Source organism: Streptomyces sp. NPDC002144, from assembly GCF_053593695.1.
Genome location: NZ_JBSFDB010000033.1, coordinates 56,347 through 106,538, shown reverse-complemented (window position 1 = coordinate 106,538; position 50,192 = coordinate 56,347). Strand labels below are relative to the sequence as shown.

Annotated in this window: 46 protein-coding genes, 1 tRNA gene and 1 pseudogene (1 of these 48 running past the window's edge); 37 read left to right on the top strand and 11 right to left on the bottom strand. The window is 69.6% G+C overall.

Annotated elements, in window-relative coordinates:
• On the top strand, positions 1-820 hold an 820-nt coding region (locus ACWCQ1_RS37250), incomplete at its 5' end, for a tyrosine-type recombinase/integrase (RefSeq protein ID WP_451028354.1).
• 151 nt (positions 821-971) lie between these two features.
• Positions 972-2,339, top strand: a complete 1,368-nt coding sequence (locus tag ACWCQ1_RS37245; RefSeq protein WP_451028353.1) for a hypothetical protein — start codon at positions 972-974, stop codon at positions 2,337-2,339.
• A 286-nt stretch (positions 2,340-2,625) separates the two neighbouring features.
• Here ACWCQ1_RS37245 and ACWCQ1_RS37240 read toward each other — a convergent pair.
• Positions 2,626-2,697 (bottom strand) — tRNA-Arg (locus ACWCQ1_RS37240).
• Positions 2,698-2,873: 176 nt separating this feature from the next.
• Here ACWCQ1_RS37240 and ACWCQ1_RS37235 point away from each other — a divergent pair.
• The 26 genes and pseudogenes from ACWCQ1_RS37235 to ACWCQ1_RS37110 form a co-directional block, all read left to right on the top strand.
• Positions 2,874-3,350, top strand: a pseudogene (locus tag ACWCQ1_RS37235) (response regulator); the annotation flags it as partial.
• A 367-nt stretch (positions 3,351-3,717) separates the two neighbouring features.
• The gene (gene nrtL, locus ACWCQ1_RS37230; RefSeq protein WP_358593991.1) at positions 3,718-4,842 is read left to right on the top strand and encodes an ArgS-related anticodon-binding protein NrtL; all 1,125 of its coding nucleotides are present in this window, start codon (positions 3,718-3,720) and stop codon (positions 4,840-4,842) included.
• Between the two features lie 13 nt (positions 4,843-4,855).
• A complete protein-coding gene (lysA, locus tag ACWCQ1_RS37225; protein WP_451028352.1) occupies positions 4,856-6,247 on the top strand; it encodes a diaminopimelate decarboxylase in 1,392 nt (463 codons plus the stop codon).
• Between the two features lie 220 nt (positions 6,248-6,467).
• Complete coding sequence (locus ACWCQ1_RS37220) at positions 6,468-7,760, top strand: homoserine dehydrogenase (RefSeq protein ID WP_133044663.1); 1,293 nt, start codon at positions 6,468-6,470, stop codon at positions 7,758-7,760.
• A gap of 6 nt (positions 7,761-7,766) precedes the next feature.
• A complete protein-coding gene (gene thrC, locus ACWCQ1_RS37215) occupies positions 7,767-8,825 on the top strand; it encodes a threonine synthase (RefSeq protein ID WP_133044664.1) in 1,059 nt (352 codons plus the stop codon).
• A gap of 337 nt (positions 8,826-9,162) precedes the next feature.
• The gene (thrB, locus tag ACWCQ1_RS37210) at positions 9,163-10,080 is read left to right on the top strand and encodes a homoserine kinase (protein ID WP_358593989.1); all 918 of its coding nucleotides are present in this window, start codon (positions 9,163-9,165) and stop codon (positions 10,078-10,080) included.
• A gap of 405 nt (positions 10,081-10,485) precedes the next feature.
• Positions 10,486-12,510, top strand: a complete 2,025-nt coding sequence (rho, locus tag ACWCQ1_RS37205; RefSeq protein WP_133044666.1) for a transcription termination factor Rho — start codon at positions 10,486-10,488, stop codon at positions 12,508-12,510.
• Positions 12,511-12,708: 198 nt separating this feature from the next.
• A complete protein-coding gene (locus ACWCQ1_RS37200) occupies positions 12,709-14,514 on the top strand; it encodes a trypsin-like serine protease (RefSeq protein ID WP_451028351.1) in 1,806 nt (601 codons plus the stop codon).
• A 206-nt stretch (positions 14,515-14,720) separates the two neighbouring features.
• Positions 14,721-15,854, top strand: a complete 1,134-nt coding sequence (locus ACWCQ1_RS37195; protein WP_451028350.1) for an LCP family protein — start codon at positions 14,721-14,723, stop codon at positions 15,852-15,854.
• A 122-nt stretch (positions 15,855-15,976) separates the two neighbouring features.
• Positions 15,977-16,201, top strand: coding sequence for a 50S ribosomal protein L31 (rpmE, locus tag ACWCQ1_RS37190; RefSeq protein ID WP_019753312.1), 225 nt, complete (start codon positions 15,977-15,979; stop codon positions 16,199-16,201).
• A gap of 109 nt (positions 16,202-16,310) precedes the next feature.
• Positions 16,311-17,387, top strand: coding sequence for a peptide chain release factor 1 (gene prfA, locus ACWCQ1_RS37185; RefSeq protein ID WP_133044668.1), 1,077 nt, complete (start codon positions 16,311-16,313; stop codon positions 17,385-17,387).
• Positions 17,388-17,426: 39 nt separating this feature from the next.
• Positions 17,427-18,272, top strand: a complete 846-nt coding sequence (gene prmC / locus ACWCQ1_RS37180; protein WP_133044669.1) for a peptide chain release factor N(5)-glutamine methyltransferase — start codon at positions 17,427-17,429, stop codon at positions 18,270-18,272.
• A gap of 61 nt (positions 18,273-18,333) precedes the next feature.
• Complete coding sequence (locus ACWCQ1_RS37175) at positions 18,334-18,981, top strand: L-threonylcarbamoyladenylate synthase (protein ID WP_133044670.1); 648 nt, start codon at positions 18,334-18,336, stop codon at positions 18,979-18,981.
• Positions 18,978-19,658 (top strand): arsenate reductase/protein-tyrosine-phosphatase family protein, encoded by a 681-nt coding sequence (locus ACWCQ1_RS37170; RefSeq protein WP_356768974.1) that lies wholly within the window; start codon positions 18,978-18,980, stop codon positions 19,656-19,658. The genes ACWCQ1_RS37175 and ACWCQ1_RS37170 overlap by 4 nt, the downstream gene beginning before the upstream one ends.
• A 71-nt stretch (positions 19,659-19,729) precedes the next feature.
• On the top strand, positions 19,730-20,971 hold the full coding sequence (locus tag ACWCQ1_RS37165; protein ID WP_133044672.1) for a serine hydroxymethyltransferase: 1,242 nt from the start codon (positions 19,730-19,732) through the stop codon (positions 20,969-20,971).
• A 150-nt stretch (positions 20,972-21,121) separates the two neighbouring features.
• A complete protein-coding gene (locus ACWCQ1_RS37160) occupies positions 21,122-22,468 on the top strand; it encodes an MraY family glycosyltransferase (RefSeq protein ID WP_133044673.1) in 1,347 nt (448 codons plus the stop codon).
• A gap of 300 nt (positions 22,469-22,768) precedes the next feature.
• Positions 22,769-23,206, top strand: a complete 438-nt coding sequence (locus tag ACWCQ1_RS37155) for a hypothetical protein (RefSeq protein WP_356768968.1) — start codon at positions 22,769-22,771, stop codon at positions 23,204-23,206.
• A gap of 273 nt (positions 23,207-23,479) precedes the next feature.
• Positions 23,480-24,250 (top strand): F0F1 ATP synthase subunit A, encoded by a 771-nt coding sequence (gene atpB / locus ACWCQ1_RS37150; RefSeq protein WP_133044760.1) that lies wholly within the window; start codon positions 23,480-23,482, stop codon positions 24,248-24,250.
• Between the two features lie 76 nt (positions 24,251-24,326).
• On the top strand, positions 24,327-24,566 hold the full coding sequence (gene atpE, locus ACWCQ1_RS37145; protein WP_046591560.1) for an ATP synthase F0 subunit C: 240 nt from the start codon (positions 24,327-24,329) through the stop codon (positions 24,564-24,566).
• A gap of 39 nt (positions 24,567-24,605) precedes the next feature.
• Positions 24,606-25,154: a F0F1 ATP synthase subunit B gene (locus ACWCQ1_RS37140; protein WP_133044675.1), complete on the top strand. Its 549-nt coding sequence runs from the start codon at positions 24,606-24,608 to the stop codon at positions 25,152-25,154.
• Complete coding sequence (locus ACWCQ1_RS37135; RefSeq protein WP_451028349.1) at positions 25,151-25,966, top strand: F0F1 ATP synthase subunit delta; 816 nt, start codon at positions 25,151-25,153, stop codon at positions 25,964-25,966. Before ACWCQ1_RS37140 ends, ACWCQ1_RS37135 begins: the two co-directional genes overlap by 4 nt.
• Before the next feature lie 130 nt (positions 25,967-26,096).
• On the top strand, positions 26,097-27,686 hold the full coding sequence (gene atpA / locus ACWCQ1_RS37130; RefSeq protein ID WP_133044677.1) for a F0F1 ATP synthase subunit alpha: 1,590 nt from the start codon (positions 26,097-26,099) through the stop codon (positions 27,684-27,686).
• Positions 27,687-27,707: 21 nt separating this feature from the next.
• Positions 27,708-28,625 carry a F0F1 ATP synthase subunit gamma gene (locus tag ACWCQ1_RS37125; RefSeq protein ID WP_133044678.1) on the top strand — a complete coding sequence of 306 codons (918 nt, stop codon included), beginning with the start codon at positions 27,708-27,710 and terminating at the stop codon, positions 28,623-28,625.
• The gene (gene atpD, locus ACWCQ1_RS37120) at positions 28,625-30,061 is read left to right on the top strand and encodes a F0F1 ATP synthase subunit beta (RefSeq protein WP_133044679.1); all 1,437 of its coding nucleotides are present in this window, start codon (positions 28,625-28,627) and stop codon (positions 30,059-30,061) included. The genes ACWCQ1_RS37125 and atpD overlap by 1 nt, the downstream gene beginning before the upstream one ends.
• Positions 30,062-30,172: 111 nt before the next feature.
• Positions 30,173-30,547: a F0F1 ATP synthase subunit epsilon gene (locus ACWCQ1_RS37115; RefSeq protein ID WP_133044680.1), complete on the top strand. Its 375-nt coding sequence runs from the start codon at positions 30,173-30,175 to the stop codon at positions 30,545-30,547.
• Between the two features lie 151 nt (positions 30,548-30,698).
• Entirely contained in the window at positions 30,699-31,145 is a 447-nt protein-coding gene (locus ACWCQ1_RS37110) for a DUF2550 domain-containing protein (protein WP_133044681.1), read from the top strand.
• An 85-nt stretch (positions 31,146-31,230) separates the two neighbouring features.
• Here ACWCQ1_RS37110 and ACWCQ1_RS37105 read toward each other — a convergent pair whose 3' ends face one another.
• On the bottom strand, positions 31,231-33,057 hold the full coding sequence (locus ACWCQ1_RS37105) for a glycoside hydrolase family 18 chitinase (RefSeq protein WP_358593985.1): 1,827 nt from the start codon (positions 33,055-33,057) through the stop codon (positions 31,231-31,233).
• A gap of 183 nt (positions 33,058-33,240) precedes the next feature.
• On the opposite strand from ACWCQ1_RS37105, the gene ACWCQ1_RS37100 reads away from it, so the two are divergent.
• Genes ACWCQ1_RS37100 through ACWCQ1_RS37085 form a run of 4 tightly spaced genes read left to right on the top strand, consistent with a single transcriptional unit; the run spans position 33,241 to position 36,032 of the window.
• Positions 33,241-33,930: a response regulator transcription factor gene (locus ACWCQ1_RS37100; protein ID WP_133044683.1), complete on the top strand. Its 690-nt coding sequence runs from the start codon at positions 33,241-33,243 to the stop codon at positions 33,928-33,930.
• The gene (locus ACWCQ1_RS37095; protein WP_451028348.1) at positions 33,927-35,390 is read left to right on the top strand and encodes a sensor histidine kinase; all 1,464 of its coding nucleotides are present in this window, start codon (positions 33,927-33,929) and stop codon (positions 35,388-35,390) included. The genes ACWCQ1_RS37100 and ACWCQ1_RS37095 overlap by 4 nt, the downstream gene beginning before the upstream one ends.
• Before the next feature lie 52 nt (positions 35,391-35,442).
• Positions 35,443-35,844 carry a hypothetical protein gene (locus tag ACWCQ1_RS37090; RefSeq protein WP_358593983.1) on the top strand — a complete coding sequence of 134 codons (402 nt, stop codon included), beginning with the start codon at positions 35,443-35,445 and terminating at the stop codon, positions 35,842-35,844.
• Positions 35,814-36,032 (top strand): hypothetical protein, encoded by a 219-nt coding sequence (locus ACWCQ1_RS37085; protein ID WP_451028347.1) that lies wholly within the window; start codon positions 35,814-35,816, stop codon positions 36,030-36,032. The genes ACWCQ1_RS37090 and ACWCQ1_RS37085 overlap by 31 nt, the downstream gene beginning before the upstream one ends.
• Positions 36,033-36,055: 23 nt before the next feature.
• On the opposite strand, the gene ACWCQ1_RS37080 is transcribed toward ACWCQ1_RS37085, so the two are convergent.
• Entirely contained in the window at positions 36,056-36,628 is a 573-nt protein-coding gene (locus tag ACWCQ1_RS37080; RefSeq protein ID WP_451028346.1) for a cob(I)yrinic acid a,c-diamide adenosyltransferase, read from the bottom strand.
• Between the two features lie 394 nt (positions 36,629-37,022).
• Here ACWCQ1_RS37080 and ACWCQ1_RS37075 point away from each other — a divergent pair, with 394 nt between their 5' ends.
• The 3 genes from ACWCQ1_RS37075 (at position 37,023) to ACWCQ1_RS37065 (ending at position 41,173) form a co-directional block, all read left to right on the top strand.
• Positions 37,023-37,871, top strand: a complete 849-nt coding sequence (locus tag ACWCQ1_RS37075) for a 3-hydroxyacyl-CoA dehydrogenase family protein (protein ID WP_133044687.1) — start codon at positions 37,023-37,025, stop codon at positions 37,869-37,871.
• A 186-nt stretch (positions 37,872-38,057) separates the two neighbouring features.
• Positions 38,058-38,381 (top strand): STAS domain-containing protein, encoded by a 324-nt coding sequence (locus ACWCQ1_RS37070; RefSeq protein ID WP_133044688.1) that lies wholly within the window; start codon positions 38,058-38,060, stop codon positions 38,379-38,381.
• A 251-nt stretch (positions 38,382-38,632) separates the two neighbouring features.
• Complete coding sequence (locus ACWCQ1_RS37065; protein ID WP_451028345.1) at positions 38,633-41,173, top strand: ATP-binding protein; 2,541 nt, start codon at positions 38,633-38,635, stop codon at positions 41,171-41,173.
• Positions 41,174-41,248: 75 nt separating this feature from the next.
• Here the strand turns inward: ACWCQ1_RS37065 and nucS are convergent, their stop codons facing one another.
• Entirely contained in the window at positions 41,249-41,920 is a 672-nt protein-coding gene (gene nucS / locus ACWCQ1_RS37060; RefSeq protein ID WP_133044690.1) for an endonuclease NucS, read from the bottom strand.
• Positions 41,921-42,176: 256 nt separating this feature from the next.
• Between nucS and ACWCQ1_RS37055 the strand changes: the two genes are divergently transcribed.
• The gene (locus tag ACWCQ1_RS37055; protein WP_133044691.1) at positions 42,177-42,569 is read left to right on the top strand and encodes an SCO5389 family protein; all 393 of its coding nucleotides are present in this window, start codon (positions 42,177-42,179) and stop codon (positions 42,567-42,569) included.
• Between the two features lie 88 nt (positions 42,570-42,657).
• Here ACWCQ1_RS37055 and ACWCQ1_RS37050 read toward each other — a convergent pair whose 3' ends face one another.
• Positions 42,658-43,686, bottom strand: coding sequence for an LLM class flavin-dependent oxidoreductase (locus tag ACWCQ1_RS37050; protein ID WP_451028344.1), 1,029 nt, complete (start codon positions 43,684-43,686; stop codon positions 42,658-42,660).
• Between the two features lie 222 nt (positions 43,687-43,908).
• On the opposite strand from ACWCQ1_RS37050, the gene ACWCQ1_RS37045 reads away from it, so the two are divergent.
• Positions 43,909-44,250, top strand: coding sequence for an ATP/GTP-binding protein (locus tag ACWCQ1_RS37045; protein ID WP_133044693.1), 342 nt, complete (start codon positions 43,909-43,911; stop codon positions 44,248-44,250).
• A gap of 18 nt (positions 44,251-44,268) precedes the next feature.
• On the opposite strand, the gene ACWCQ1_RS37040 is transcribed toward ACWCQ1_RS37045, so the two are convergent.
• The 6 genes from ACWCQ1_RS37040 to scy all read right to left on the bottom strand — a co-directional run.
• Positions 44,269-45,144 carry an ABC transporter permease gene (locus tag ACWCQ1_RS37040; protein WP_133044694.1) on the bottom strand — a complete coding sequence of 292 codons (876 nt, stop codon included), beginning with the start codon at positions 45,142-45,144 and terminating at the stop codon, positions 44,269-44,271.
• The gene (locus tag ACWCQ1_RS37035; RefSeq protein ID WP_451028343.1) at positions 45,141-46,481 is read right to left on the bottom strand and encodes an ABC transporter ATP-binding protein; all 1,341 of its coding nucleotides are present in this window, start codon (positions 46,479-46,481) and stop codon (positions 45,141-45,143) included. The genes ACWCQ1_RS37040 and ACWCQ1_RS37035 overlap by 4 nt, the downstream gene beginning before the upstream one ends.
• 146 nt (positions 46,482-46,627) lie before the next feature.
• Positions 46,628-47,398, bottom strand: coding sequence for an ABC transporter permease (locus ACWCQ1_RS37030; RefSeq protein WP_451028342.1), 771 nt, complete (start codon positions 47,396-47,398; stop codon positions 46,628-46,630).
• A gap of 2 nt (positions 47,399-47,400) precedes the next feature.
• Complete coding sequence (locus ACWCQ1_RS37025) at positions 47,401-48,357, bottom strand: ABC transporter ATP-binding protein (RefSeq protein ID WP_358593978.1); 957 nt, start codon at positions 48,355-48,357, stop codon at positions 47,401-47,403.
• Between the two features lie 141 nt (positions 48,358-48,498).
• On the bottom strand, positions 48,499-49,434 hold the full coding sequence (locus tag ACWCQ1_RS37020; protein WP_133044698.1) for a coiled-coil domain-containing protein: 936 nt from the start codon (positions 49,432-49,434) through the stop codon (positions 48,499-48,501).
• 192 nt (positions 49,435-49,626) lie between these two features.
• Positions 49,627-50,192, bottom strand: the final stretch of a protein-coding gene (gene scy, locus ACWCQ1_RS37015; RefSeq protein WP_451028341.1) for a polarized growth protein Scy. The gene runs 3,313 nt beyond the window's last position; only the last 566 of its 3,879 coding nucleotides appear in the window; the start codon falls outside the window, past its right edge; the stop codon is at positions 49,627-49,629.

Here is a 50,192-nt window from a genome sequence, read left to right as displayed (position 1 = left end):
CCGGCGAGTACTTACTGGGTGGCGCCACTTCGTCCTCGTTTCCTTGTTCAGGACAACCCTATTGGGTGCCTGTCCGGAAACCTCGTGGCCCCTCACCCGCCGGAAACGCGTCGGCTCCCACGATGTGGTGGACCGGCGCGTCCTAGTGAATGCCGTGCAGGCACGGCAGTTGCTCACGGCCGTCTCCTACGTAGGTTCATGGGATCGCTGCCGCGGGCGGCGGCTGGTGGCCTTCTACGCAGTCCTCTACTACGCGGGGCTCCGGCCTGCGGAAGCGGTCGGACTCCGGTTGCCCGACTGCCACCTGCCAGAGAAGGGGTGGGGCACGCTGACGCTCCGGGAGACCCGTCCCGTCTCAGGCAAGCAGTGGACTGACTCCGGGGAACGCCACGATCGCCGAGGCCTGAAGGCGCGGGCAGCCACTACTGACCGGCCGGTTCCCATCCCGCCTGTTCTGGTCGCCGTCCTCCGTGCCCATCTGAACGAGTTCGGAACAGCCAAGGAAGAGCGCGTGTTCGGGAACGAGCGCGGGGGAGTGGTCGGCTCGTCCACTTATTGGCGAGTATGGGAGGAGGCGCGCCAGTATGCGTTACTGCCGGAACGCGTCGACTCTCCGTTGGCTGGGCGCCCGTACGACCTGCGGCATACCTGCATCACACGATGGTTGAACGCTGGAGTGCCCATTGCTGAAGTCGCCCGCCGGGTTGGCAACTCTCCGGAGGTGATTCACAGGCGCTATCACGGCTGCATCGACGGCCATGAGGAAGCCGCTAACGCAATGATCACTCGTGTGCTTGAGGAGGACGGCGACAGCGTCTGAGGATGAGCAGGTGGGTATGGTGCGGCCTACAGTCCGCACCATACCCACTGTTGCCGCAGGCTCTTGGCTGACTTGGGCGAACCGCTGTCCGCGCTGGCCCGAAACGTTAGGCTTCCGCTTCTGCTACTGAGGAGCAAGGGGGCGTAGCTAGATGAGTGACGGCAGAGGTTCCCACATGGATTTGGAGAGTCTGCAACCTTCGGATCCTTTTCGTCTTTTGGCCGAACAATGCAGGGAAGCCGGTATTGAGTTCGAGCTTGCCCTAGGTGAGGAACAGGCGAGACTAAAGGTTGCGTTCGCTAATGGTAGGCAGAAGCGGTGGCGTTTCCTATCGCGCCAACGAGCCCAATCTTTCCTGACGAACCCGCTCACCGAAGTTATGTACCTTGGTGATTTTGATGCGTGCCTCTTCAAGGACACGCGCACGATCGAGGCATCGATCCAGCATCACGTGAATGGTCCTCGACACCTTGGGCGGGCGCTAATAGAGCTTCCTGGGATCAGGAAGCTGAACGATGGGCAGCTTCCTTTGGATGAGGATTTGGAGGAGCTGAAGTCGTCCGACGGGGATTCCAGGGGTTGGGTAAGGGCTGAGGATGATTGGGTTCTAGATATAGAACAGGCTGAGGGTGTTTCTTATAAAGTGGAAATAGGAACCGCCAGTGGGCGGTTCATGGATTTCACCACACGTTATGGCCCCGGTGTGGGGAGGTTTTCCACGCTCCGCCTGGTTGACGTAGATGTAACGCGCCATGACGAAGCTCTTCAGCTTCTGAACAGAGTTTCCAACGCTCTTTTCTTTGAGACCGATCTGCGCTTCGACGTGCCGTTGAAGTTGGTGACGGCGCGTGACAGGGCTCGACGGCTGCGACGCCGCTTCTCGGACCGGGGCGAGGCCGCGGGCGCTAGTGTCAGGGCTCCCCGTGCGGCCTACGCGGAGAAGCCGCTGAGCCTGTACTGGTATGGAAGGGCATCGGCAGGGCTGCCTCTACTTGAGTTTCTTGCGTTCTATCAGGTTCTTGAGTATTACTTCCCTAGCTACGGGCGTCGAGATATTCTTGACAAACTGCGCTACGAGTTGCGCGACCCCCGGTTTGAGATCGAGGATGATGCTCACCTTTCGCGCGTACTGCTAATTGCTTCACAAGCGGGGAGGGGTATGGGAAGTGAGCGGGATCAACTCAAGGCGACACTCAAAGGCTGCATGTCCGAGGGGCATATTAGGGATTTCCTAGAGTCCGACGCGAGCTTTGCTGATCATTTCGAAGGTAAGGTGCTGAAAGGGGTTACTCGAATCGATCTGAAAGATCGGCGAAATGATCTAATGAATCAGGTCGCTAATCGTGTCTACGACATCCGGTGTCGCATCGTTCACACCAAAGAAGACGGTGGAGAGGCTGCCGCAGAAATTCTGCTGCCTTTCTCTCGGGAGGCTGATTCGCTCGCGCCTGACGTTGAATTGGTGAAATTCATCGCCCAGAAGTGTCTAGTAGCTGGCGCATCGAGGCTACACGGGTGACTGTGGGTAGCCGTCTGTTGAGTGGATAGCTCGTAGCCAACGTTCGGTCGCGAGCCCTCTCGTCCCGGCCAGACTGCCGTCGTCGCCGCAACGAGCCCCAGGTCGAGCGCTGCTGGCGCCGACAAGGGCTATATCTGAGTTCTATGCCCTGCGTTGTTGTGTCGGAGGTGTGTCGCGAACAGTCGTACACAACGAGAGAGAGCGGGAGTCAGTGAGACTGACTCCCGCTCTCTCATGTCGGCATCCGCCCTGGTCACGTACGGATTTCCGTAGGTGGTCTGGCGAGTGCCCCCGGCAGGATTCGAACCTGCGCACACGGCTCCGGAGGCCGTTGCTCTATCCCCTGAGCTACGGGGGCGTGTCGGGCGCCTTGCGGGGCGGCGACGGGTAGAACCCTACCAGCTCCTTCGGGGTGTTCATGAACGGGTTTAGCGGGGGCGGGCGTGGCGGTCGGGGTGGGTTTCTGTGGGTGGCGCCGGCGGTGGGAGGGCTGGAGTGCGGTCGTCCCCGGTGTGTTCCTCGTGCGGGGTGGAAGTGGGGAAAAGCCGGACGCGGTGGCCGGGGTCGACCTACTCTCGAGTTGTGCCAGGCGCGTCGGGTCGGGTGCTTGTTGTGGACGACAACAAGGTCATCCGGCAGCTGATCAGGGTCAATCTCGAGCTGGAGGGGCTCGAGGTCGTGACCGCGGCCGATGGTGTCGAGTGTCTGGATCTCGTTCATGACGTGCGGCCCGATGTCGTCACCCTTGACGTCGTGATGCCGCGGCTGGACGGGTTGCGCACCGCCGCCCGCCTGCGGTCCGATCCCCGTACCCGTGATCTTCCTCTCGCCATCGTGAGCGCCTGCACCGCTTTTGAGGTTGAGGCCGGGCTCGACGTCGGCGTCGACGCCTTTCTCGCCAAACCCTTCGAGCCCGCTGAACTCGTTCGTCTCGTGCAGCAGTTGATCGAGGGGAAGGGTGGCACGCGGGGCGGGCGGAGCAGGGGAGGGGGAGAGGGGGGTGCGGGGCGTCATGACGCCGGGCTTCGCGACGGCGTGCTTCGCGACACCGGGTTTCGTGACAGTGGTCCGCGTGACGCCCCGCTTCGTGACGCTGGGCATCCCGATGCCGGTCTGCGTGACGCCGGGCTTCGTGACGCTGGGCATCCCGATGCCGGTCTGCGTGACGCCGGGCTCAACGACGACGGCCTTCACGACCCCGGTCTCCAGGACGCCGGGCATCCCTAGGGGCGGGGCTGCGCAGGGTGGCTGCGGAAAGGGGCCGTGGGCGTTCGTGCGTGTGCGCTGACCGATGTCCGGTTTGCGTGCCCGTCCCACATCCCGGGACCCCGCCAAACCTGCTCGCCTACCCACCCCCCTCCTCCCCTACGCTTGTCCCGTGACCCCCGTCGAGCTCTCCCGTACCGTGCTGGGCGCGGTGCGTCGTGCTGTTGACGGTGGGGAACTGAGCGTTGCCGTGCCGGCACGGGCCGTCGTCACCCCGCCCGGGCCCGGCGGCTGCGGCGACTACGCCACCAACATCGCCCTCCAGCTCGCCCGCGCCGCCGGGCAGCCGCCCCTTCGCGTCGCCGAGATTCTGTGCCGGCATCTGGTCGGGACGGATGGGGTCGCCGGCGTCACCGTCACCGGGCCCGGGTTCATCAACATCAGCCTCGGGGGTGCCGCTCCCGTCGGCCTCGTGCGTGACATCCTGCGGGCGGGGACGGCCTACGGCCACAGTGACGCCCTTGCCGGTCGGATCGTCGAGCTGCGCATTCCGTACGAGGTGCGGGCCGAGGTCGTCGCCGACGCGCTCACCCGGATCATCGCCTCCCAGGGCGGCCGCGCAGAGGTCGAGCACGCCGAACCCGTCAGCCTCCGGCCAGTCCCGGCGCCCGAGGACCCCGCGCCGCTCGGTCCCGACGCCGCACGCTGGGCCCTGCTCCACCCCGCCCCGCACGACCGGCCCCGTATAACCGCCGACCTCCTGGTCCAGCGTGAGAGCAATCCGCTCTTCCGGGTCCGTTACGCCCACGCCCGCGCCTGCGCTCTCGCGCGCAACGCCGCCGCCCTCGGTTTCACCGCGGATCCCGGGGACGTACGACCACCCGAGCACGGTGACGCGTCTCCCGAGCCCGCCCCCGTAAGCCCTCCCTACGGCCGTGCCCGGCCCGAGCCCCAGGTCGTGCGGCCCTCCGCCCCCGGTGATTCGCCGGCCCCCGAGTGGGCATACACAAGCGCCGCAGCCGACCCCACCCCCCTCCTGCCACCCCTCCTGACCGCCCTGGCCGACCACCCCCGCGTCCTCCTCGCCGCCGCCACCAGTCACGCCCCCGACCGTCTCGCCCGGCACCTCGTCAGCGTTGCCGATGCCCTGTTGCCGCTGCTGCCGGCCGTGTTGCCCCGTGGAGCGGAGAAACCCTTGGCCGCCCACCGTGCCCGGCTCGCTCTTGCCGAAGCAGCCGGGGCGGTGCTGGCCGGTGGCCTGTCCCTGCTCGGCATCGACGCACCCCAACACCTCTGAAAGACGACCGAAGATGAGCCGTTCCGCACACCCCGCCGGGCCCCGTCACGCCGATGTGCTTCCCGAGGGGCACTACTCCGCCCCTCCGACAGACCTCAACAGCCTCGACTCCAAGGTGTGGGCGCAGACCGTGCGCCGGGACGCCGACGGGGTCGTGACCGTCGGCGGGATCGACGTCAAGGCGATCGCCGAGGAGTTCGGGACCCCGGCGTACGTCATGGACGAGGCCGACTTCCGTGCCCGCGCGCGTGCCTGGCGTACCGCCTTCGGGCATGACGCCGACGTCTTCTACGCGGGGAAGGCGTTCCTCTCGCGGGCCGTCGTGCGGTGGCTGGACGAGGAAGGGCTCAATCTCGACGTCTGCTCCGGCGGCGAGCTCGCCACCGCGCTCTCCGCGGGGATGCCCGCCGACCGGATCGCCTTCCACGGCAACAACAAGTCGACCGAGGAGATCCGCAGGGCCGTCACCGCCGGGGTCGGGCGGATCGTGCTCGACTCCTTCCAGGAGATCGTGCGGGTCGCCCACATCGCGCAGGAGCTCGGGAAGCGGCAGCGGGTGCAGATCCGGATCACGGTGGGGGTGGAGGCGCACACTCATGAGTTCATCGCCACCGCCCACGAGGACCAGAAGTTCGGGATTCCGCTCGCCGGGGGTCAGGCGGCGGAGGCCGTGCGGCGCGCGTTGCAGCTCGACGGGCTCGAGGTGATCGGGATTCACTCCCACATCGGGTCGCAGATCTTCGACATGTCCGGGTTCGAGGTCGCGGCCCATCGGGTGGTCGGGCTGCTCAAGGACATCCGGGACGAGCACGGGGTGGAGCTGCCCGAGATCGACCTCGGGGGTGGGCTCGGGATCGCGTACACCAGTGACGACGATCCCCGTGAGCCGCACGAGATCGCCAAGGCGCTGACCGAGATCGTCAGCCGTGAGTGCGACGCCACCAAGCTGCGCACTCCCCGTATCTCCGTCGAGCCCGGGCGGGCCATCGTCGGGCCGACCGCCTTCACGCTCTACGAGGTCGGCACCATCAAGCCCCTCGACGGGCTGCGGACGTACGTCTCCGTCGACGGAGGCATGTCCGACAACATCAGGACCGCGCTCTACGACGCCGAGTACAGCGTCGCCCTCGTCTCCCGGGTCTCCGACGCCGAGCCCATGCTCGCGCGGGTCGTCGGCAAGCACTGCGAGAGCGGGGACATCGTGGTCAAGGACGCGTTCCTGCCGGCCGACCTGGCACCGGGTGACCTCATCGCCGTACCGGCGACCGGGGCGTACTGCCGGTCCATGGCCAGCAACTACAACCACGTGCTGCGGCCGCCGGTCGTCGCCGTGCGGGACGGCGAGGCGCGGGTGATCGTGCGGCGCGAGACCGAGGAGGACCTTCTCCGTCTCGACGTCGGGTGAGGCCGGCCAGGAAGAGATCAGGAAGAGACAAGGAAGAGACAAGGAAGAGACAAGGAAGAGACAAGGAAGAGACAAGGAAGAGACAAGGGGCTGGAAGATCTTCGGTCGCCCGGGCCCTTACAAATGAAATTGATGTCTCAGGATTCGGACAATCGGCAGAAAGTCCCGTCCGGTGAGTGAGACTGGTCCAACCGTAGACGGTATGAGGAAACGAGGTCGGATGATGCGTACGCGTCCGCTGAAGGTGGCGCTGCTGGGCTGTGGGGTTGTCGGCTCAGAGGTGGCGCGCATCATGACGACGCACGCGGCCGACCTCGCCGCCCGGATCGGGGCCCCCGTCGAACTCGCTGGGGTCGCGGTCCGGCGTCCCGGCAAGGTGCGTGAGGGCATCGACCCGAAACTCGTCACCACCGACGCCACCGCCCTCGTCAAACGCGGCGACATCGACGTCGTGGTGGAGGTCATCGGGGGGATCGAGCCCGCCCGGTCGCTGATCACCACCGCCTTCGAGCACGGGGCCTCCGTCGTCTCCGCGAACAAGGCGCTGCTCGCCCAGGACGGCGCCGCCCTGCACGCGGCGGCGGAGGAGCGTGGCAGGGACCTGTACTACGAGGCCGCCGTCGCGGGTGCGATTCCGCTGATCCGGCCGCTGCGCGAGTCCCTCGCCGGTGACAAGGTCAACCGGGTGCTCGGCATCGTCAACGGCACCACCAACTTCATCCTCGACAAGATGGACTCGACGGGCGCCGGCTACCAGGAGGCCCTCGACGAGGCCACCGCCCTGGGGTACGCGGAAGCCGACCCCACCGCCGACGTCGAGGGCTTCGACGCCGCCGCCAAGGCCGCCATCCTCGCCGGGATCGCCTTCCACTCGCGGGTGCGCCTGGACGACGTCTACCGCGAGGGCATGACCGAGGTCACCGCCGCCGACTTCCGCTCGGCGAAGGAGATGGGCTGCACCATCAAGCTGCTCGCCATCTGTGAGCGGGCCGAGGACGGCCAGTCGGTCACCGCGCGCGTGCACCCCGCGATGATCCCGCTCACGCATCCGCTGGCCTCGGTGCGGGGCGCGTACAACGCCGTGTTCGTGGAGTCGGACGCCAGTGGGCAGCTCATGTTCTACGGGCCCGGTGCCGGCGGCGCCCCCACCGCCTCCGCCGTTCTCGGCGACCTCGTCGCCGTCTGCCGCAACCGGCTGGGCGGCGCGACCGGTCCCGGCGAGTCGGCGTACGCCGCGCTGCCCGTGTCGGGCATGGGCGACGTCGTGACGCGGTACCACATCAGCCTCGACGTGGCCGACAAACCGGGTGTTCTCGCCCAGGTCGCGACGGTGTTCGCCGAGCACGGGGTGTCGATCGACACCGTTCGGCAGCAGGGCAAGGACGGCGAGGCCTCTCTCGTCGTCGTCACCCACCGTGCGTCCGACGCCTCCCTGTCGGGGACCGTCGAGGCGCTGCGCAAGCTCGACACCGTGCGGGGTGTCGCCAGCATCATGCGGGTTGAAGGAGAGTAACCAGCAATGACCCACCAGTGGCGCGGAATCATCGAGGAGTACCGGGACCGGCTGCCCGTCTCCGACACCACGCCGGTCGTGACGCTCCGCGAGGGCGGCACGCCCCTCGTGCCCGCGCAGGTGCTCTCCGAGCGCACGGGCTGCGAGGTCCACCTGAAGGTGGAGGGCGCGAACCCGACCGGGTCCTTCAAGGACCGCGGTATGACCATGGCCATCAGCAGGGCCAAGGAGGAGGGCGCGAAGGCCGTCATCTGCGCCTCCACCGGCAACACCTCGGCCTCCGCGGCCGCCTACGCCGTGCGCGCGGGCATGGTTTCGGCCGTTCTCGTGCCGCAGGGCAAGATCGCGCTGGGCAAGATGGGGCAGGCGCTGGTGCACGGCGCCAAGATCCTCCAGGTCGACGGCAACTTCGACGACTGCCTCACCCTCGCCCGCTCGCTGAGCGACAACTACCCGGTGGCGCTGGTCAATTCGGTCAACCCGGTGCGCATCGAGGGGCAGAAGACGGCCTCCTTCGAAATCGTCGACATGCTCGGTGACGCGCCCGACATCCACGTCCTGCCGGTCGGCAACGCGGGCAACATCACGGCCTACTGGAAGGGCTACACGGAGTACGCCGCCGACGGCGTGGCGAAGCGGACGCCCCGGATGTGGGGCTTCCAGGCCTCCGGCTCCGCGCCCATCGTGCGCGGCGAGGTGGTCAAGGACCCGTCGACCATCGCCACCGCCATCCGCATCGGCAACCCCGCGTCCTGGCAGTACGCGCTCGCCGCGCGGGACGAGTCCGGCGGCCTCATCGACGAGGTGACGGACCGTGAGATCCTGCGCGCCTACCGGCTGTTGGCCTCTCAGGAGGGCGTCTTCGTGGAGCCCGCCTCCGCCGCCTCCGTGGCCGGTCTGCTGAAGGCCGCCGAGCAGGGCAAGGTGGACCCGGGCCAGACCATCGTGTGCACCGTCACCGGCAACGGCCTCAAGGACCCCGACTGGGCCGTCGCCGGCGCCCCGCAGCCGGTCACCGTCCCGGTCGACGCGGTCACCGCGGCGGAGCGCCTCGGCCTCGCCTGACAGGGAAACCACCGGGGATTTCGCGGCGACCGACCGGGAACCGACCGGGAACCGATCGGGGATTTCGCGGCGACTGACCGGGAACTCCTCAGCGGCGCCAGGGGTTGTCCCTACGGGGGTGCACAGGGGGCTTACGACACGCATCGTGCGCCTCCTGTGCGCCCTATGTCGCCACAGAACCTTCCTTCGATAGGCTGTACCGAACCCGCCCGCTGCATATGCCCTCGCATATGTCGGGTGCCGCGCCGTCTCCGCGGCCCGCAGGGTCTTCGTACGTCATCGAATGTCAATCGAATGCCATTCGACAATCACGCAGCTCAAGGAGAGTCGTCGAGCGATGGCCGGTCCAGCGTTCCGCGCCGCCGCCGTGCGGGTGCGCGTCCCCGCCACCAGCGCCAACCTCGGCCCGGGCTTCGACGCCCTGGGTCTGTCGCTGGGGCTCTACGACGACGTCGTCGTGCGCGTGGCCGACTCCGGGCTGCACATCGACATCGCCGGCGAGGGCAGCGAGACGCTGCCGCGTGACGAAAACCACCTTCTCGTACGGTCCCTGCGCACCGCCTTCGATCTGCTGGGCGGACAGCCGCGCGGCCTGGAGATCGTGTGCGCCAACCGCATCCCGCACGGCCGCGGCCTGGGCTCCTCCTCCGCCGCCATCTGCGCCGGGATCGTCGCCGCGCGCGCCGTGACCATAGGCGGCGAGGCCCGGCTCGACGACACCGCGCTGCTGGAGCTCGCGAGCGAGATCGAGGGCCACCCCGACAACGTCGCGCCCTGTCTGCTCGGCGGCTTCACCATCGCCTGGATGGAGGCGGGGGCCGCCCGGGCGATCAGGCTGGAGCCCACCGATTCCATCGTTCCGGTGGTTTTCGTGCCCGGAAAGCCGGTGCTGACCGAGACCGCGCGCGGACTGCTCCCGCGCTCCGTGCCGCACGTCGACGCCGCCGCCAACGCGGGCCGGGCGGCCCTGCTCGTCGAGGCCCTCACCAGGCGCCCCGAGCTGCTGCTGCCCGCCACCGAGGACCGGCTGCACCAGGAGTACCGCGCCCCGGCGATGCCGGAGAGCGCCGCGCTGGTGGAGCGACTGCGGGCCGACGGGGTCCCGGCGGTCATCTCCGGAGCCGGGCCCACTGTGCTGGCGCTGGCCGACGCCGACAGCGCCGACAAGGTGTCCCATCTGGCAGGCGAGGGGTGGGCCGCCAACCGGCTCGACCTCGACGCCCGGGGAGCGAGCGTGCTGCCGCTTGCGACCTGACACACGGTTGCCGGATTTCGAGAGGGGGAATGTTTGTTGGATCCGGTAGTGTTAACCTCAAGTCTGCACCCGACCCCACCATGGCGAGGTGCTTCGTGTCCCCGTCCGGGACAGACATTCTTCCGGGAGCCTCCCAAGCCGCACTGTGTTCCGTACGACGTACGTGGGCAGTACCTCGTATGCGGGCACTGAGCGACTTGCCGGGCACGCTCCGGAATCGGTGCGACCAGGCCACGTGACACCGGCACTCGGTGCCACGGCCGTAGGAAGCGCCATCCCAGATATCGCCTCCGCCACCTTTGGCGGACCACCGCCCCGGCGCGGTCCACACAGCGAGGACCAAGCCGGACGCACAACCGGTCGCCGAGCCAGAAGGCCGACGTCCGCTCCAGGGAAGGACCCTTCGTGAGCGACACCACCGATCTGATGGGCGCACGTGTCGAGGAGACCGCTGCCGCGCCCGCCACGGACGCCTCCGCGCCTGCCACCGGTGCCGGCTCCCGGCGGCGCCGCGGTACCGGCCTCGAGGGCATGGTGCTGGCCGAGCTCCAGCAGGTCGCCTCGGGCCTCGGCATCAGGGGCACCGCGCGGATGCGCAAGAGCCAGCTGATCGAGGTCATCAAGGAGGCGCAGGCGGGAGGTGGGGCCCCGGCTGCCAAGGCCGACGCCGCCGCCGAGACCAAGCCGAAGCGCCGGGCCACCTCCAAGGCCCGTACCGGCGACGACGCCGCTCCCGCCGCCGACAAGAAGTCGGCCGAGGCGCCCGCCGAGACCGCCGTGGCCCAGCAGCAGATCGAGATCCCCGGCCAGCCCGCGGCCGGCGACGACGCGCCCACCGAGCGCCGTCGGCGCCGTGCCACCGCCGAGGCCGGCGCCCCGGCGTCGAACAGCGCCGAGACCATCGTCGCCGAGGCCAAGAGCGAGCCGAAGGCCGAGAACCCGGCCCAGGCGCAGCCGCAGGGCGACGCCGGTGACGGCGAGGGCCGTGGCCGTCGCGACCGCCGGGACCGCGGCCGTGACCGCGGCGACCGCCAGGACCGCGGCGACCGCGGGGACCGTCAGGACCGCGGTGACCGTCGCAAGGGCGACGACCAGCAGGGCCAGGGCGGCCAGCGCCAGCAGCAGAGCCAGCAGCAGGGCGGCGGCCGTCAGGACCGCGGCGGCGTCGGTCCGCAGGACGACGACGACTTCGAGGGCGGTCGCCGTGGCCGTCGGGGCCGTTACCGGGACCGTCGTGGCCGTCGTGGCCGTGACGAGATCGGTGGCGCGGAGCCGCAGCTGGCCGAGGACGACGTCCTGATCCCGGTCGCGGGCATCCTGGACATCCTGGACAACTACGCCTTCATCCGGACCTCCGGCTACCTCCCGGGTCCGAACGACGTCTACGTCTCCCTCGCCCAGGTCCGCAAGAACGGCCTGCGCAAGGGCGACCACGTCACCGGTGCGGTCCGCCAGCCCAAGGAAGGCGAGCGGCGCGAGAAGTTCAACGCGCTGGTGCGGCTGGACTCCGTCAACGGCATGGCGCCCGAACACGGCCGTGGCCGCCCGGAGTTCAACAAGCTGACGCCGCTCTACCCGCAGGACCGCCTCCGTCTGGAGACGGACCCGGGTGTGCTCACGACCCGCATCATCGACCTCGTGTCGCCGATCGGTAAGGGCCAGCGCGGTCTGATCGTGGCCCCGCCGAAGACCGGCAAGACCATGATCATGCAGGCGATCGCCAACGCGATCACGCACAACAACCCCGAGTGCCACCTGATGGTCGTCCTGGTCGACGAGCGTCCGGAAGAGGTCACCGACATGCAGCGGTCGGTCAAGGGCGAGGTCATCTCCTCGACCTTCGACCGCCCGGCCGAGGACCACACCACGGTCGCCGAGCTCGCCATCGAGCGCGCCAAGCGTCTGGTGGAGCTGGGTCACGACGTGGTCGTGCTGCTCGACTCGATCACGCGTCTGGGCCGTGCGTACAACCTGGCGGCGCCGGCCTCCGGCCGCATCCTGTCCGGTGGTGTCGACTCGACCGCCCTGTACCCGCCGAAGCGCTTCTTCGGTGCGGCCCGCAACATCGAGGACGGCGGCTCGCTGACCATCCTCGCCACCGCGCTGGTGGACACCGGGTCCCGCATGGACGAGGTGATCTTCGAGGAGTTCAAGGGCACCGGCAACGCGGAGCTCAAGCTCGACCGGAAGCTCGCCGACAAGCGCATCTTCCCGGCGGTGGACGTCGACGCGTCCGGCACCCGTAAGGAAGAGATCCTGCTCGCCAGCGACGAGCTCGCCATCGTCTGGAAGCTGCGCCGGGTGCTGCACGCACTCGACCAGCAGCAGGCGGTCGAGCTGCTGCTCGACAAGATGAAGCAGACGAAGTCGAACGCCGAGTTCCTGATGCAGATCCAGAAGACGACCCCGACTCCGGGCAACGGCGACTGAGCGGTCCGCTGGGAAAGCCGACTTCGGTGATCTTTCGGCTGCTGGCCGTGGGTTGCTGGTCGCGCAGTTCCCCGCGCCCCTAGGGCGTCAAGGGCTGGCCCCCGTCACGAGAGTGACGGGGGCCAGCCCTTTGACGCTGATAGGAACAGGCGTGTCTTCGCGCCTCTCCTGTCACTTGTGTCCCCTGGGGGAACCTCCTTGTCCACACCCCTGTCCGGCGGGCGTCACAGACGTCGGATTCGTTTCGGGCTGCCCGTCGCCGCCGCGGGCGTCGCCGCGGCCGTCGGGATCGCGCTGTCCACCGCGTCGGCCGACGCCGCCACCCCGGTGCCCACGCCCACCACCAAGCCGGCCACCGCCTCCGTGCCGGCCGCCGAGCTGACGAAGCGCATCGCCGGCGCGCTCACGACCGACGGCAGCGCCACGAAGTCGGCCTACAGCGCGAGCACGACCGGCTCGACGGTCTCGCCGTACGTCATCGGCGGCACCGACACCGCCATCACCACCGCGCCCTGGATGGCGCAGCTGTGGTACTACGACGACTCCGACAGCAGCAACGTCGTCAGCTTCTTCTGCGGCGGCACCGTCGTGGCGCCGACGAAGATCCTCACCGCCGCGCACTGCGTCAAGGACGAGAACGGCAAGGCCTACGACTGGAAGGCCTACGGCGCCGTCCTGACCGGCACCTCGCAGACGCCGACCACCGACAGCTCGGGCAACACCGACCTGCACGGCGGCACCGTCTCGTTGCCGCTGCGGCAGTGGAACCACCCGTCGTTCAGCCCGACGACCCTCAACAACGACATCGCCGTCCTCACCCTCGCCGCGCCCGTCACCGCGACGCCGCTGCGGATGACGACGTCCGGCGACACCGCCTCGTACGCCGGCGGCACCAGTGCCCGGCTCTACGGCTGGGGGCGCACCAGCTCCAGCAGCAGCGACATCTCCGAGACGCTGAAGTCGGCCGCGCTGACCATCCACGCCGACACCACCTGCTCCGGCGCCTGGGGCTCCCAGTACGTCAAGGGGCACATGATCTGCGCCGGCACGCAGAGCGGTACCGACAGCGGGACCAAGGCATCCTGCAACGGTGACTCCGGCGGGCCGCTGGTCGTGAACAACCGGATCGTGGGCGTGGTCTCCTGGGGCGTCGAGAACTGTGTGAAGAAGGGCTACTACAGCGTCTTCACCAAGGTCAGCAGCTACGTCGGCGCCGCCTGGGCCAATGCCGACGACGCCAACCTCAGCTACACGGACGGCAAGGCCGACCTGTTCGTGCGCAACTCCTCCACGAAGGAGGCGTTCGAGAAGGACTCCACCGGCTCGGCGTTCGCCGCGCGGGTCTCCCTGGGGTCGTACGACGGTGTCAACGTCGTCCTGCAGACCGACCTGAACCGGGACGGCTACCAGGACCTCGTGCTGCGCCAGAGCTCCTCCGGCGACGTCTACTGGCTGCACTACGTGCCCTCGAGCGACTCCTGGGCCAGGACGAAGATCTTCAGTGGCTGGACGACCCGGACGAGGATCGTCACCCCGGGCGACGTCACCGGCGACTACCTGCCCGACCTGCTGTCCGTGGACTCCGGCGGCACGCTGTGGATCTACCCGGGCAAGGGCAACGGCACCTTCGCCGCCCGGGTGAAGGTCGGCGGTGGCTGGAACCAGTACGACGTCCTGCGGGGCAAGGGCGACTTCACCGGCGACGGCAAGGCCGATCTGCTCGCCCGGAACAGGAGCACCGGGGACCTGTACCTCTACAAGGGCACCGGAAAGGCCGGTACGGGCGTCTTCTCGGCCCGGATCAAGGTGCGCAGCGCCTGGACCGGCTACAACGCCTTCGACGCGATCGGGGACGTCAACGGCGACGGCAGGGCCGACTTCCTCGCCCGCACGCCCGGCGGCACCCTGTATCTCTACAAGGGCACCGGTAAGGCGACAAGCGAGATCTTTGCCACAAGAGTCTCGGTCGGTGGCGGTTTCCAGCAGTACGACCTGTTCGGCTGAAACCCCTGGTGACGGCGGTACGGCCGTAAACCTTCGTGACGCTCTGTGCCCAACCTTCCACGGGTTGGGCACAGTGCGTTGTGCAACCCTTTCCCGAGTTTCCCCGTCTGACCGGACGGAGCGACGATGGAGCGGTACCAGCCACGCCGATTCAGGCCTGTCCCTGAAAACAGGGGGTAACCGACCGTACGAGATTCGAGGAGCACATGTCCGCCGAGAGCAGTCCGGAACCCGGCATACCGGGTGATGACGGGACCAACGGTCCGCGCCGCCGCGCCAAGGGGCGCCGTCGCAAACCGCGCAGCGAGCACCACAAGGCCCTGATCCTGATGGCCTGGACCGCCGCGGGGATCGTCGTGCTGGGCGGCACCGGAGCGGGCTACCTGTACTTCAAGCTCAACGGCAACATCAAGAGCGTCGACATCAACCAGGCCCTCGGCACCGACCGGCCGACGAAGGCCGCGGGCGGCTCCGAGAACATCCTGGTCCTCGGTTCGGACTCACGCTCGGGGAGCAACAAGAAGCTCGGCGGCGGCGCCGACGACGGCAGCGCCCGCTCGGACACCGCGATGATCGTGCACGTCTACAAGGGCCACAAGAGCGCGAGCGTGGTCTCCATCCCGCGCGACACCCTCGTCGACCGCCCCGAGTGCACCGACACCAAGGGCGAGAAGCACGACGGCGCCTTGGGCGTGATGTTCAACTCCGCGTACTCCACGGGCGGGGCGGCCTGCGCGGTGAAGACCGTGGAGTCGCTCACCGGGCTGCGCATGGACCACTACCTCGAGGTCGACTTCAGCGGCTTCGAGAAGCTCATCGACGAGCTCGGCGGTGTCCCGGTCACCACGACGAAGAACATCGACGACAAGAAGAGCCACCTCGACCTCAAGGCCGGCACGCACACCCTCAACGGCAAGCAGGCGCTGGGCCTCGTCCGCACCCGGCACGGCGTCGGCGACGGCTCCGACCTCGGCCGCATCCAGCTCCAGCAGGCGTTCATCAAGGCCCTGGTCGACCAGGTCAAGCACGTCGGCATCTTCACCAACCCCAAGAAGCTGTACGACCTCGCCGACACCGCCACCAAGTCGGTGACCACCGACTCCGACCTGGGCTCCGTCAACTCCCTGATGTCCTTCGCGAACGGCCTGAAGGGCATCGGCTCCTCGAAGATGCACATGGTGACGATGCCGGTCCGGTACGACCCGGCGAACCCCAACCGCGTCATCATCGAGAAGGCCAAGGCCCGGCAGGTCTGGGACGCCCTGGGGAAGGACCTGCCGATCCCGGCGAGCGCCACCAAGGACACCGCGTCCGGCGACGCCCGGGGTGTCGTGGAATAGAACGCGCGAACCCCCGGTTTGGGAGGACGGCCCCAGTCCTGGCAGACTGGTACGTCGGCTCCGGTTCACGCCTCCGCATCCCGCGGCTGCGACCCGGCGCCCTCCCGGAACTAGGAGACACCTTGAAGCGCGACATCCACCCCGAGTACGTCGAGACGCAGGTCAGCTGCACCTGTGGCGCGTCGTTCACCACCCGCAGCACGATCTCCAGCGGCACCATCCGCGCCGAGGTCTGCTCCGAGTGCCACCCGTTCTACACGGGCAAGCAGAAGATCCTCGACACCGGTGGCCGTGTGGCCCGCTTCGAGGCCCGCTTCGGCAAGGCTGCAGCCGGCTCCAAGAAGTAGCGAGCTCCAATCCGCCGGTCCACGGCCGCGCCCTTCCACAGGCGCGCCGGGACCGGCGTTTTTGGTCGCCCGCCTTCCCCCTTTCGTTCGCAGTATCAGGAGCCCAGAGATGTTCGAGGCCGTCGAGGACCTCGTCGGTGAGCACGCCGACCTGGAGAAGAAGCTCGCCGATCCGTCGGTCCACTCCGACCAGGCCAACGCGCGCAAGCTGAACAAGCGGTACGCCGAGCTCACCCCGATCGTCGCCACGTACCGCTCCTGGAAGCAGACCGGCGACGACATCGAGACCGCCCGTGAATTCGCCGCCGACGACCCGGACTTCGCCGCCGAGGTCAAGGAGCTGGAGAAGACGCGCGAGGAGCTCACCGAGAAGCTGCGGCTGCTGCTCGTCCCGCGCGACCCCAGCGACGACAAGGACGTCATCCTGGAGATCAAGGCGGGCGCGGGCGGCGACGAGTCGGCCCTGTTCGCCGGCGACCTCCTGCGGATGTACCTGCGCTACGCCGAGCGCGTCGGCTGGAAGACCGAGATCATCGACGCCACCGAGTCCGAGCTGGGCGGCTACAAGGACGTCCAGGTCGCCGTGAAGACCAAGGGCGGCCAGGGCGCCACCGAGCCCGGGCAGGGCGTCTGGGCGCGGCTGAAGTACGAGGGCGGTGTGCACCGCGTGCAGCGTGTGCCGGCGACCGAGTCCCAGGGCCGTATCCACACCTCCGCCGCCGGTGTGCTGGTCACGCCCGAGGCCGAGGAGGTCGACGTCGAGATCAACCCCAACGACCTCCGCATCGACGTCTACCGCTCCTCCGGCCCCGGCGGTCAGTCCGTCAACACCACGGACTCCGCCGTGCGCATCACGCACATCCCCACCGGAGTCGTCGCCTCCTGCCAGAACGAGAAGAGCCAGCTGCAGAACAAGGAGCAGGCGATGCGTATCCTGCGCTCCAGGCTGCTCGCAGCGGCGCAGGAGGAGGCGGAGAAGGAGGCCGCCGACGCCCGCCGCAGCCAGGTCCGCACCGTCGACCGCTCCGAGAAGATCCGCACGTACAACTTCCCGGAGAACCGCATCTCGGACCACCGCGTCGGCTTCAAGGCGTACAACCTGGACCAGGTCCTGGACGGCGACCTCGACGCGGTCATCCAGGCCTGCGTCGACGCGGATTCGGCGGCGAAGCTGGCGGCTGCATAACAGCACATACGCACGACCCAGTACGACACGGAGGAATGCGTGAACCTGCTGCTCGCAGAGGTGGCACAGGCCACCCAGCGGCTGGCCGACGCCGGCGTGCCCTCGCCGCGCAACGACGCGGAGGAGCTCGCCGCGTTCGTGCACGGCGTGAAGCGGGGCGAGCTGCACTCCGTGAAGGACGCGGACTTCGACGCCCGGTACTGGGAGGTGATCGCCCGGCGTGAGCAGCGCGAGCCGCTGCAGCACATCACCGGGCGGGCCTACTTCCGCTACCTCGAACTCCACGTCGGTCCCGGCGTGTTCGTGCCGCGGCCGGAGACAGAGTCGGTGGTCGGGTGGGCCATAGACGCCGTGCGCGCGATGGACGTCGTCGAGCCGACCATCGTCGACCTGTGCACCGGCTCCGGTGCCATCGCGCTCGCCCTCGCCCAGGAGGTCCCGCGCTCCAAGGTGCACGCCGTGGAGCTCTCCGAGGACGCTCTGACGTGGACCCGCAAGAACGTCGAGGGCTCGCGGGTCGACCTGCGGCAGGGCAACGCCCTGGACGCCTTCCCCGACCTCGACGGCCAGGTCGACCTGGTCATCTCCAACCCGCCGTACATCCCGCTGACCGAGTGGGAGTACGTCGCCCCCGAGGCGCGGGACTACGATCCCGAACTCGCCCTGTTCTCCGGCGAGGACGGCCTCGACCTCATCCGCGGTCTGGAACGCACCGCGCACCGGCTCCTGCGCCCCGGCGGGGTGGTCGTCGTCGAACACGCCGACACCCAGGGCGGCCAGGTGCCGTGGATCTTCACCGAGGAGCGGGGCTGGGCCGACGCGGCCGACCACCCCGACCTCAACAACCGCCCCCGGTTCGCCACGGCCCGCAAGGCACTGCCGTGAGCACCGCCCGCACCGCTTTCGTGGATCCCCGAAATCCGTTGTACGAGGAGGCCCGCTAGATATGGCACGGCGATACGACACCAACGACGCGACCGACCGCACGACCGGTCTGCGTGAAGCCGCGTCCGCCGTCCGCCGTGGCGAGCTGGTCGTCCTCCCGACCGACACGGTGTACGGCATCGGCGCGGACGCGTTCTCCTCGGAGGCCGTCGCCGACCTGCTCGAGGCCAAGGGGCGGGGCCGCAACATGCCCACGCCCGTCCTCATCGGCTCCCCGAACACCCTGCACGGCCTCGTCACGGACTTCTCCGAGCTGGCCTGGGAGCTCGTCGACGCGTTCTGGCCGGGCGCGCTGACGATCGTCGCCAAGCACCAGCCGTCGCTGCAGTGGGATCTGGGGGACACCCGGGGCACGGTGGCCGTCCGCATGCCGCTGCACCCGGTCGCCATCGAGCTGCTGACCGAGGTCGGCCCCATGGCGGTGTCCTCGGCGAACCTGACCGGGCACCCGGCGCCGGAGGACTGTGACGCCGCGCAGGAGATGCTCGGCGACTCGGTCTCCGTCTACCTCGACGGCGGCCCGACCCCCGGCAACGTCCCGTCCTCCATCGTCGACGTCACCGGTCCCGTGCCGGTGCTGCTGCGGGAGGGCGCGCTGTCGCCGGAGGAGCTGCGCAAGGTCGTACCCGACCTCGAGGTGGCGAATTGACAGCCCCTGACGCGGGGCGTGGCATAGGCAACGGGGAAAGCGCGGCGGAGATCACGACGACGTTCGTGGGGCTTCCGCGCGATGTCTTCCGCATCCTCCACGTCAGCACCGGCAACGTGTGCCGCTCGCCCATCACCGAGCGGCTGACCCGGCATTACGTGAAACAGCGGCTCGGCATCCTGGGCGGCGCGCTGATCGTCGAGAGCGCCGGGACCTGGGGTCACGAGGGCGCCCCCATGGAGGCCAACGCGGAGGCCGTGCTGGCCGACTTCGGCGCGGACGCCTCCGGCTTCACGGGCCGGGAGCTGCTGGACGAGCACGTGATCATGGCCGACCTGGTCCTCACGGCCACCCGCGACCACCGCGCCCAGGTCATCTCGATGGGCCACTCGGCCGGCCTGCGCACCTTCACGCTGAAGGAGTTCACCCGTCTGGTGCGCGCGATAGACCCGGCCACGCTGCCTCCGCTGGAGGAGGGCGTCGTCGTCCGCGCGCGTGCCCTGGTCCGCGCCGCGGCGGCTCTACGCGGGTGGCTGCTGGCGCCCACCGCCGAGGCGGACGAGGTCTACGACCCCTACGGCGCACCCCTGACCTTCTTCCGGTCCATCGGCGACGAGATACACCAGGCGCTGGATCCGGTCGTCACGGCGCTCACGGGTGTCCCCGCAAGGATGTAAGTACCGAGCACCCCACTGGTCCCGGGCCTACATTGGTCGTACGTCATCGCCGACGCCCCCCGGAGCCCACCATGCCGGTCATCCACACCCTCGATGCCGCCGACGTCCTGCGGCGGCAGGACCCCGAGCTCGCTGAGATCCTGCTCGGGGAACTCGACCGGCAGTCGACGACGCTCCAGCTCGTCGCCGCCGAGAACTTCTGCTCCCCGGCCGTGCTGGCCGCGCTCGGGTCGCCGCTGGCCAACAAGTACGCCGAGGGATATCCGGGCGCCCGGCACCACGGCGGCTGCGAGATCGTCGACGTCGCCGAACGACTCGCCGTCGACCGGGCCAAGGCGCTGTTCCGGGCCGAGCACGCCAACGTCCAGTCCCATTCCGGCTCGAGCGCCGTGCTGGCCGCCTACGCGGCCCTGCTGCGCCCCGGTGACACCGTCCTCGCCCTCGGGCTCCCGTACGGCGGCCACCTCACCCACGGCTCACCCGCGAACTTCTCCGGCCGCTGGTTCGACTTCGTCGGCTACGGCGTGGACGCGGAGACCGGGCTCATCGACTACGACCAGGTGCGGACGCTGGCCCGCACCCACCGGCCCAAGGCGATCGTGTGCGGCTCCATCGCCTACCCCCGGCACATCGACTACGCCCTCTTCCGCGAGGTCGCCGACGAGGTGGGCGCGTATCTGATCGCCGACGCCGCCCACCCCATCGGGCTCGTCGCCGGGGGAGCGGCGCCCAGCCCGGTGCCGTACGCCGACATCGTCTGCGCGACCACGCACAAGGTGCTGCGCGGGCCGCGCGGCGGGATGATCCTGTGCGGCGCCGAGCTGGCCGAACGGGTCGACCGGGCGGTGTTCCCCTTCACCCAGGGCGGCGCGCAGATGCACACCATCGCCGCGAAGGCCGTCGCCTTCGGCGAGGCGGCAACCCCCGACTTCACCGTGTACGCCCATCAGGTGGTCGCCAACGCGCGGGTTCTCGCGGCCGGGCTGGCCGCCGAGGGGCTGGTGGTGACGACCGGAGGGACGGACACCCACCTGATCACCGCGGATCCCGCGCCCCTCGGCGTCGACGGCCGCAGCGCGCGGGGCCGGCTCGCGGCGGCCGGGATGGTGCTGGACTGCTGCGCCCTGCCGCACGGCGACGCGCGCGGACTGAGGCTCGGCACGGCGGCCCTGACCACGCAGGGCATGGGCGAGGAGGAGATGGGTCTTGTCGCCGGGCTGGTCGGCAATGTGCTGCGCGGCGAGGTGGAAAGTCAGAGGGCGCGTGATCATGTGCGCGAGCTGACCGGTAGATTTCCGCCGTATTCCCGCTGAGCGGGGGTAGGCGCAGCTGCGTACACGTGGTTGCAACCTGAGGACACAGCCACACGTGCAACCATCGTCGCTACCCGGCAGTCCCCACAGTTATGCGCACATCGCTAGTGTGTGGGGCTGAGATGGCCAGCGAGACCTGTGGGGAAGCCCGTGCGTGAATACCTGCTGACGCTCTGCGTCACGGCCGCGGTGACGTATCTGCTGACAGGGCCGGTACGGAAGTTCGCGATCGTGGCGGGAGCGATGCCGGAGATCAGGGCCCGTGACGTCCACCGGGAACCGACTCCGCGGCTCGGCGGTATCGCGATGTTCTTCGGGCTGTGCGCCGGTCTGCTCGTCGCGGACCACCTGACCAACCTCAACGAGGTGTTCACCAAGTCCAACGAGCCGCGGGCGCTCCTCTCGGGCGCGGCGCTGATCTGGCTGATCGGTGTCCTGGACGACAAGTTCGAGATCGACGCGCTGATCAAGCTGGGCGGTCAGATGATCGCCGCGGGCGTGATGGTCATGCAGGGTCTGACGATCCTGTGGCTGCCCATCCCCAAGGTCGGCACGGTGGCGCTGACGCAGTGGCAGGGCACGCTGCTGACGGTGGCGCTCGTCGTGATCACCATCAACGCGGTGAACTTCGTGGACGGCCTCGACGGTCTGGCCTCCGGCATGGTGTGCATCGCGGCGGCCGCGTTCTTCATGTACGCGTACCGCATCTGGTACTCGTACGGCATCGAGGCCGCCGCCCCGGCCACGCTCTTCTCGGCGATCCTGATGGGCATGTGCCTGGGCTTCCTGCCGCACAACATGCACCCGGCGCGGATCTTCATGGGCGACTCGGGCTCGATGCTGATCGGGCTGGTGCTGGCCGCGGGCGCGATCTCCATCACCGGACAGGTCGACCCGGACAGTCTGTTCAGCGGTTCCCAGCGGCAGACCGTGCACCAGATGGTGCCGGTCTACATCCCGCTGCTGCTGCCGTTGACGATCATCGCGATCCCCGCCGCCGACCTGGTCCTCGCGATCGTGCGCCGCACCTGGCGCGGTCAGTCGCCGTTCGCCGCCGACCGCGGTCATCTGCACCACCGGCTGCTGGAGATCGGCCACTCGCACAGCAGGGCCGTGCTGATCATGTACTTCTGGTCGGCGCTGATCGCCTTCGGTGCGCTCGCCTACTCGGTCAACTCCGCGTCAATGTGGATCGTGCTCGGCATCGTGATCCTCAGTGCGATCGGTCTCGTGCTGCTTCTGCTGCCGCGCTTCACGCCGCGTGCCCCGCGCTGGGCCGAGGCCTTCCTGCCGCCCCGTTACCGGCGGCGCCGCGCGCTGGCCCGTGCCGCCTCTGCGCCCGTACAGGAAGCGGGAGTTGGGGCCGTGGACGAGTCCGGGGGAGCCCCGGAGCCGTGCCCTCCGGTCGTGGCCGGTGTGGCGGGAGTCAACGGAGCGACCGCGCTGGGCGCCCGTCCGCACCTCCTCGACAGGGGAAAGGCCGGGACGTCCCGCTGACCTCGGCAAGGTAAGAATCTGACTAGAGCATTGCCAAGTCGTGGGGAAGTAAAGCCGCCCAATACCAGACAAGTCACCCCGGATTTTGCACAGACGCGCACGGTCACCCTCATGTGTGACAGCGAGCACACGCCTTGGTAAAGACCGCATCAAATAGTTTGTGATACGGTTCACGAGAACCCGGGGTGGAGCCGAAGGACCGTGATGCGACGGTCCATTGGCCGCGAGTTCCCCTCTCGGCCCGGGACTACGCTCGTCCATGACGACACCCTGCCCCCCTGCGAAAGCGGAGTTGCCGCCATGCCGTCCAATGACGCCCGGAACCTGGTGCCGATCGCCGTACCCACGGCGGCTGCCGGCGTGGTCGCCGTCGCCGTCAGCGCGGCCGTGGCCGGTGGCAAGGGAGCGATCGGCGCGGCCGTCGGTGCGCTGCTCGCGATGCTCTTCATGGGGATCGGGCTCTACGTCCTGCAGTGGACGGCAAAAACGCTCCCGCAGCTGTTCCAGGCCATGGGGCTGATGCTCTATGTCGCCCAACTCCTGCTGCTCATGATCTTCGTGGCCCTCTTCAAGGGCACCTCCCTCTTCAACGGCAAGGCGTTCGCGCTCTCGCTCGTCGTCGCGACCGTCGTGTGGATGGCCACCCAGGCACGTGCGCACATGAAGTCCAAGATCTTCTACGTCGATCCGGACTCCGCGAAGAGCGAGCGGCCCGAGAAAACGGGCCACCCGTCGTGAGGGGTAGGGGCGGGATAAAGGCGTGCGAGATCTCCTGCTATCGTCCGGTGCCAACTGCGGCATCGCGGGCGCGGGCATCCGAGCCGACGCCTGCAGCAACGCGAGGCTCGAAGCCCCCCAGCCGCTCTCACATCCGTAACACCAGTCCGGTGCCGACCCGCGGCTGCGCGCCGCGCCGACACAACGAGGTTGCCGTACCCATGCGTCACGCCGAAGGAGCCCGTGGTGAGTGCTGACCAGACCCAGCTCGCCTTTGACTGGAGTTGTCGGATCATGTCCGACAATGGGTGTGGCTTCCCGGCTCCGGGCCTGCACTCGTTCCTCTTCAAGCCCCTGTTCACGGTGGGCGGGTTCGAGTTCAACAAGGTGATGCTGCTCGCCCTGCTCACCACCGCCGTCGTCGTGATCTTCTTCTCGGCGGCCTTCGGCAAGGCCAAGGTGATCCCGGGCAAGCTCCAGATGGTCGGCGAGGCCGGATACGACTTCGTCCGCCGCGGCATCGTCTACGAGACCCTCGGCAAGCGCGACGGCGAGAAGTACGTCCCGCTGATGGTCTCGCTGTTCTTCTTCATCTGGATCGCGAACATCTGGTCGGTGATCCCGCTGGCCCAGTTCCCGGTCTCGTCGATCATCGCCTACCCGGCCGTGCTCGCCGGGGTCGTGTACCTGACCTGGCTGCCGCTGACCTTCAAGAAGCACGGCTTCGCCGGCGGCTTCAAGAACATCACCGGTTACGACGCCTCGCTCGGCGCGGTGCTGCCGCTCGTGGTCGTCATCGAGTTCTTCTCGAACGTCATCGTCCGCCCGTTCACACACGCGGTCCGACTCTTCGCCAACATGTTCGCCGGTCACCTGCTGCTGGTGATGTTCACCGTCGCCAGCTGGTACCTGCTCAACAGCTGGCTCGTCGCCGGCGCCGCGGTCTCCTTCGTGATGACCATCGTGATGGTGATGTTCGAACTCTTCGTCCAGGCCGTCCAGGCGTACGTGTTCGTGCTGCTGGCCTGCTCCTACGTTCAGGGCGCTCTCGCCGAGCACCACTGAGCACCGTCCGCACCACCCCCACCAGTCGTCCGGTGGCCAACCCCCACCGGTCCGTAAAAGAGAAGGAAGAAACGGCATGTCCGCTGCCATCGACCTCGCCGCCGGCGTCTCCGGTTCCCTCGGCTCCATCGGTTACGGCCTCGCGGCCATCGGCCCCGGCATCGGTATCGGCATCATCTTCGGTAACGGCACCCAGGCCCTGGCCCGTCAGCCCGAGGCGGCCGGTCTGATCCGCGCCAACCAGATCCTGGGCTTCGCCTTCTGTGAGGCGCTCGCCCTCATCGGCATCGTTATGCCGTTCGTGTTCGGTCAGTAAGACCTCTTACACCGACACGTATCGACGAAAGGCACTGATGTGATCGCCAACCTGGTTCAGCTGGCGGCCGAGGAGAAGGAGAACCCCCTCGTCCCGCCGGGCCCCGAACTGCTTGTCGGCGCCATCGCCTTCGCCATCGTGTTCTTCTTCTTCTGGAAGAAGCTGCTCCCGAACATCAACAAGGTTCTGGAGGAGCGCCGCGAGGCGATCGAGGGTGGCATCGAGAAGGCCGAGGCGGCTCAGGTCGAGGCGCAGAGCGTCCTCGAGCAGTACAAGGCCCAGCTCGCCGAGGCCCGGCACGAGGCCGCGCGTCTGCGCCAGGAGGCGCAGGAGCAGGGTGCCGCCCTCATCGCCGAGATGCGCGCCGAGGGCCAGCGGCAGCGCGAGGAGATCGTCGCCGCCGGTCACGCGCAGATCGAGGCCGACCGCAAGGCCGCCGCGTCCGCGCTGCGGCAGGACGTCGGTCATCTCGCGACCGAACTGGCCGGCAAGCTCGTCGGCGAGTCCCTCGAGGACCACGCCCGCCAGAGCCGTGTCATCGACCGCTTCCTCGACGAGCTCGAGGAGAAGGCCGAGGCCACCCGATGAACGGAGCGAGCCGCGAGGCCCTGGCAGCCGCACGCGAGCGTCTCGACGCGCTGACGGACTCCAGGTCCGCCGACGCGGGCACGCTCGCCGACGAGCTGGCCGCCGTCACCGCGCTGCTCGACCGTGAGGTCGGTTTGCGTCGGGTCCTGACCGACCCGGCGCAGGCCGCCGAGGCCAAGGCCCAGCTGGCCGTGCGTCTGCTCGGCGGGCAGGTCGGCGGCCCCGCCGTCGACCTCGTCTCCGGCATGGTGCGCTCCCGCTGGTCGCAGTCCCGTGACCTGGTGGACGCCCTCGAGGAGCTGGCCGACACCGCCGACCTCACCGCCGCGCAGAAGTCGGGTTCGCTCGACGACGTCGAGGACGAGCTGTTCCGCTTCGGGCGGATCGTCTCCTCCAACACCGAGCTGCGCGCCGCGCTGACCGACCGCGCCGCGACCACCGCCGCCAAGGTCGAGCTGCTGCACCGGCTGCTCGGCGGCCGGGCGGCCCTGGTGACCGAGCGTCTGGTGACGCGCCTTGTGACCGCGCCGCGGGGACGTAGCCTGGAGTCGGGACTGGAGTCCCTGTCCAAGCTCGCCGCCGAGCGCCGGGAGCGCCTGGTCGCCGTGGTCACCTCGGCGGTGCCGCTGAGCGACACGCAGAAGCAGCGCCTGGGCGCGGCTCTGGCGAAGCTCTACGGCCACACGATGCACCTCAACATCGATGTGGACCCCGAGGTCGTCGGCGGCATCCGGGTGCAGGTCGGCGACGAGGTGATCAACGGCTCGATCGCGGACCGCATCGAGGACGCCGGCCGCCGCCTGGCGGGCTGAGCAGCAACTTCATAAGCAGTACAGCAGTACGTACCTACGGCCCGGTTGGGCCGTGCAGAGGATTCCTGGGGGTCGCCCCCAGACCCCCAAGTTGAAACTTCGGGCCCAACAAGGAGAGCAGGGAACCCAGATGGCGGAGCTCACGATCCGGCCGGAGGAGATCCGGGACGCGCTGGAGAACTTCGTCCAGTCGTACAAGCCGGACGCGGCCTCGCGCGAGGAGGTCGGTACGGTCACCCTTGCCGGCGACGGCATCGCGAAGGTCGAGGGCCTGCCCTCGGCCATGGCCAACGAACTGCTGAAGTTCGAGGACGGCACCCTCGGCCTCGCGCTGAACCTGGAAGAGCGCGAGATCGGCGCCATCGTCCTCGGTGAGTTCAGCGGCATCGAGGAGGGTCAGCCGGTGCAGCGCACCGGTGAGGTGCTCTCCGTGGCCGTCGGCGAGGGCTACCTCGGCCGCGTGGTCGACCCGCTCGGCAACCCGATCGACGGCCTCGGCGAGATCGAGACGTCCGGCCGCCGCGCGCTGGAGCTGCAGGCCCCCACGGTCATGCAGCGCAAGTCGGTGCACGAGCCGATGGAGACCGGCTACAAGGCCGTCGACGCGATGACCCCGATCGGCCGTGGTCAGCGTCAGCTGATCATCGGCGACCGCCAGACCGGCAAGACCGCCCTGGCCGTCGACACGATCATCAACCAGCGCGACAACTGGCGCACCGGCGACCCGAACAAGCAGGTCCGCTGCATCTACGTCGCCATCGGCCAGAAGGGCTCCACCATCGCGTCGGTCCGCCGCGCGCTGGAGGAGAACGGTGCGCTGGAGTACACGACCATCGTCGCCGCCCCGGCGTCCGACCCGGCCGGCTTCAAGTACCTGGCGCCGTACACCGGTTCGGCCATCGGCCAGCAGTGGATGTACGACGGCAAGCACGTCCTCATCATCTTCGACGACCTCTCGAAGCAGGCCGACGCCTACCGCGCCGTGTCCCTGCTGCTGCGCCGCCCGCCGGGCCGCGAGGCCTACCCCGGTGACGTCTTCTACCTGCACTCCCGTCTGCTGGAGCGCTGCGCGAAGCTCTCCGACGACATGGGCAAGGGCTCGATGACGGGTCTGCCGATCGTCGAGACCAAGGCCAACGACGTCTCGGCGTTCATCCCGACCAACGTCATCTCCATCACCGACGGCCAGTGCTTCCTGGAGTCGGACCTGTTCAACGCCGGTCAGCGCCCCGCGCTGAACGTCGGTATCTCCGTCTCCCGAGTCGGTGGTTCCGCGCAGCACAAGGCGATGAAGCAGGTCTCCGGCCGTCTGCGCGTCGACCTCGCCCAGTTCCGTGAGCTGGAGGCGTTCGCCGCCTTCGGTTCCGACCTGGACGCCGCGTCGAAGGCGCAGCTGGAGCGCGGTCAGCGCATGGTCGAGCTGCTGAAGCAGGCCCAGTACCAGCCGATGTCGACCGAGGACCAGGTCGTCTCGGTGTGGGCCGGCACCACCGGCAAGATGGACGACGTCCCGGTCAACGACATCCGCCGCTTCGAGAAGGAGCTGCTCGAGTACCTGCACCGCAAGGAGCAGGGCCTCATGACCTCCATCAAGGAGGGCGGCAAGATGTCGGACGACACCCTCACCGCTGTCGCCGACGCGATCGCCGAGTTCAAGAAGCAGTTCGAGACCTCGGACGGCAAGCTTCTCGGCGAGGACGCCCCGGCCGCCGCCAAGTGACGTAAGGAAGGGACCTGACTCATGGGAGCCCAGCTCCGGGTCTACAAGCGTCGCATCCGATCCGTCACCGCGACCAAGAAGATCACCAAGGCGATGGAGATGATCGCCGCCTCGCGCGTCGTCAAGGCGCAGCGCAAGGTGGCGGCCTCCACGCCGTACGCGCGGGAACTGACGCGCGCGGTCACGGCGGTCGGTACCGGCTCGAACACCAAGCACCCGCTGACCACGCAGGCCGAGACGGTCACGCGGTCCGCGGTGCTGCTCCTGACGAGCGACCGCGGTCTCGCCGGTGCCTTCAACTCCAACGCCATCAAGACGGCGGAGCAGCTCACCGAGCGGCTGGAGCGCGAGGGCCAGGAGGTCGAGATCTACATCGTCGGCCGCCGTGGTGTCGCCCACTACAACTTCCGTGAGCGCAAGATCGCGGAGTCGTGGACCGGCTTCACCGACGAGCCGACGTACGCGGACGCCAAGAAGGTCGCGGCCCCGCTGATCGAGGCCATCGAGAAGGACACGGCCGAGGGCGGCGTGGACGAACTCCACATCGTCTTCACCGAGTTCGTCTCGATGATGACGCAGACGGCCCTCGACGACCGTCTGCTGCCGCTCAGCCTCGAAGAGGTGGCGAAGGAGGCCGCCCCGCAGGGCGAGATCCTCCCGCTGTACGACTTCGAGCCCTCGGCGGAGGACGTCCTCGACGCCCTGCTGCCGCGCTACGTGGAGAGCCGTATCTACAACGCGCTGCTCCAGTCGGCCGCTTCCAAGCACGCCGCCACCCGGCGCGCGATGAAGTCGGCGACCGACAACGCGGGCGAGCTCATCGAGACGCTCTCCCGGCTTGCCAACGCGGCCCGCCAGGCCGAAATCACCCAGGAAATCAGCGAGATCGTCGGTGGCGCGAGCGCCCTGGCCGACGCGACCGCGGGGAGTGACCGCTAATGACCACCACTGTTGAGACCGCGACGGCTACGGGCCGCGTCGCCCGGGTCATCGGCCCGGTCGTCGACGTGGAGTTCCCCGTCGACGCGATGCCGGAGATCTACAACGCCCTGCACGTCGAGGTGGCCGACCCGGCCAACGCCGGCGAGAAGAAGATCCTGACCCTGGAGGTCGCCCAGCACCTGGGTGACGGCCTGGTCCGCACCATCTCCATGCAGCCGACCGACGGTCTGGTCCGCCAGGCCGCGGTGACCGACACGGGCACGGGCATCACCGTCCCCGTCGGTGACTTCACCAAGGGCAAGGTGTTCAACACCCTCGGTGAGGTGCTGAACGTCGACGAGACCTATGAGGGCGAGCGCTGGTCCATCCACCGCAAGGCCCCGAACTTCGACGAGCTCGAGTCGAAGACCGAGATGTTCGAGACCGGCGTCAAGGTCATCGACCTGCTGACCCCGTACGTCAAGGGCGGCAAGATCGGTCTGTTCGGCGGTGCCGGCGTCGGCAAGACGGTGCTCATCCAGGAGATGATCTACCGCGTCGCCAACAACCACGACGGTGTCTCCGTGTTCGCCGGTGTCGGTGAGCGCACCCGTGAGGGCAACGACCTCATCGAGGAGATGTCGGACTCGGGCGTCATCGACAAGACCGCGCTGGTCTTCGGTCAGATGGACGAGCCCCCGGGCACCCGTCTGCGCGTGGCCCTCGCGGGTCTGACCATGGCGGAGTACTTCCGCGATGTGCAGAAGCAGGACGTGCTGTTCTTCATCGACAACATCTTCCGCTTCACGCAGGCCGGCTCCGAGGTCTCCACCCTGCTCGGCCGTATGCCCTCCGCGGTGGGTTACCAGCCGAACCTGGCCGACGAGATGGGTCTCCTCCAGGAGCGCATCACCTCGACCCGCGGTCACTCGATCACCTCGATGCAGGCGATCTACGTCCCCGCGGACGACCTGACCGACCCGGCCCCGGCCACCACCTTCGCCCACCTCGACGCGACGACGGTTCTGTCCCGTCCGATCTCCGAGAAGGGCATCTACCCGGCCGTGGACCCGCTGGACTCCACGTCCCGCATCCTGGACCCGCGCTACATCGCGCAGGACCACTACGACGCCGCCATGCGCGTCAAGACGATCCTGCAGAAGTACAAGGACCTCCAGGACATCATCGCGATCCTCGGTATCGACGAGCTCGGCGAGGAGGACAAGCTCGTCGTCCACCGGGCCCGTCGCGTGGAGCGCTTCCTGTCCCAGAACACCCACGTCGCCAAGCAGTTCACCGGCGTCGACGGGTCGGACGTCCCGCTGGACGAGTCGATCGCGGCCTTCAACGCGATCTGCGACGGCGAGTACGACCACTTCCCGGAGCAGGCGTTCTTCATGTGCGGTGGCATCGAGGACCTCAAGGCCAACGCCAAGGAGCTGGGCGTCTCCTGAACTCCCTGAGTTCACCCGAGGGGGCGGGTGCGTCCCGCCCCCTCTTTCACGCCCACTAGACTTGTAACCAACACCCGGCCGAACCGCCGGGTGGTGACCCGAGGAGCCACCTTGGCTGCTGAGCTGCACGTCGCGCTGGTCGCGGCCGACCGAGAGGTCTGGTCCGGCGAGGCCACCCTGGTCGTCGCGCGCACCACGTCCGGCGACATCGGCGTCATGCCCGGTCACCAGCCGCTGCTCGGTGTGCTGGAGTCGGGCCCGGTGACCATCCGTACGAGTGAAGGTGGAACGGTCGTCGCCGCGGTGCACGGCGGTTTCATCTCGTTCGCGGACAACAAGCTGTCGCTGCTGGCCGAGATCGCCGAGCTGTCGGACGAGATCGACGTCCAGCGCGTGGAGCGGGAGCTGGAGCGCGCGAAGGCGGAGGGCGACGCCGCCGCCGAGCGCCGCGCGGACGTACGACTGCGTGCGGCGGCGACGAGCTGACCCCGCTCGGAGCTGTATGACGTCACTCAGCCGCGATCGGAACCGGAGCAATCCGGAGCCGGTCGCGGCTGAGGCAGATATGGATGATTTTTCCGTTCCGTGACCTAAAGCAAGCCGTGTTCGGTACTAGGAGACGAGGAGGTCGGTGTCGATGGTCCTCGCTCTGACTGTGTGCGGAGTTGTCGTGGCCCTGGTGGTGCTGGGGCTGTTCGTCTTCGGGCTGCGCCGCAGACTGATCCAGCGCTCCGGGGGCACCTTCGACTGTTCGCTGCGCTGGGACGTCCCCGAGAAACCCGACGCCAGCGGAAAAGGCTGGAGCTACGGTGTCGCCCGCTACAACGGCGACCGCATCGAGTGGTACCGCGTCTTCTCCTACGCCTACCGTCCCCGCCGTCTCCTGGAGCGCGCCGCGATCGAGGTCGCCGGCCGCCGTCTCCCCGAGGGCGAGGAGGAACTGGCCCTTCTCTCCGACGCGGTCGTGCTCACGTGTCTGCACCGGGGCACTCGCCTCGAACTCGCCATGAGCGAGGACGCGTTGACCGGTTTCCTGGCCTGGCTGGAGGCGGCGCCCCCCGGGCAACGGGTGAACGTCGCCTAGTTCCTGACGCGCACGCGTGGGGCCCACAACGAGCCGCCGCGGACGGGCTCGTGGACCGTCCGCGGCGGGGTGGGTGGGTCGAGGGTCAGCTCAGTCCGCTGTTGATGGCGCTCACCAGCTCTCCGTTGCTGGTGTCGCCGCTGAACTCCCAGAAGAACGCGCCGCCCAGGCCCTGGGACTTGGCCCAGCTCATCTTCCCGGCGATCGTCGACGGGGTGTCGTAGGACCACCAGTTGCTGCCGCAGTGGGCGTACGCCGTGCCGGCGACGGTGCCGGTGACCGGGCAGGAGGTCTTGAGCACCTTGTAGTCCTCGATGCCCTGCTCGTACGTCCCCGTCGCGGCCCCCGTGGCGGTGCCGCCCGGCGCGTCCTGGGTCACGCCCGTCCAGCCGCGGCCGTAGAAGCCGATGCCGATGAGCAGCTTCGAGGCGGGGACCCCGACGGCCTTGTACTTGGCGATCGCGTCGGCCGTGGTGAACCCGGCCTTCGGGATGCCGGAGTACGAGGTGAGCGGGGAGTGCGGGGCCGTCGGGCCCTGGGCGTCCCACGCGCCGAAGAAGTCGTACGTCATCACGTTGTACCAGTTGACGTAGTTCGCGGCGCCCGCGTAGTCGGCGGCCTCGATCTTGCCGCCGGCCGAGCCGTCGGCGGTGACGGCCGCGGTGACCAGCTTGCTCGTGCCGAACTTGGCGCGCAGCGCGGACAGCACGTTCTTGAAGGCCGCCGCCCCGCTGGTGTCGCAGGACAGACCGCAGGCGTTCGGGTACTCCCAGTCGATGTCGATGCCGTCGAACACGTCCGCCCAGCGCGGGTCGTTGACGAGGTTGTAGCAGGAGGCGGCGAACGCGGCGGGGTTGGCCGCGGCCTGGGCGAAGCCGCCGGACCAGGTCCAGCCGCCGAAGGACCACAGCACCTTGATGTTCGGGTACTTGGCCTTCAGCTCGCGCAACTGGTTGAAGTTGCCCCGCAGCGGCTGGTCCCAGGTGTCGGCGACCCCGCTGACGGACTGGTCGGCGGTGAACGCCTTGTCGTAGTCGGCGTACGAGTCGCCGATCGCGCACTGGCCGCCCGTCACGTTGCCGAAGGCGTAGTTGATGTGCGTGATCTTCGCGGCCGAGCCCGACGTCACCAGGTTCTTGACGTTGTAGTTGCGGCCGTAGATGCCCCACTCGGTGAAGTAGCCGAGCCTGACCTTGTCGCCGGTGGTCGGGGGAGTGGTCGTACCGCCGGTGGTGTGGACCGCGACCGCGCCGCTCGCCGGGCCTGTCTGGTTCGCGGTGTCGCGGGCCTGGACGGTGTAGGAGTAGTCGGTGCCGGCGGTCAGGCCGGTGTCGGTGTAACTGGTGGCGGTGACGGTGGAGACGACCTTGCCGTCGCGCAGGACGTCGTAGTTCTTGACGCCCTTGTCGTCGGTGGCCGCGCTCCAGCTCAGCTTCACCGAGGTGTCGGTGATCGAGGACGCCGTCGGGGTGCCGGGCGCGGAAGGCGGATTGTCGCCGGGGACGGTCGTACCGCCGTCACAACTGCCGCCGTTCAGCGTGCAGTTGCTCGGTGAGCCGGAGCCGGTGCCGTTGAAGCCGAAGGAGACGGAGGCGCCGGGGGCGAGGGTGCCGTTGTAGGACTTGTTCTTGGCGGTCCAGTGGGTGCCGGAGCTGGTGACGTCGGCGTCCCAGGCCGAGGTGACGGAGGTGCCGGAGGGGAAGTCCCAGGCGATCGTCCAGGAACTGATGGACGTGGAACCGGTGTTGGTGACCGTCCACTTGCCCTCGAAGCCGGTGCCCCAGTCCTGGGTCTTGGCGTAGGTGGCCGTCGCGGTGCTCGCGGCCTGGGCGGGGCTCGCGAGGCCGACGAGTCCGGCCAGCGGGAGCAACAGGGTCGCGAACCCGGCCGCGGCTCTGTGTCTGAAGCGCATGTCGCGCCTCCTTAGGGGGAGTTGGGGCGTGACTGAGCCTTCACACCCACGGTGCCGCGAGAATAGAAAGGTCTGGACCACAGGTCAATAGGTCTGGACCACTCTCGGTCATCTCCGAACCGCCGCTGCCGCGTGAGCCACGAAGGCCCGTACGCTGACCGAGCGGTGGGCGAGGAGGGGTGTATGAGCGAGGAACGTTCCGGGGCCGTGCTGGTCGTGGACGACGACGCGGCCATCCGGCGCTCCCTGGAACGCGGGCTCAGGCTGAGCGGATTCCGGGTCCGCACGGCGGACGGCGGCCGGGAGGCGCTGGCCACGGTCCAGGAGGCACCGCCCGACGTCCTCGTCCTCGATGTGTCGATGCCCGGCATGAGCGGCATCGAGGTGTGCGAACGGCTCCGCGCGGACGGGCTTGACCTGCCCGTGCTGATGCTCTCCGCGCTCGACGAGACCGCCGACCGCATCGCCGGGCTCCAGGCGGGCGGCGACGACTACCTGGTCAAGCCGTTCGCCCTGCAGGAACTGGTGCTGCGGCTGCGCGCCCTGCTGCGCCGCCGGCCGCCCGCGGGGGAGGTGCTCCGGGTCGCCGGTCTGGTGATCGATCCGGGCGCCCGCACCGCCGAACGGGACGGGCGGCCGCTGGAGCTGACCCGCCGCGAGTTCGAGCTGCTGGAGGTGCTCGCCCGCAACGCCGGGCTCGTCCTCACCCGCGACCAGCTGCTGGAACGGGTGTGGGGCTACGACTTCGACGTGCGCACCGACGCCGTCGACACCTTCGTCAGCTATCTCCGGCGCAAGCTGGAGGCCGACGGCCGGCCCCGGCTGGTGCACACCGTGCGCGGAGTCGGCTTCGTGCTGAGGGACGAACCGTGAGGCTCTCCACCCGTATCGGGCTCGCGGTCGGCCTCACCGTGCCGCTGCTCGTCCTGGCCTCCGGCTGGCTGCTGCTCCGGCTGGTCAACCATGATCTGCGCAGCGCCGAGGACGACCATCTGCGCGCGCGTGCCACCGCCGTCGCCCCCGACGCCCGCGCCCTGCTGCGGGCCACCGCCAACAACCGCCCCAAGGCGGCCGACACCCGCGAACGGCGGTTGTTCAGCGCCGCCCTCGACGTCGGCGTACGCGTCACCGGCCCGGACGCCACCTTCAGCGGCGGTCCGCAGCCGGACGCCTCGGTGCCGTTGCCCGAGGGCACGAAGGGTCCCGTCACCGTGCGGGACGGCGCCGAGAGCTGGCGTGCGCTGTCCCGGACGATCACCACCCCGGGCGGCCCGGGCACCCTCTGGGTCTTCTCGCCCAACGCCGCCGACCAGGCCCAACTCCGCCTGGTCCGGCGCCGGGTGGCCGTCACGACCCTGCTCGCCGTCCCCCTCTCCGGTCTGCTCGCCTGGGCGGTCGCCACCGGCGCGACCGGCCCGCTGCGGCGCCTGGGCCGTCGTACCGCCGGACTCGACCCGCGCACCAGCACCGCCCGGCTCTCCGACGAGCCGAGCGGGGTCACCGAGGTCGACGAACTCGCGGCCACCCTGCGCACGGTCCTCGCCCGCTACGACGAACAGGCCGCCCGCACCGCCGAGGCGCTGGACACCGCCCGCTCCTTCTCCTCGGCCGCCGCGCACGAACTGCGCACCCCGCTGATGAGCATGGGCACCAACCTCGACATCCTCGCCGCCCATCCCGACCTGCCCGAACCCGACCGCACCGAGGTCCTCGCCGACCTGCGCACCGAGCACGCCCGGCTGCTGAACCTGCTGGTCATGCTGCGCGAGCTGGGCCGCGGTGACCTGGTGGAGGCGGAGGCCTTCAAGGCCGTGGACGTCTCCGAGACGGCCGACGCCGCGGTGGCCGAGGCCCGGCGGCGCGCCCCGGACGCCCGGATCACGCTGGCCGCGGAACCCGGGCCGACGGTGCACGGCTGGGAACCGGGCCTGCGCCTGCTGCTGGACAACCTGCTGGCCAACGCCCTGGCCCATGGACGGGACGCGACGGGCCGGGCGACGGTGACCGTCGGGGTGCGGCGCGCGGGCGACCAGGTCGTCGTCACCGTCGACGACGCCGGCCCCGGGGTGCCTGCCGAGGCCCGCGCCCGGATCTTCGAGCGCTTCCGGCGCGGGCCCGCCAGCTCCGGCTCCGGGCTCGGCCTGACCCTCGTCGCCCAGCAGGCGGCCCTGCACGGCGGGAGCGTCACGGTCGGGGACGGCCCCTCGGGCGGGGGCGCCCGCTTCGAGGTGCGGCTGCCGTCCACCGGCGGACCGCTGCCCGCGCACCGCGACTGGCTGATCGACACAGCCGGGACAAACCGGTCACAGAGTTTCCCCAAAGACGCTCCCTAGCCTCCCCGGCGGGCGGACGGACGAAGGGACCGTCCGCGGAACGGAGGCTGAGATGTACGTACGACGACGCCGGCGCACGCTCCTCACCGGGGCGGCCGTGGCGGCGATCCTGGCGGGGACCACCGCAACGGCCGCGGCCGACGGCACCCCCGCGCCTTCCGCCACGCCGACCGGTGACGGCGCGCGGGCCCTGTGCGAGCGGGCCCCGAAGATCGACCACCGGATCGAACGGGCCCTGAAGCGGCTGAACGCGGGCGCCGGCCGGCGCGGCTCGATCGCCCGGCTGCAGCAGCGGGTGGACAACGCGAAGAGCGCCGGGCACTCCGAGATCGCCACCTACCTCCAGGACCGGCTGACCTTCCGCAAGTCCCTGGTGCCGACGCTGGAGCAGCGCCAGAAGGACCTGGCCGAGGTGGAGAACTGGTGCAGGGACCACGACGGCGGCGCGAGCTGATGCGGCCGAAGGTGGCAGCCGCCGCTGTCGCGCTCCTGATCGCGCTGACCGCGGGCTGCGCCCACGACGCCGGCACGCCCCGGAAGGCCGCCGTCACTCCTTCCGGCTACGCGCAGATGCAGCAGAAGGTCTCGGCCGCCGAGTCCGCCCTGGCCCGGGCCGACAAGGACGCGGCACAGGACCACTGAGAGAGGGGAGCGCGCGCCCCGGCTCAGCGCTCCCCGCCGGGCACCCACAGCACATCTCCCGTCGCCTTGTTCGCCGTGCGCGCCAGGATGAAGAGGAGGTCGGAGAGGCGGTTGAGGTAGGTCGCGGTGAGGGGGTTCATCGCATCGGCGTGGGCCTCCAGAGCCGCCCAGGTGGAGCGCTCGGCCCGGCGTACGACCGTGCAGGCATGGTGGAGCAGGGCCGCGCCGGGGGTGCCGCCCGGGAGGATGAAGGAGCGCAGCTTCTCCAGCCGCTCGTTGAAGCGGTCGCAGTCCGCCTCGAGCTTGTCGATGTAGAACTGCTCCACCCGCAGCGGCGGGAACTCGGGGTTCTCCACCACGGGTGTCGACAGGTCCGCGCCCACGTCGAACAGGTCGTTCTGGACGCGGGTGAGGACCTTGACGACCTCCTCCTCCAGACCGCCCAGCGCGATCGCCGTGCCGATCACCGCGTTCGCCTCGTTGGCGTCGGCGTACGCGGCGATGCGCAGATCGGTCTTGGCGACCCGGCTCATGTCACCGAGGTTGGTGGTGCCCTTGTCGCCGGTCTTCGTGTAGATGCGCGTCAGATTGACCATGCGGCCAGCGTAATTACGCTCCGGCCGTCCGGAACACACGTGTGCCCACCGTCACGGCGAGCACCGGGAGACCGACGGCCGGTCATCGCCAGCATCGGCGCTCCAGGCCGTGAGCGATCGGGGGGAGGTTCAGGCCAACCTGGCGGAGGCACTGCGGCACGAGACCGGCGCCGGGGACCACGACCCGATGCCGCATCTGATCGCCGGTCAGCTCCGCTGGGTGAGGTGCTCAACTACGCCGTCCGGGGCGCTGAATGACCCCTGCCGGTGTGATGTCCGTCAGATGAGACGTGACGCGCATTACTAACCCGTCACACAGCCGGTCATCGGCGCTAGGGTCCGCCGGAGAGGCAACCTGAACAGGGTTCAAGGCGTTTCAAAGGGGAGTCGCACAGTGGCACGGAAGCTTGCCGTCATCGGTGCCGGCCTGATGGGTTCCGGTATCGCCCAGGTCTCCGCACAGGCGGGCTGGGACGTCGTCCTGCGCGACGTCACCGACGAGGCACTGGACCGTGCCGTCGGCGGCATCCAGGCGTCGTACGACAAGTTCGTCGGCAAGGGCAAGCTCGAGGCGCACGACGCCGACGCCGCCCTCGCCCGGATCACCACGACCACCGACCTGGACGCCGCCGCGGACGCCGACGTCGTCGTCGAGGCCGTCTTCGAGAAGCTCGAGGTCAAGCACGAGATCTTCCGCACGCTGGACAAGCTCGTGCGCGAGGACGCCGTGCTCGCCTCCAACACCTCCGCCATCCCGATCACCAAGATCGCGGCGGCCACCGAACGCCCCGAGCGGGTCGTCGGCGTGCACTTCTTCTCGCCGGTGCCGATGATGCAGCTCGTCGAGCTGGTCCGCGGCTACAAGACGAGCGACGAAACCCTCGCCACCGCGCGGGAGTTCGCCGAGTCCGTCGGCAAGACCTGCATCGTCGTCAACCGCGACGTGGCGGGCTTCGTGACCACCCGCCTCATCTCGGCGCTGGTCGTCGAGGCCACCAAGCTGTACGAATCCGGCGTGGCGAGCGCCGAGGACATCGACCTCGCCTGCAAGCTGGGCTTCGGCCACGCGATGGGCCCGCTGGCCACGGCGGACCTGACCGGGGTCGACATCCTGCTGCACGCCACCAGCAACATCTACACCGAGTCGCAGGACGAGAAGTTCGCGCCGCCGGAGCTGATGCGCCGGATGGTTGACGCCGGTGACATCGGACGCAAGAGCGGGCAGGGCTTCTACACGTACTGACACACCGGTACGTCCAGCCACGGAAACCGCACAGCCACTGAATCCGCACAAGCCCCGGGAGTCTCACTCCTGGGGGTGAATTCGGTATCGGTTCGCTTACAGACGGCAACCACTTCGCCGCTGAAGCAGTCAGACGATGCACAGCCACCGTCATGGAGTACGCCACCGCACTCACGGGGAGCGCATATGTACATCAGGGGCGACCACGCCGAGCTGGTCGTCGGGGGCCGCCTCGACGTCCGCAGCGCGGCGGACGCCCGTACGGTCCTGCACTCGGCCGTCGACGACGGAGTCGGCGACCTGGTGCTCGACCTGTCCGAACTGGACTCCTGGGACGCCACCGGACTCGGGGTGATCATGGGCGTCCACCGGCGGGCCGGCCGCTGCGGCCGGCGCCTGGTGCTGCGCGAGGTACCCCCGCAGATGCAGCGCCTGCTGGTGGCCACCCGGCTGCACCGGATCCTGGCGATCGAGGGGGGCATCGGGGTGGAGTCACTGCCCCGGGTGTGACGGCGGACCTGCGGGGGCACCCGGACGCTTCGGTTCCGAAACGTACGACACGTGCAATCCTCACCGGACTGTGACGTCTCGGGCGGCGCGGTACCCCGGGCTGTCGGAGATACTGTGCGAAGGTTTAGGGTTCGGTCGCCCGCCACCCCGAGAACCCTCGAGCGGGCACCGGACCAGAAGCGACAGCGAGGTGTGCGGCAAGGCCGGGAGGGGCTGTATCGGCACACGAGCGCTTTTGGGGGGCATGACCTATGGACCCGAACAACCGGGGACCCGAGGAGTACGGCCATGACGGCGACGGCGGTTCGCCGCGCCCGCGCCCGCCCAGGGACTCCCTCACATCCGACTTCGGACAGACCGCGCCCGCGCTGGCGCGTACGGTGCAGCTGGTCACCGGCGACTATCTGCTCACCGTCAACCCCGTCGACGGCAGCGAGATAGAGAGCTGCCCGCCCGGGGAACGCCCGGGCCGGCCCGAGAAACTCACCCCGGCCGAGCGCGCCGAGGTGGCCCGCGCCGCCAAGGCACCCGTTCCGCCCGGACCGGCCCTGCCCGTGCTGCCGCTGCTGGAGCGCCAGGACGACCGTGAGCGCCTGGTCCGCCAGCTCGCGCGCGGCCGCTCGGTACGCCTCACCGGCCCGGCCGGCTCCGGCCGCACCGCCCTGCTGGACCTGGTCGCCGAGGACTGCTCGGACCTCGCCCCCGACGGCGTGGTCCGCCTCAGCGGCTTCCACCGCACCGCCGACGAACTGCTCCACGACCTCTTCTACAGCGTCTACAACGCGCCCCTGCACCGTCCGGGACGGGACGAACTGCTCGGATACGTCCGTGACATCGGCGCGGTCGTCGTCCTGGACGACATCGAGTTCGGCGGCGCCGCCCTCGACGAGCTGCTCGACGCGACGCCCGAGTGCGCCTTCCTGATCGGCGCCACACCCGACGTGCCCGCCCCGTCCGCCGACGCGGTCGTCGAGGAGGTCTTCCTCGGCGGTCTCGAGCGCGCGGGCGGCGTGGACATCATCGAGCGCACCGTCGGCCGGGCGCTCACCGAGGAAGAGGCCAACTGGGCCGGCGACCTCTGGTTCGAGTCCGAGGGCCTGCCCCTGCGCTTCGTCCAGGCCGGCGCCCTGCTGCGCCAGCGCGACCAGCAGCGGGCCGGCGCGAGCGCCGTCGACGAGTTCGGCGTCTTCGCCGACGCGCTGCCCGTCGACGCGCCCTTCGAGACCCCCTTCGGCGTCGAGGAGAGCGACGACCTGCCGCTGCCCTCGCTCGGCGAGGCCGCCGCGCCCGCGCCGCTGCTCGCCTCGCGGCTCAGCGACTCGGCCCGCGCCACGCTGCGGTTCGCCGTGGCGCTCGGCGGCGAGATCCCGCACCAGGCCCACCTGCCCGCCCTCGTCGGCGACACCCACGCGGACGCGGCCCTCGGCGAACTGGCCTCCTGCGGACTGGTCTCGCCGGTCGGCTCCCGCTACCGCCTCGCGGCCGGTGTGCTGCAGCAGCTGGAGGCCGCCGGTTACGGCGACGACATCGAGGCCCGCGCGCTGACCGCCGCCCAGCACTACGCCTGGTGGGCCGGGCACCCCTCGGTCACCCCGGAGCGCGTGTGCGCCGAGGCCGACGCCCTGCTCGCCGCCCTCGCGGTCCTGGTGCCGGTGACGACCCCGCCCGGAGAGGGCGAGGAGGCCGTCACCGTCCAGCTGGCCCGTACGGCCGCGCCCGCCTTCGCGGCCGGGCTGCACTGGAGCGCCTGGGACCGCGCCCTGCGGTCCGGCACCGAGGCCGCCCGGCTGGCCGGAGAGGTCGCCGAACAGGCCTACTTCCACCATGAGCTGGGCATCCTCGCGATCTGCGGCGGGGACTTCGAGCGGGCCCGCACCGAGCTGGAGACCTCCCTCGGGCTGCGCGGCGCGATATCCGACAAGCGCGGCACGGTGGCCGGCCGCCGCGCCCTCGCCCTGGTCGCCGACCGGACCGGCACGGCGCCGGGGTTCATGGCGACGGCGGGGGAGGAGGTGCCGGACGCGCGCTACGAGGAGTCCCAGTCGCCGCCGGGCGGGGTGCCGGCCGCCTTCGGGGCGGTCGCGGCCCTGCCGCCGCCGACCGGCGAGACCTCGACGATCGTCGTCAACCGCGCGGCGCCGGGCCCGGGGACACCGCCCAAGGCCCACCGAGCCGGCATCCGCGGGCTCGCCCGGCGCAACCTCGTCGCGGCGGGCGCCGGCGCGCTGCTGGTGGCGGTGCTCGGCACGGTGGTGACGCTGGGCGCGACCTCCAACAACGACGCCAACAACCCCTCCGACAAGGTCGGCGTCAACCCGTCCGCCAGCCAGGGCGTGGACGACGGCTCCCTGGGCGCGGACACCCCGAAGAACGGCAACGGCTCCGGCGACACGGGTACGGCGACCAGCCGCCCGAGTGACCCGGGCCCCGACGGCACGTACGGCACCTCGGACGACCCGACCCCGCCGTCCTACGGCAACGCCCCCTCGGACAAGCCGAGCGGGACGAGGGGGTCGGGGGGCGGCACGACGTCGTCGCCTTCGCACCCGGCTACTTCGCGGCCGCCGACTTCGCCTCCGACGTCCAAGCCGCCGACGTCGACACCGCCGACGACGATGCCTCCGACCACGACTCCACCGTCGACCTCCACGTCGCCGTCGGAGTCCACGCCCCCGTCCACCTCCACCTCCGCCAGCGGCCCCGCCTCCAGCGCGCCCGCCTCGTCGAGCGCCCCGGCCGGCACGACCAGCGGTACGGGCACGCCGAGCGGTTCGGCGGGCTCGGTGATCTGAGGCCGGGACACACCGAGGGGGCCGGGTTCGTACCGACGAACCCGGCCCCCTCGGCCGTAGAAGAAGAACCCTCTCTCAGAACAACCGCAGCTTGTCGTCCTCGATGCCTCGCAGGGCGTCGTAGTCCAGGACCGCGCAGCCGATGCCGCGGTCCGTCGCGAGGACGCGGGCCTGGGGCTTGATCTCCTGGGCCGCGAAGATGCCGCGGACGGGGGCGAGATGGGGATCGCGGTTCAACAGCTCGAGGTAGCGCGTGAGCTGCTCCACGCCGTCGATCTCGCCGCGTCTCTTGATCTCGACGGCGACGGTCTGACCCTCGGAGTCCCGGCACAGGATGTCCACGGGACCGATCGCGGTCATGTACTCGCGGCGTATGAGGGTGTAGCCGTCGCCCAGGGTCTCGATGCGGTCGGCGAGCAGTTCCTGAAGGTGTGCTTCCACGCCGTCCTTGATCAGGCCGGGATCCACACCCAGTTCGTGCGAGGAGTCATGGAGGATCTCCTCCATCGTGATGATCAGCTTCTCGCCCGCCTTGTTGACGACGGTCCACACACCTTCCTCCTCGCCGCTGCCCTCCTTCAGCGTGCAGGGCGGAGACATCCAGTTCAGGGGCTTGTACGCACGGTCGTCCGCGTGGATCGAGACGCTGCCGTCCGCCTTCACCAGTATCAGGCGGGGCGCCGAGGGAAGATGGGCGGTGAGCCGGCCCGCGTAGTCGACGGAGCATCGGGCAATGACGAGACGCATGGTCGGCAACGCTACTCGACGGGTGCCGGGGCACGCGATTCGCCCCTGAAGTCCTGGGTCAACCCCTGTTCATTTATGGCCGATTGTGTGCCCAAAGAGGCCGCCCCATGTACGCATTCTGCTGGTGCCGTCACCGTCCGTTGCATACCGTAGTGAACGGGAGGTCGCGATGCGTATACAGCGCGTGTTCGAAGTCGCGGGCTCCCTTATCTGTCCGGCAACCCCTGTCAATCACGGGGGTGCGAGAGGAGAACCCATGTCGCTCGACGTCTCACCGGCCCTACTCGAACAGGCCGAGCGAGGCGAGGTCGACGAAGCAGCTTTCGTCGACTGCGTCCGGACCTCCCTGCCCTACGCATGGGAGATGATCAGCTCCCTGGTGGCCCAGCTGAAGGTGGACGGTGGACAGTTCGCCGACAACCAGACGCCCCCGCCGGACGAGCAGGCACGCGGTCAGTTGCTGCGTGCGCTCGCGAGTGACGCGATACGCGGCGCCCTGCAGCGGCACTTCGGTGTGCGGCTGGCCTTCCAGAACTGCCACCGGGTGGCGGTGTTCCCGCTGGACTCGTCCGTCGACGAGACGCTGGCCCGCTTCACCTCGGTGCGCAGCCAGTTGCTCAACCAGTCCCCGGAGTTGCGGGACTGCTGAGCGGCACGTCGCAGGCTTGCCGCTCCGTACGCGGGAGGTGCATCAGTACTGGGGCGGCAAGCTCCGTGGAGGACAGCACAGTTCGAGATCAGCCGAGGTGGGGCAGGACCTCGGCGCCCAGCCGCCGTACGTTCTCCTCGGTGGCCGCCAGATCGCCCGAGCCCTCGACCAGCAGGGCGAAGCGGGAGATGCCGGTCCGCTCACTGGTCGCCGCGAGCCGGTCGGCGCACAGCCGCGGGGTGCCCACCGGGTGCAGCCCGCAGAGCAGTTCGGTGTACGCCAGCGGGTCGCGCATCTGCCGGGCCCGCCCGTCCACCGTGACATGGGCCTCGAGCCCCTGCCGCAGCCAGCCCGGCATCGCCTTCGTCAGCGCCTCCACCGCGTCCGTGCGCCGGTCCGCGATCTGGCAGACGCCGGCCGAGACATGGGGCGCGTCCAGGACCCGCTCCGGCGCGTGCCCGGCCGCGCGCGCCGACTGCCGCCACAGCGCGACCATCTCGGCCTTCTCCTCGTCCCCCACGTGCATCCCGAGCAGCATCGGCAGTCCGCGCTCGGCCGCCAGCCGCACACTCGCCGGTGAGGTGCAGGCGACGACCACCTCGGGGCCCGGCGCGTCCGACAAGGACTCCGACGGCCGTGGGACCACGGGCACCTCACGGAAGCTGAAGCGCTCCCCGGCGGTCCCGACCGAGGGTTCGCGCAACCAGCGCACCAACAGATCGAGTGATTCCGGGAACCCCTTCTCGTACGCCGCGAGGCCGGAACCGAAGACCTCCAGATCGACCCACGGGCCGCCGCGCCCCACGCCCAGCGAGAAACGGCCGCCGGAGGCGATGTGCAGCAGCGCCGCCTGCTCGCCGAGCGCCACCGGGTGGGCGGTGGGCAGCACGCTGACCGCCGTGCCGACCCGGAGCCGGCTGGTGCGGCCCAGCAGCAGAGCCGCCAGCGTGATCGCCGACGGGCACGTCCCGTACGGCACGAAGTGGTGCTCGGCCAGCCAGACCGAGTCCAGACCGGCATCCTCGGCGACCTCGGCCGAGCGGATCGCGCGGTGCAAGGCCTCCCCGTGCCCCTGGCCCGGGAACTGGGCCGCCAACACGAACGTTCCTACGTGCATTGCCTTTTCCTGCTTCCTTGGCTCCGACGCGGAGCTCCCCCACGCGGCATAACCGTCCGACACGTGACGAGGACACGGCCTGGCGAAGAGATTTGCGGATTGTCTGCAGAATGGATGGCCGCAGTGGGGACTTGAGGGGGTTGGTCCCCTACGCGTACCCCTGTCCTGGACCCGTAGGCTGGAGGCGGCCCCAGGTTCCTGTATAGCCCCGTGAGGTGTCCCGTGTCCCCGCGTCGCAACCGACCCAAGGGAGCAGATCCGTCGTCCTCCTCCGGCCGGAGCGCCGAGGACGACCGCCCCGGCCGCTACGGCGGCTGGCAGTCGACGGAGAGCTGGCAGGGCGAGGAGTGGAGCGTGCGCCATGTGGCGGGCGCGAGCGCGCAGGGCAAGACGTACCGCTGCCCGGGCTGTGACCAGCTCATCGCCTCCGGCGTCCCGCACGTGGTGGCCTGGCCGGAGCACGCGGGGGTCGACGACCGGCGGCACTGGCACAAGGCCTGCTGGAACGCGAAGGACCGCCGCACCACGCGGGTGCAGCGGTCCCGTAACGCGCCGAAGTTCTGAGCCGGTTCCGGCCGCCCGCTAGACGTCGCGCTTCTGCAGCAGCGACACCGCGCCGGCGAAGGCGGCCGCGGTCACACCCAGGGCGATCCACAGCGGGTCCCAGCCGGTGGGGCCGTCGTTGGTGAGGGACGTGGTGTAGAACACGCTCATCTGGCTCGGGATCGAGTAGTTGAACAGGGCGTCGCGCAGTCCGCTCAAAGACTCCGAGAACATGAACAGGGCGAGCACCAGCGGGGCCAGCACGACGCCGATCATGATGGTGATGGCGCCCGCCGAGTGCCGGATGACGGAGCCGAGGACGAGCGAGAGCAGGCCGAGCAGCGCGACGTACAGCGAGATGCCGAGCGTGCCCTTCAGCCACTCCTGGGTGGAGGGGGACCTGGCCCCGCTGAGGATGGAGACGTCCGCGAGGGCGACGAGCAGCACCGACACGAAGGTCACCGAGAAGGCGACGGCGAAGAACACGATGGCCTTCGCCGTGAGCACCCGGCTGCGGGACGGGCAGGCCGTCATCGTCGTCCGGATCATTCCGGTGCCGTACTCGGAGGCGGTGGTCAGCACGCCGAGCGTGATGATGCAGATGCTGCCGAGCAGCAGGCCGAACACGCCGAAGGACAGCGGGTTGTCGCCGGCCAGGCTGTCCTCGGAGGCGTTGGCCTCGACCAGCGCTGCGACCAGCAGACCGATCCCGACGACCAGCACGAGGAAGACGCCGAGCGTCCACATCGTGGAGCGCACCGACCTGATCTTCGTCCACTCCGAGGCGATCGCGTGCCCGAGGTGCGTGCGCACGACGGGGATCGGCGAGGTGTAACCGCCGTACGGCGAACCGGCCACGCCACCCTGCCAGTCGGGTACGGCGGCCTGCGGCATCGGGGGCTGCGGGGTACTCATCGTGCGTCCTCGGGCTTGGTCAGGTCGGCGGGAGCGGCGGACGGGGCGGGGGCCGGGGCAGAGGCCGGGGCGGCGTCCTGCGGCGCGGACGGCTGCGCGGCATCCGTCGGCCGGGCGGGCGGCTGTGGTGGTGCCGGAGTCGTGGAGGCGGCCGGGGCCTGCTGCGGCTCCTGGGACGGCTGAGACGTCGGCTGGGCGTAGGGGCTGGGCCGGCCCGCTGCCGGGGCTCCTGGACCGCCGTAGGGGCCGGCGGGCGGCTGTCCCGCGCCGCCGTAAGGACCCGGCATCGCGAACGGCCGGCCCCCGTGTCCCGGCGGAGGCGGGGCGTACCAGCCGGGCTGGCCCTGGCCGGGGACCGGGATCTGGACCGGGGGCTGGGCGCCGGGCGGGAGGGGCTGCATCAGGCCCTCCTTCTGGTCGATGGTCGAGCGGTAGTCGACCGCGCCCTGCGTCATCCGCATGTACGCCTCCTCCAGCGAGGCCTGATGCGGGGACAGCTCCCACAGCCGTACGTCGGCGTCGTGCGCGATGTCGCTGATGCGCGGGAGCGGCAGTCCCGTGATCCGGAGCGCGCCGTCCTGCTCCGGCAGCACGTGCCCGCCCGCCTCCGTCAGCGCGGACGTCAGCTTCTCGCGCAGCTGCGGCTCGGTGTCCGGAGTCCGCACCCGCGCGAAGTCGGCGGAGTTCGCGGAGATGAAGTCCGTCACGCTCATGTCGGCGAGCAGCTGCCCGCGCCCGATGACGATGAGGTGGTCGGCGGTCAGCGCCATCTCGCTCATCAGATGCGAGGAGACGAAGACCGTACGGCCCTCCGCGGCGAGCGCCTTCATCAGGTTGCGCACCCACAGGATGCCCTCGGGGTCGAGCCCGTTGACCGGCTCGTCGAAGAGCAGCACCTGCGGGTCGCCGAGCAGCGCGGCGGCGATGCCGAGCCGCTGCCCCATGCCGAGCGAGAAGCCCTTGGACCGCCGCTTCGCCACGTCCTGCAGGCCGACCACGCCGAGCACCTCGTCGACCCGGCGGGCCGGGATGCCGGACAGCTGGGCGAGGCACAGCAGGTGGTTGCGGGCCGAGCGGCCGCCGTGCACGGCCTTGGCGTCCAGCAGCGCGCCCACCTGACGGGGGGCGTTCGGCAGCTTGGGGTACGGGTAGCCGCCGATCGTCACCTGCCCCGCCGTGGGGTTGTCCAGCCCGAGGATCATCCGCATCGTCGTCGACTTGCCGGAGCCGTTGGGCCCCAGGAAGCCGGTGACGGCCCCGGGCCGCACCTGGAAGGACAGGTTGTACACAGCGGTCTTGTCGCCGTACCGCTTGGTCAGGCCGACAGCCTCGATCATGCTCCGCACCCATCGAAAGGTTCAGGACAGCGGGGCACACGCCCCCGTAAGGGTTAGGAGGATATCGAGGCGCTGACGGTTCCGCTCAAGAGGAAGTAAAAGGCCGGCCGCCGACCGGCCGCTTTCGGGCGTCCCGTCGGCCCAGGTCAGGCGTCCCGCCGCTGGAGCAGTACGTACCCGCCGGCGAGCGCGGCCACCACCCACAGCGCCATGATCCCGAGCCCGCCCCAGGGGCCGTACGGCGTGTCGTCGTCGATCCTCGGCACCACCTGCATGATCTTGCTGCCCGCCTGGTCGGGCAGATACCGGCCGATCTTCTTGGTCGCCGACACATTCCCCAGGATGTTGGAGATCAGGAAGAAGAACGGCATCAGGATGCCGAGGGACAGCATCGGCGAGCGCAGCATCGCCGCGACGCCCATCGAGAACACCGCGATCAGGGCCATGTAGATCCCGCCGCCGATCACCGCGCGCAGCACGTGCGGGTCGCCGATCGAGGCCCGGTGGGAGCCGAGCATCGCCTGACCGAGGAAGAAGGCGACGAAGCTGGTGACCATGCCGACGGCCAGCGCGAGCCCGGTCGCCACCGAGATCTTGCTGAACAGGAAGGTGCCGCGCTGCGGTACCGCGGCCAGCGAGGTACGGATCATGCCGGTGCTGTACTCGTTGGAGACGACCAGCACCCCGAACACGATCATCGCGAGCTGACCGAGGGTCATGCCGGCGAAGCTGATGAAGGTCGGGTCGAAGGAGAGCCGGTCCTTCGCGCTCATGTTGTCGAACTCGTTCTTCGACAGTGCCGAGATCAGCATGCCGAGGGCGACGGTGACGACCACCGCGAGGGACAGCGTCCACACGGTCGAGGCCACCGACCGGATCTTGGTCCACTCGGACCGTACGACCTGGATCGCGGCCATGCTCAGCTCCTGTTCCAGCCCTCGCCCCACGGCCGGGGCCGGTCGACGGGCGTGTCGGTGTGTGCGTGGTACTCGACCGACTCGGCGGTCAGCTGCATGAACGCCTCCTCCAGGGAGGCCTGCTGAGGGCTCAGCTCGTGCAGCACGATCTGGTGCTGCGCGGCCAGTTCCCCGATCTGCTCGGCCTTGCCGCCGTCCACCTCCAGCGCCCCGCTGCCGGCCTCGACGACCGTCACCCCCGCCTGGTGCAGCACGTCGAGCAGGCGCTCGCGCTGCGGGGTGCGGATGCGGACGTACGACCGCGAGTTGCGCTCGATGAAGTCGGCCATGGACGTGTCGGCGAGCAGCCGGCCCTGCCCGATGACCACGAGGTGGTCGGCGGTCAGCGCCATCTCGCTCATCAGGTGACTCGACACGAAGACCGTCCGCCCCTGCGCGGCGAGGGACTTCATCAGGTTGCGGATCCAGTGGATGCCCTCGGGGTCGAGCCCGTTGACCGGTTCGTCGAACATCAGGATCCGCGGATCGCCCAGCAGCGCGCCCGCGATGCCGAGCCGCTGGCCCATGCCCAGCGAGAACCCCTTGGCCTTCTTCCTCGCGACCGCGGTGAGGCCGACGGTGTCCAGCACCTCGGCCACCCGGCTCTTCGGGATGCCGTTGCTCTGGGCGAGGCAGAGCAGGTGGTTGTAGGCGCTGCGGCCGCCGTGCATGGCCTTGGCGTCCAGCAGGGCGCCGATGTACGTCAGCGGGTCCTTGAGGCGGTCGTAGTGCTTGCCGTCGATCCGTACGTCGCCCGCGGTCGGCCGGTCGAGCCCCAGCATCATCCGCATCGTCGTCGACTTGCCGGCGCCGTTGGGCCCGAGGAAGCCGGTCACGATGCCGGGTCTGACGGTGAAGGTGAGGTTGTCGACCGCCACTTTCTCGCCGTACCGCTTGGTCAGCCCCTCGAGCTCGATCATGCGGCCACGTTAGGACGCCGGTTGGGCGACTGCCACCCGGGCGGGCAAACAGAGGGCGACGCCACGGGCAACGTCCGCCGACCACGCCAAGAGGCCCGCACCTCCGGGGGAGACGGTACGGGCCTCTGAGCGTGCTGCTGATTACCGGGACTGCTGCGCCGGGACCCCGCGGGAGATCGGCTCGTCCTCGGCCGGCGAACCGGCGGCGGCCACGGCCGCACCGGTCAGCGTCGCGAGCATCTCGCGGACGTTCGTCAGCTGAGCGTTGATCGAGTCGCGGCGGTTGGTCAGCGCGGCCAGCTCACGCTCGGATTCCGAACGGATCCGGTCGGCCTTGGCGTTGGCGTCGGCCACGATGTCCTCGGCCTGGCGCTGAGCCGTCTCCACCGTCTGACGGGCGCGGCGCTCGGCGTCGGTGCGCAGCTTCTCCGCCTCCAGGCGCAGCTGCTCGGCGCGGTGCTCGATCTCCGCGAGACGCTTCTCGGCCTTCTGCTGACGCGAGGCCAGGTCACGCTCGGACTGCTCCCGGCGCTTGGCCAGGTTCGTCTCGAAGTCGGCTGCGGCCTGTGCGGCCTTGGCGCGGGTCTCCTCGAAGAGGGCGTCCGCCTCCTCACGCTTGGACTGCGCGTCCTTCTGCGCCTCGGAACGCAGCTGCGACGCGTCACTCTTGGCCTTCTCGACGATCCGGACGCCCTCGTCCTCGGCCTTGGCCTTGCGTTCCGCCGCGAACGATTCCGCGTCGTTGCGGACCTGCTGGGCCGCCGACTCGGCGAGCTCGCGGTGCTGCTCGGCCGCGCGCCTGGCCTCCTCGCGCAGATCCTTGGCCTCTTCCTCGGCGAGGCGCAGGATCTTCTCGACACGCGCGCCGAGACCGGCGTACGACGGCTCCGCGTCGCTTACCTGAGCCTGGGCGTTCTGCGTCTCGAGGTGGAGCTCCTCGATGCGCTTTTCCAGAGCGGTGATGCGGGCGAGAGCGCTGTCACGGTCGGAGACGAGCTTGGAGATGCGTTCGTCCACCTGAGCGCGGTCGTACCCACGCCGCACAAGCTCGAAGCCGTAGGGGGAAGTGTCGCTCATGGGGTTCCTGTCAAATGAGACCGGTGAGGTGATAGGGGGAATCCTAGGGGCCGAAGCGGTGTGTCATCGAGCGGATACGTGTTTGATCTGGAGAATGACACCCCTTTTGAGTGGCTGACCCCGGGACGGCTTGCCAAAAACTTGGTCAAAGGCCCCAGACCGCACCCGAATTGCTGTCGGTCAGCTGTCCGACTAGCCGTCCGACGGCTTACCCGAACGAGGGGCGCCGACCGCCGCGCCCGCCTTGACGCCACCGTCCTTGCCCCCGGCGGGAGCCTCGAAGGACTCCAGTGCCTCCAGCACGTCCTGGACCCGGGAGATCTCGGCGTTGATGTCCTCGCGCCGGCGCACCAGGATCTCCAGCTCGCGCTTGCCCTCCTCGACCGTGGCCTTGGCCTCGCGGATCGCCTCGGCCTTCAGCTCCTCGGCCTCCCGCACGAGCGCCGCCTTCTTCTGCTCGGCCTCCTTCAGCAGGCCCTCGGCCTTCTTCACCGCGGCGATACGGACCTTGCCCGCCTCGGAGTTGGCCTCCGAGACCAGCTCCTTGGCCTTCGCCTGCGCCTTGGCCAGCTGCTCCTCGGCGGCCTTGATGAGCGCGTCGCAGCGGTCGCCGGTCGACTTCATCGTCTCGGCGGCCTCGCGGCGGGCCCGCTCGTGCAGCGCCTCGATCTCGCCCGTGATGCGGTCGCGCAGCTCCTCCGCGCGCTCGCGGATCTGGGTGGCGTCCCGGCGCGCGCCGACCAGCAGCTCGTCCGCGT

Bases quoted from the DNA above. Each gene is read 5' to 3' on its own strand.
- ACWCQ1_RS37090 (WP_358593983.1), top strand. From the start codon at position 35,443: ATGTACGTACGACGACGCCGGCGCACGCTCCTCACCGGGGCGGCCGTG.
- prfA (WP_133044668.1), top strand. From the start codon at position 16,311: ATGTTCGAGGCCGTCGAGGACCTCGTCGGTGAGCACGCCGACCTGGAG.
- ACWCQ1_RS37070 (WP_133044688.1), top strand. From the start codon at position 38,058: ATGTACATCAGGGGCGACCACGCCGAGCTGGTCGTCGGGGGCCGCCTC.
- atpB (WP_133044760.1), top strand. From the start codon at position 23,480: ATGTCCGACAATGGGTGTGGCTTCCCGGCTCCGGGCCTGCACTCGTTC.
- ACWCQ1_RS37155 (WP_356768968.1), top strand. From the start codon at position 22,769: ATGCCGTCCAATGACGCCCGGAACCTGGTGCCGATCGCCGTACCCACG.
- ACWCQ1_RS37025 (WP_358593978.1), bottom strand. From the start codon at position 48,357: ATGATCGAGCTCGAGGGGCTGACCAAGCGGTACGGCGAGAAAGTGGCG.
- ACWCQ1_RS37105 (WP_358593985.1), bottom strand. From the start codon at position 33,057: ATGCGCTTCAGACACAGAGCCGCGGCCGGGTTCGCGACCCTGTTGCTC.
- ACWCQ1_RS37080 (WP_451028346.1), bottom strand. From the start codon at position 36,628: ATGGTCAATCTGACGCGCATCTACACGAAGACCGGCGACAAGGGCACC.
- ACWCQ1_RS37165 (WP_133044672.1), top strand. From the start codon at position 19,730: ATGCCGGTCATCCACACCCTCGATGCCGCCGACGTCCTGCGGCGGCAG.
- ACWCQ1_RS37100 (WP_133044683.1), top strand. From the start codon at position 33,241: ATGAGCGAGGAACGTTCCGGGGCCGTGCTGGTCGTGGACGACGACGCG.
- ACWCQ1_RS37040 (WP_133044694.1), bottom strand. From the start codon at position 45,144: ATGAGTACCCCGCAGCCCCCGATGCCGCAGGCCGCCGTACCCGACTGG.
- thrC (WP_133044664.1), top strand. From the start codon at position 7,767: ATGACCCACCAGTGGCGCGGAATCATCGAGGAGTACCGGGACCGGCTG.
- ACWCQ1_RS37020 (WP_133044698.1), bottom strand. From the start codon at position 49,434: ATGAGCGACACTTCCCCCTACGGCTTCGAGCTTGTGCGGCGTGGGTAC.
- ACWCQ1_RS37065 (WP_451028345.1), top strand. From the start codon at position 38,633: ATGGACCCGAACAACCGGGGACCCGAGGAGTACGGCCATGACGGCGAC.
- atpD (WP_133044679.1), top strand. From the start codon at position 28,625: ATGACCACCACTGTTGAGACCGCGACGGCTACGGGCCGCGTCGCCCGG.
- ACWCQ1_RS37220 (WP_133044663.1), top strand. From the start codon at position 6,468: ATGATGCGTACGCGTCCGCTGAAGGTGGCGCTGCTGGGCTGTGGGGTT.
- ACWCQ1_RS37035 (WP_451028343.1), bottom strand. From the start codon at position 46,481: ATGATCGAGGCTGTCGGCCTGACCAAGCGGTACGGCGACAAGACCGCT.
- ACWCQ1_RS37055 (WP_133044691.1), top strand. From the start codon at position 42,177: ATGTCGCTCGACGTCTCACCGGCCCTACTCGAACAGGCCGAGCGAGGC.
- ACWCQ1_RS37125 (WP_133044678.1), top strand. From the start codon at position 27,708: ATGGGAGCCCAGCTCCGGGTCTACAAGCGTCGCATCCGATCCGTCACC.
- atpE (WP_046591560.1), top strand. From the start codon at position 24,327: ATGTCCGCTGCCATCGACCTCGCCGCCGGCGTCTCCGGTTCCCTCGGC.
- ACWCQ1_RS37195 (WP_451028350.1), top strand. From the start codon at position 14,721: ATGTCCGCCGAGAGCAGTCCGGAACCCGGCATACCGGGTGATGACGGG.
- nucS (WP_133044690.1), bottom strand. From the start codon at position 41,920: ATGCGTCTCGTCATTGCCCGATGCTCCGTCGACTACGCGGGCCGGCTC.
- thrB (WP_358593989.1), top strand. From the start codon at position 9,163: ATGGCCGGTCCAGCGTTCCGCGCCGCCGCCGTGCGGGTGCGCGTCCCC.
- ACWCQ1_RS37175 (WP_133044670.1), top strand. From the start codon at position 18,334: ATGGCACGGCGATACGACACCAACGACGCGACCGACCGCACGACCGGT.
- lysA (WP_451028352.1), top strand. From the start codon at position 4,856: ATGAGCCGTTCCGCACACCCCGCCGGGCCCCGTCACGCCGATGTGCTT.
- ACWCQ1_RS37135 (WP_451028349.1), top strand. From the start codon at position 25,151: ATGAACGGAGCGAGCCGCGAGGCCCTGGCAGCCGCACGCGAGCGTCTC.
- ACWCQ1_RS37050 (WP_451028344.1), bottom strand. From the start codon at position 43,686: ATGCACGTAGGAACGTTCGTGTTGGCGGCCCAGTTCCCGGGCCAGGGG.
- ACWCQ1_RS37245 (WP_451028353.1), top strand. From the start codon at position 972: ATGAGTGACGGCAGAGGTTCCCACATGGATTTGGAGAGTCTGCAACCT.
- ACWCQ1_RS37030 (WP_451028342.1), bottom strand. From the start codon at position 47,398: ATGGCCGCGATCCAGGTCGTACGGTCCGAGTGGACCAAGATCCGGTCG.
- ACWCQ1_RS37110 (WP_133044681.1), top strand. From the start codon at position 30,699: ATGGTCCTCGCTCTGACTGTGTGCGGAGTTGTCGTGGCCCTGGTGGTG.
- atpA (WP_133044677.1), top strand. From the start codon at position 26,097: ATGGCGGAGCTCACGATCCGGCCGGAGGAGATCCGGGACGCGCTGGAG.